We start from the raw sequence: 55,539 nt of genomic DNA, 5'->3' as shown, positions 1-55,539 counted from the left end.
GCCCGCCGGCGCCGGGGGCGCGGCGGGTCCGGGCCGGGCGGGCCCCGGGGGGCCGGGGGGTTCGGCGGGTGCCGGTCGGCCGGCTGCCTGGGCCGTTTCCGGCCCCCGCGCCGACCCCGCGGCGGCGCGGACCAGCTCCGCGGCCTCCGCCTCCGCCAGGCGTTCCACCGGGAGCTGGTGCACCCGCGCCGCCGGCTCCCCCGGGAGCGCCAGCGGCTCCCGCGCCGTCACCAGCACCAGACTCTCCGACCGCTCCGGCACCAGCAGCCGCACCTGCTCCGCGTCCACCGCGTCGTCGAGCACGACCGTCACCGGGAGCCCCTGGAGGTGCTGGTGGTACAGCTCGGCGAGCCGCCGCACCTGCTGCTCCGCAGAGGCGCCCTCACGGAACAACAGCTGCTCGCGCGGCGCCCCCAGCCGGTTCAGCAGGTGCAGCAGCGCCTCCCGCGTCGACAGCGGGGCCCCCGCGCCCCCGCCGCGCAGGTCCACCACGCACGCCCCCCGGAACTGGTCCCGCAGCGCGTGCGCCGCCCGCAGGGCCAGCGTCGTGCGCCCCACGCCCGGCTCGCCGTGCAGGACCACTACCACCGGCCGGGTCTCCGTGCCGGCCCGCGCCGCCCGCACCCACTGCGCGATGCGCGCCAGCTCCGCCCGCCGGCCCACGAACGGCCCCGCCGGCTCCGGCAACTGCCCGAACGACTGCTCCAACACGCTGCGCCGCCGGGCCTCCGCGCTGCGATCCGACCCGCGCAGCGGTACCGGGGGCCGAAGCACCGGCGGCCGGGGCGCCCCGGCCGCCGCCGCGACCGTGCGCTGCTGCTCCAGGAAGGGCCGTATCCCGCGGACCTCCAGCGCCGAGAGCCACTGCAACCGCAGCTGTTCGGCCCCGCCGGGCCGGCCGAACTCCCCGGCCCTGCGGTTCGCGGCCGGCAGGTGCAGCGCCGTCACCTTCGCCACGGTGGCCGCCGCCCCGGCGACGCCCGCGACCGCCCCCGCGGTCAGCGCCGTACCGGCCGCGACGCCGAGCGCCAGGTCCGTGCCGAACGCGGCCGCGGCCGCGACCGCCGTCACCAGCAGCGCCGTCGACGCGTTGGACCGCCGGAAGGCCTCGCGCAGCGACTCGTCGCCGGCCGCCGCCTCGTCGAGGGCCCGGACGTACGCCTCGTACTCCCGCGCCGCGCTCGCTGCGAGCGCGTCCAGCGCCTCCCTGCCGCGCGCCAGCAGCGCCGCCCGGTCGACCGCCGTGCCCCCGGCCCCCGGGAGCCGCCGGGCCTCCTCGTCCACGGCCCGCCCCAACAGCCGCTCAGCCTCACCGCGATGGCTGTCCCGCATCGGCATCCCCCTCAGAGAGCTCCGGTCGAGTCGATTCCCCAGTGTCGTGCGTGCGGAACGCCGACCGGGGAGATCTGAGCGAGATCAGAGGTAAACCGCGCCGTCGGCAACGCATGTGACGGAACGTCGGATGGCAACGACCCCTACGCTGGGCCCATGAGCCGACGGCGGGGGACCTGGGTGCGGGGCGCGGCGCTGCTCGTGGCGGCGGCCGCCGGATGCACCGCCCAGGACCCGCAGCCGCAGTCGCAGCCGGAGCCGGCGGCCACGGCCGGCTTCATGATGCGCTACGAGGAGCCGGCCACCGCCTCCGACCGCGCGGGACGCGACGTCCTGCGGGACGGCGGGACCGCCGAACGGGCCCTCGCCGAGCTCAACGCCCTCCTCGACCTGCCCCACCCGGTCGCCGTCGTCGCCCGCTCCTGCGGCGGTGAGGGCACCGGCTACGACCCGGCAACCCACCGCATCGAGCTCTGTTACGACGACCTGGCCGAGGAGCGCGAACCCTTCGCGCGCGTCGGCGACCCGCGGCCGGACGAACGGCTCGCCGAGGTCGTCCGCGAGACCGTCCACCACGAGGCGGGCCACGCCGTCCTGGACGCGCTGCGCCTCCCGGCGGAAGGGGACCGCGCCGAGGAGGACGCCGCCGACGGCTTCGCCCGGCTGATGCTGCTGCGCGGCGGCCCGGAGGGCGAGGCGGCCCTCCTGACCGCCGCCCGCTCCTACGACCTCGCGGCCGCCGCCGACCCCGTCCCCGACCCGGAGGACGAACACGCCCCGCCGGCCGACCGGGCCGAAGCCCACCGCTGCGCGGTCCTCGGCGAAGCCCCGGACCGCCACCAGGACCTCGCCACCCCGGCCCGCGCCCACTGCCCGGCGACCTGGTCCCGCACCCGCACCGCCTGGACCCGCAACCTGACCCCCCTGCTGCGCCCCTGACCGGGCGCCGAGGCGGAGCCGTCCGGTGCCCTCACGCCTCTCTGACGATCACGCGGCTCCCGCAGAGCTTCAACCAGTCGTCACGGTCGGAGGCCAGGACGACGGGGGCCGGGGCGCGGAGCGCGAGTGCCGCGACGAGCGCGTCGATCGCGTACTTGTGTCCGTCAAGTCCGCCCGCGTCCCGAAGGAGCGCTACCGCAGTCAGGGAGTCCTCCTGGCTGACCGGTTCCACGCGCAGCCGGGAGAGGACCCAGTTCAACCGTGCCAAATCGGTCTTCCCCTGCGCCGCTTCGACGATGGTCAGCACGGAAACGAGGACGGGGACACCGACTCGCCGGGACGCCTCGATGCGAGCCGCCATCCTTCGATCGTCGCGCAGGAGCAGGGAGAGCGCCTCGGAGTCGAGCACCAGGGAGCGGGCGAGGTGCTCCTTCGGCTCTTTCACGCGGCGCCACGCTCGGCGTCCACGGAGTGCCCTTCTCCGAACAGCTCGCGACGAGCGGTTTCGATCTCCTGCTCAGTGAGTGCGCCGTGCTCCTCTTCGTGCGATGCCACGATTTCGGCGAGCCCGTCCATCGCGAGCTGGTGTCTGACGGCCTCGGTGATGTAGCCGGACAGCCCACGGCGACCGGTCCGTGAGCGGAGCTCACTGATGAGCTCGGCCGGCATGGAGACGGAGATGTTCTCGGTGGTTCCAGCTCGGGGCGCCTTCATACGCACAACTGTAAGACATCGACTATTACAGCGCGCGGGAATCCGCTCCTCACGCCGCTGTGGCGCATGGGCAGGGCGATGGCAGGTGCGGCAGGATGGGCTCATGTCGAACCGCCTCGCGAACGAGACCTCGCCGTACCTCCTCCAGCACGCCGGCAACCCCGTCGACTGGTGGCCCTGGTCCCCGGAGGCCTTCGCCGAGGCGCGGGAGCGGGGCGTGCCGGTGGTGCTCAGCGTCGGGTATGCCAGCTGCCACTGGTGTCACGTGATGGCGCACGAGTCCTTCGAGGACGAGCTGACCGCCGCCTACATGAACGAGCACTTCGTCAACGTCAAGGTCGACCGGGAAGAGCGCCCCGACATCGACGCCGTCTACATGGAGGCGGTCCAGGCCGCCACCGGCCACGGCGGCTGGCCGATGACCGTCTTCCTGAACGCCGATGCCGAACCGTTCTACTTCGGGACCTACTTCCCGCCCGAGCCGCGGCACGGCATGCCCTCCTTCACACAGGTCCTGGAAGGGGTGCGGGCCGCCTGGGTGGGGCGGCCCGAGGAGGTCGCCGAGGTCGCGCGGCGGATCGTACGGGACCTGTCCGAGCGGCAGTTGGACTACGGGAAGGCCACCACGCCCGGGGCCGAGGAGCTGGCCCAGGCCCTGCTCGGGCTGACGCGGGAGTACGACGCGGTGCGCGGCGGATTCGGCGGGGCGCCGAAGTTCCCGCCGTCCATGGTGCTGGAGTTCCTGCTGCGCCACCACGCCCGCACCGGCTCCGAGGGCGCGCTCCAGATGGCCGCCGACACGTGCGAGGCCATGGCCCGGGGCGGCCTCTACGACCAGCTCGGCGGCGGGTTCGCCCGGTACTCCGTGGACCGGGAGTGGGTCGTCCCGCACTTCGAGAAGATGCTGTATGACAACGCCCTGCTGTGCCGGGTGTACGCCCACCTGTGGCGGGCCACCGGCTCGGAGCTCGCGCGCCGGGTCGCCCTGGAGACCGCCGACTTCATGGTCCGGGAGCTGCGCACGGAGCACGGCGGTTTCGCTTCCGCGCTCGACGCCGACAGCGAGGACCCGGAGACCGGGAAGCACGTGGAGGGGGCCTACTACGCCTGGACCCCCGCCCAGTTGCGGGAGGTGCTGGGGCAGGAGGACGGGGACCTGGCCGTCGCGTACTTCGGGGTGACGCAGGAGGGGACCTTCGAGCACGGCGCGTCCGTGCTCCAGCTGCCCCCGGAGGGCCCGGCGGCGGACGCGGCCCGGATCGCCTCCATCCGGGAGCGGCTGCTGGCCGCGCGGTCGCGGCGGCCCGCGCCCGGGCGGGACGACAAGGTCGTGGCCGCCTGGAACGGGCTGGCCGTCGCGGCGCTCGCGGAGTGCGGTGCGTACTTCGACCGGCCGGACCTCGTCGAGCGTGCGACGGAGGCCGCCGACCTGCTGGTGCGCGTGCACATGGACGGGCGGGCCCGGCTGGCGCGGACCAGCAAGGACGGACGCGTCGGGGTCAACGCGGGGGTCCTGGAGGACTACGGCGACGTGGCGGAGGGCTTCCTGGCCCTGGCGTCCGTGACGGGCGAGGGGGTCTGGCTGGAGTTCGCCGGCTTCCTCGTCGACCTGGTCCTGGACCGGTTCACGGCGCAGGACGGTTCGCTGTACGACACGGCGCACGACGCGGAACCGCTGATCAGGCGGCCGCAGGACCCCACCGACACGGCGACGCCGTCGGGCTGGACGGCTGCGGCCGGAGCGCTCCTGTCGTACGCCGCGCACACCGGGTCGCAGGCCCACCGGACGGCGGCCGAGCGGGCGCTCGGGGTGGTGCAGGCGCTCGGCCCGCGCGCCCCGCGGTTCATCGGGCACGGGTTGGCGGTGGCCGAGGCGCTGCTGGACGGGCCGCGCGAGGTGGCGGTGGTCGGCCGTCCCGAGGACCCGGCGCGGGCCGGGCTGCACCGGGTCGCGCTGCTGGGTACGGCTCCGGGGGCGGTGGTGGCGACGGGCGTGCCGCGGGCGGCGGACGGCAGCGGCGGGGAGTTCCCGCTGCTGGCCGAGCGCACGCTGGTCGACGGCCGGCCCACGGCGTACGTCTGCCGGCACTTCGTCTGCGACCGGCCGACGACGGACCCGGGCGAGCTGGCGGAGCAGGTGGGGACGACACGCCCCTGAGCCGGCCCCGGGCCGGCGCCGCGCCCGCCCCGGGCTGGCCCCGCGCCCGCCCCCGCGCCCCGCCCCGCCCCGGGCCCGCCGTTCAGTGGGAGTAGGCGGCCATCGAGATGCCGACGTAGTGCGCCACGAAGGCCGCCAGCGTCAGGGAGTGGAAGACCTCGTGGAAGCCGAAGAAGCGGGGGGAGGGGTTGGGCCGCTTCATCCCGTAGATGACCCCTCCCGCGCTGTAGAGCAGCCCGCCGACGATCACCAGGACGAGGACCGCGATGCCGCCGGTGCGCATGAAGTCGGGGAGGAAGAAGACGGCCGCCCAGCCCATGGCGATGTAGCAGGGGGTGTAGAGCCAGCGCGGGGCGCCCACCCAGAAGACCCGGAAGGCGATGCCGGCGCCGGCCGCGATCCACACCGACCAGAGCAGGGTCCGCCCGGTGGACGGCGGGAGCAGCAGGACGGTGAGCGGGGTGTAGGTGCCCGCGATGATCAGGAAGATGTTGGCGTGGTCGAGCCGCCGCAGGACGGCTTCGCCGCGCGGCCCCCACGTCCCGCGGTGGTAGACCGCGCTGACGCCGAAGAGCATGCAGGCGGTCAGGATGTAGACGCCGCAGGCCACGCGCGCCTCGGTCGTATCGGTGAAGGCCATGAGGACGAGGCCCGCGACGAGCACGGCGGGGAACATTCCCAAGTGGAGCCAGCCGCGCAGCAGCGGCTTGTGCTCCAGGGCCGATTCGACGGCTTCCACGGCCTCGACGACCGGGTGGGCCGGATCGGCCGGGACGGCCTCGGAGGCCGGTGGGGCTGCGGCATCAGAAGTCATGGCCACATGCTACCTACGGGTCCGTAGGTTTCCGTTGGTCCTCTTTACGGAAGATTGACGGACGTGGCGATGCTCACGTGAGAGGCCCTCTGGACATATGCGCACATGCACCGGATGATCAGATGAGTGCGGTCGGCACCGGATGAGCGGAGCGCGAAGCGTCCGGGTCGCAGCCCCCACGGGGCAAACACCAAACAAACCCCTCAACAAGGAGCAATCGTGGCGCGCGACAACGCGGCTCCCACCAGTTCGACCATCCCCACCAGGCACTCAGGGCTGATCTCCTGGGTGGACGAGATCGCTGCCCTCACCCAGCCGGACCGCGTCGTCTGGTGCGACGGCTCCGAGGCCGAGTACGAGCGCCTGTGCGAGGAGCTCGTCGCCAAGGGCACGTTCACGAAGCTCGACGACACCAAGCGCCCCAACTCGTACTACGCCGCTTCCGACCCCTCCGACGTCGCGCGCGTCGAGGACCGGACCTTCATCTGCTCCGAGAAGGAGGAGGACGCGGGCCCCACGAACCACTGGAAGGCCCCGGCCGAGATGAAGGAGCTCTTCATCGGCGCAGAGGGCGGGCAGGGGATATTCCGCGGTTCCATGAAGGGCCGGACGCTCTACGTCGTCCCCTTCTGCATGGGTCCCCTCGGCTCCGAGCTCTCCGCGATCGGCGTCGAGATCACCGACTCCGCCTACGTCGCGGTCGCCATGCGCACCATGACCCGCATGGGCCAGGCCGTGCTGGACGAGCTCGGCACCGACGGCTTCTTCGTCAAGGCCGTCCACACCCTCGGCGCCCCGCTCGCCGAGGGCGAGGCCGACGTCGCCTGGCCGTGCAACACCACCAAGTACATCTCGCACTTCCCGGAGACCCGCGAGATCTGGTCCTACGGCTCCGGCTACGGCGGCAACGCCCTGCTCGGCAAGAAGTGCTACGCCCTGCGCATCGCGTCCGTGATGGCCCGCGACGAGGGCTGGCTCGCCGAGCACATGCTGATCCTCAAGCTGACCCCGCCGCAGGGTGAGGCCAAGTACATCGCCGCCGCCTTCCCCTCCGCCTGCGGCAAGACGAACCTCGCCATGCTGGAGCCCACGATCCCCGGCTGGACCGTCGAGACCGTCGGCGACGACATCGCCTGGATGCGCTTCGGCGAGGACGGCCGCCTGTACGCGATCAACCCGGAGGCCGGCTTCTTCGGCGTCGCCCCCGGCACCGGCGAGCACACCAACGCCAACGCCATGAAGACCATGTACGCCAACACCGTCTTCACCAACGTCGCGCTCACCGACGACGGCGACGTGTGGTGGGAGGGCATGACCGAGACGTCGCCCGCCCACCTGACGGACTGGAAGGGCAACGACTGGACCCCGGACTCCCCGACCCCGGCGGCCCACCCCAACGCCCGCTTCGCCGTCCCGGCCTCCCAGTGCCCGACGATCGCCCCCGAGTGGGAGGACCCCAAGGGCGTCCCGATCTCCGCGATCCTCTTCGGCGGCCGCCGCGCCTCCGCCGTCCCGCTGGTCACCGAGTCCTTCGACTGGAACCACGGCGTCTTCATCGGCTCGAACATCGCCTCCGAGAAGACCGCCGCCGCCGAGGGCAAGGTCGGCGAGCTGCGCCGCGACCCGTTCGCCATGCTGCCGTTCTGCGGCTACAACATGGGCGACTACATGGGCCACTGGGTCGACGTGGCCAAGGACAAGGACCAGTCCAAGCTCCCGAAGATCTACTACGTGAACTGGTTCCGCAAGGACGACGCGGGCAAGTTCGTGTGGCCCGGCTTCGGTGAGAACAGCCGTGTCCTGAAGTGGATCGTCGGGCGCCTCGACGGCACCGCCGAGGGCGTCGAGACCCCCATCGGCGTCCTGCCGACCGTGGACTCCCTCGACACCGACGGCCTGGACCTGCCGACCGCCGACCTGGAGTTCCTCCTCACGGTCGACAAGGAGATCTGGCGCGACGAGGCCGCGCTCGTCCCCGAGCACCTGAACACCTACGGCGACCACACTCCCAAGGAGCTGTGGGACCAGTACCACGCGCTCGTCGAGCGCCTGGGCTGACCGCCCGCCCCGGCACCGGGGCCATGGATGTGGGAACCCCCGACCAAGCGGTTCCCGCCGCAGCACCCGGCCCGTCAGGAGCGACCCCGGTCCTCCAGATAGACCGTGTGCGTCTGCTGACGGCGGGCCTCCACCTCGTGGAGGCCCGCCGTTACGCGTTCCGCCTCGTCGTACAGCGCCGACAGCTGGCGCTCCAGGTGCCGCTCGGGCGACTCCCCGCCCGGCGACAGCCGCGTCCACCAGCGCGTCCGGTGGTAGGTGTCCACGCACTCCGGCAGGTCCGTGCGGACCGCCCGCGACAGCACGTGCACCGACTCCGGCTCGACGGCCAGCACGTCGGCCGCCCACCCGGGATGCAGCAGTGCCGCGTACAGCTCCAACAGCCCGGTGAGCCGGCCCCCGGCCGCCGGGGGGAGCTCCACCTCCGCCAGGTACGCCCGCAGCCGCCCGAAGTCCTCCCGTACGACGCCCAGCTGCTCGGCCGGATCGGGCACGGACGGCGGGGCGATGCGCTCCGGCGGGGCGATCAGCGCGCCCGCCCCGTACAGCCCGGCGACCACCAGCGGCCAGTACGGGCCGGCCGCCCCGGTGAGGGCGAGGCCCACCCCCGCCACCCCGCCGGCCGAACCCGCCAGGTTCTTCGCGGACTCCAGGTACCGCAGCGCCCTACTGGTAGCCACGGATCTCCTCGAAGGCGCCGTTCAGCGAATCCTTCCCGTCGGTGGCGTCGAAGAGCCGCCCGCCGGTCAGTTCCGTGATGTGGGTGAGCTCCTTGCGGTCCGAGTCGCCGAACAGCACCGCGAAGACAGGGGTGCGCCTCTGCTCCTCGGACAGCGTGCCGTAGAAGGCGTCGAAGTCCTGCGCACGGTCGCCGCTGCGCCCGTCCGTCATCAGCACGATCGAGGTGAACGCGTCCGAACCGCCCTGCCCCAGGTGCCGGTACGCGGCCTTGAGGCTGGCGTACACCGCGGTGCCCCCCGCCGGCTCCAGCCCCTGCACGTCACCGCGGATCGCGTCCAGGGCCGCGCCCGGATCACCCGGCTCGACGACGTGCGTCAGCACCTCCTTCACCTTGTCCCCGAAGGGCAGCAGCGTCACCTCCTCACGGTCGCGGAACCGCTGTCCGGTCCCCGAACTCCCGGTGCCCGTCAGCTCCGTGAGCGCCGCCTTGAGCCGCCCGATGCGGTCCTCCTCGCCCATCGAGCCCGAGGTGTCCAGCACGTAGACGGTCCGCGAGGGCCGCCGCAGCTCGTTCTCGTAGCTCGCCAGCAGCCCGTCGGCGACCGACCGCGAACCGGGGAAGGGCAGCTCGCGGCGCACCTGCGCGTCGAGGCCGGCCGCCGGCGCCACCCCGGGTGCCACCGGCCGCCGGAAGGTCTGCTCCGTGATCGCCCGCTGCGCCTCGGTACCGCGCAGCCACTCCGTCAGCGCCCGCCCCGACTCGCGCGCCCCGGGCGGGGCGGACGTCAGCAGCGTCAGCGGATAGCGGGCGGTGACCACGCCGTCGCGCGGGCGGACCACCGTCAGGCCGGCCTTCGCGTCCCGGTTCGCGGACAGCAGCACCGACTCGTAGTTGACCAGCGCGTCCACGTCCCCGCGCCTCGCGTACGCCGAGGCGAGCCAGCCCGAGGAGCCCGAGGTGAGCTTCTGCCCGGCGAAGAACTCCTTCAGCCGCGGCGCGGCCGCCCCCACGTCCGCGTCCGTCAGCGCGGCCTGCGCCCCCGACAGGGCCGAGGCCACCGAGACCAGCGCGGAGAAACCGGAGTTGGAGCGCACCGGATCGGTCATCCCGTACGTCAGCCGCCCCGCGGCCACCGCCTCGTGGACCGCCGACCAGGTGACCTCCTCGGGCTTCCAGCCGAGCCGGGCCAGCGCCTGCGGCTTCACGCCGACGGCGACGGGGGAGGACATCACCGGGGTCTCGTTGGCGAGCTTCCCGGCGGCCTCCGGGCGCAGCCGCAGGTAGTCGTTGGAGGAGAGCCAGACCGCGTCGTACGCGCCGTCCGCCTTCCCGGAGGCGACCTGCTCGGCGGCGTCGAGGGTGCCGGACCACGTCAGCTTCACCTTGACCCCCGTGGCCTTCTCCGCCCGGTCGAGCACCGGCTGCATGTCGGCCAGCTCGCTGGAGGCCAGGACGCGCAGCGTCCCCTCTCGGTACGGGGCCCCGCCCTGCTCCCGCGCCGACCTGTCCTGCTCCGCGGACCCTCCGGTGGAACACCCGGTCGCGGCCCCGAGCAGCGCGAGCGCGAGGACCACCGCGGTCCCGGCCCGCCGGGCCGCCCGCGGCCGGGCGGATCCCGTGGCGGCCGGCCTCACCGGGCACCGCCGTCGAGCGCGCCCGCGGAGCGGGTGCGGGCCAGGTGGGCGGAGGCGTTCTGCAACTCGCCCGTCAGGGACTCCACGGTGGCGGCCATGTTCTCGGCGGCCCGCACCTTGAACGTGTCGATCGCGTCGAGCGTCCGGTAGATCTGCGCGAAGGCGGTGCGCAGCGTCTCCGCGCCCACCGCCGGGTCCGCGGCGATCCGCTGGATCTCGCCGCTCTGCGTGGACAGCATCTCGGCATTGCCCCGGATCAGGTCCTCGGTGGTGGTGCGCAACGTGTCCACCTGCTCGGCCACCCTGCGCTGGCTGTCGAGGGCGGACGCCAGCATCACCGCGATCCGCAGGGCCGAGACGGTGGTGCTCGCGGCCCGGTCGACGCCCTTGACCAGCTCGTCGTTGGTGCGCCGGACCACGTCCATCGCCAGATAGCCCTGGGCGCAGACCGCCAGCTGGGTCAGCAGGTCCTGGTGCTTCTGCCGTACGGGGAAGAGGACGTCGGCGCGCATCGCGTCGGCCTGCTGCGGGTCGGTGCGCTCCGCTTCGGCGATCCGCTGTTCGACGGCCGCGTCCAGGGCCTCGGTGAGGACCGCGTACTCCTGGAGCCTGCCCATGGTCTCCCACAGGCCGGCCCGCTCGGTGTGCAGGGCGGCGTTGTCGCGCCGCAGTTCGTCCTGGCCGCTGCGCAGCGCGCCCACGATCTTGTTCAGGGTCGCCTGGGAGGAGGCGTACGCGGCGACGTGGTCGCGCAGCCGGTTGCCGCCGGGCAGCCTGGACAGCAGCCGGCGCACCCCCTTGGCGGGCGCGTCCCGCGGGTCGAGGTCCTCGACGGTGCGCCGCAGTTCGACCAGTGAGCCGGCCACCCGGGCTTGGGCGTCGCCGCCCCCGTCGGCGCCGAGGGAGCGTACGGTGCGGTCCAGCATGCGGTTGGACTGCCGGGCGGCGGAGCGGATGTCGGCGGAGCCGAGCCCGGTGATCTCGCCGATGCGCTGGGCGAACTCGGGGGAGCGGGCGTCGATCCCGGCGAGCGAGCCGACGTACTCCCCGGCCCGGCGGGCCATCTCCTCGCGGACCCCGTCCTGGAGCGGGACGAGCCCGGAGGCCTGCTCCCGGCGGACGGGGGCGACGGGCTCGGGTGCGGTGAGGACGAGCGCGTCGTCCCCGGGCGGTGTCGGTGTCACGGTGTGTCCCCCTGCCCCTTGGCGCGCGCGGCCAGCGCCATCAGGTTCTTGACGGTCGGGGTGCCGACCTGGCGGATGCCGGTCAGCCCCGGATTGAGGTAGGCGGCGTGCGGGGCGGTGGCGGCGGTGAACTCCGGTACGCCGTCCTGCGGGCGGAAGCCGTGGCGCAGGGCCAGGGCGCGCAGGGTCGGATCGGTGACGAGGAGGGTGCCGAGCTCCCGGGCCCCGTCGCCGATCGGCACGAAGGTGTGGGCGGTGTTGACGGTGGTGTCCGGGTAGAGGACCACCATGTCGGCGACGTTCCCCGCTCCCTGCTTCTGCATCAGCAGCGAGGCCACCTGGGACTCGTAGACGAGGATGAGCGGTTCGCCGCTGCCGCTGATGAAGGCCCGGAAGGGGTCGTCGGTGCTGGGTTCCAGGGCGCCCTGCACGGAGATCAGCTTGTGCATCAGGGGCGCGGTGCGGGTGATGGCGGCGTCGTCGGCGACGATGTTGCCGCCGTTCGCCACGGCGGAGGCGACGGCGAGGAAGAGGGCACCGGAGTTGGAGGTGGCCGGGTCGGTGGTCTTGACGAACACCGTGCCGGTGAGCTCGGGGTGGGCGGCGGAGCCGGACAGCTGCTGCCAGGTGCGGTCCTCGGCGGCGGCCTTGAGGAAGGGGCCCATCAGGAGGGTCCCGGAGTTCTTGCCGGTCTTCCTCGCGAGCCCGTTGTCGGTGAGGACGCGGGCGGCGCCGGCGCGGGCGATGACGACGAGCGGGGAGTAGAAGGGCCGGGTCTCCTGCGCGCCCTGCACGCCGGCCGCGGCCTCGATCTCCTTGGCCGGCTCACTGCTGCTGGGGAAGGCGAAGTCGAACTCCCGCAGGGCCAGCCTCTCCATCGCCCAGGAGCCGGAGGTCTCGGTCTTCACGGTGTAGCCCTGTGCGGCAAGGGCTTTGACGACGTCGGGATCGCGGAAGAAGTCGGACTTCTCCGATCCGATGACGCCGCGCACGGTCTTCGTTGCCGTGGTGTGCGGGCCCTGTTCCCTGACGAGGACGACGACTGCGACGCCGCCGATCAGGAGGAGGCCCAGGAGGATTCCCAGGATGCGTCTCACGGGTGCAGCCTGCTCGCGGAAACCCACATTCCGCGGCGGGCCGGGTGAACGCCGGGTGTCCAGGCGGTCCCACTTCGAAATGCTGTGTGGGCCCGTGGGTGCTGGTGGGCGCGGCGGCGGCCCGGGAGGATCGGTGCATGGGCGTGAGCGCGTTGAAGTGGCAGGGCTGGCTGGTCGGGCTGGTGACGCTGGCCGGACTGCTGGTGTTCGCCCCGCTGGGGCTGTACGTGTGGGCCAGCGGCGGCCCGTCGGACGGGGCCGGGGCGCCGCGCCCGGCGCTGGAGGGCGTACGGGTCACCGGCTGCCGAATCGATCCGGCAAGCCGGCGGGTGGTGGCCGGGGTGGAGGCGGCGGGGCGGCCCGAGGGGCCGGGTGCGTACGTGGTGACGGTGGAGTTCCGCGACACCGCGCGGGCGGAGCCGGGCGGCCGCTCCGCGGAGTCCCTGGTCCGCATCCCGGGGGTGGCGGTCACGGCGACGGAGCACGCCGAGGCCCTGGGCCCGGTCTGGCCGGTCGCCACGGTCCCGTGGTGCGGGGCCGCGGCGGCGACGTTCACACCGACGGAACCCCGGCCCTGACGCCCCGGCGCGCGACCGGTACCCCGGCCGGGGCCGTGGTGACCCGCGGGGTCACGCGGACTGTCGGGCTTTCCGTGGCGGGTCCGACGCTTGCCTCGGGCGGGAGCGTGGTGATCCGCGGGGTCACGCGGGGACGGTCGGGCTTCCCGTGGCGGGTCCGGCGCTTGCCTCGGGCGGGAGCGTGGTGATCCGCGGGGTCACGCGGGGACGGTCGGGCTTCCCGTGGCGGGTCCGGTGCGTGTCCCGGGCGGGGGTGTGGGACCGGCGGGGTCGCGCGGGGCCGTCGGGCCTGCCGTGGCGGTCCGGTGTGTCCCGGGCGGGGGTGGGGGTGCGTCGGGCTCCCCGCGAGGGGCAGTGGCACCCGGTCCGGGGCCTCAGCGGCCGCGGACCGGGGCCGTCAGTGGGCGCCGGCCAGGTCCAGGGACTCCATGGCGGCGGCGTGGGCGTCCATGCGCTCGGCGGCGAGGATCGCGACGGTGGTGTCGGCGCGCGACGCGGCGACGAGCAGGACGCGGGCTGCGAGGTCGTGCGCGCGCTGGTGCAGGCCGGCGCTCTCCGCGGCGTCGTGCCGCGGGCTCCGCGGGGGCTGGGCGCCGCGCAGGCGGGCCACCTGGGCGGCGATCGCGTCCGCGCCCTCGTGGAGCCCGAGCTCCTCGGTCACGGCGAGCAGGGCCGCGAGGTGCCCGGCGAGCTGGATGTCCAGCGCTTCGCCGCGGCTGATGTGCGGCTGGTCGGCCTCGACGTCGCCCATGCGGTGGGCGACCGGCCTGGTGCGGATCGGCTCGTACATGAGGAGGCCTCCTGCGTGGGTCAGGAGACCATCCTACATTGGATCGCGTCTAAAGTTGAGTTCGATCCTGGATTCCCGCCGTGGGCGGCCGGGGCCCCGGTCAGTGCTGGCTGTAGCCGTCCAGGAAGTTCCCGATCCGGGTCACGGCGTCCGCCAGGTCCTTGGCGTTGGGCAGCGTCACGATCCTGAAGTGGTCGGGCTCCGGCCAGTTGAAGCCCGTACCGTGCACGACCATGATCTTCTCGGCCCGCAGCAGGTCCAGGACCATCTGCCGGTCGTCCTTGATCTTGTAGACCGACGGGTCCAGCCGCGGGAAGGCGTACAGCGCGCCCTTCGGCTTCACGCAGGTGACCCCGGGAATCCGGGTCAGCAGGTCGTACGCGACGTTGCGCTGCTCCAGGATCCGCCCCCCGGGCAGCACCAGGTCCTCGATCGACTGCCGGCCGCCGAGGGCGGTGGCCACGGCGTGCTGCGAGGGCATGTTCGCGCACAGCCGCATGTTCGCCAGGATCGTCAGGCCCTCGATGTACGAGGCCGCGTGCTTCTTGGGGCCGCAGACCGCCATCCAGCCGGCCCGGTAGCCGGCGACGCGGTAGTTCTTCGACAGCCCGTTGAAGGTGAGCGTCAGCAGGTCGGGCGCGACCACGGCGGTGTTCGTGTGCGTGGTGCCGTCGTAGAGGATCCGGTCGTAGATCTCGTCCGAGCAGACGACCAGGTTGTGGCGGCGCGCGATGTCCGTCAGCCCGCGCAGCATCTCGTCGTCGTAGACGGCGCCGGTCGGGTTGTTCGGGTTGATGATCACGATCGCGCGGGTGCGGTCGGTGACCTTGCGCTCGATGTCGGCGAGGTCCGGCATCCAGTCGGACTGCTCGTCGCAGCGGTAGTGCACGGCGGTGCCGCCGGCCAGCGAGACCGAGGCCGTCCACAGCGGGTAGTCCGGCGCCGGGACCAGGACCTCGTCGCCGTCGTCGAGCAGTGCCTGCATGGACATCTGGATCAGCTCGGAGACGCCGTTGCCGAGGTAGATGTCCTCGACGTCCAGTGCGATGCCCTTGGTCTGGTAGTGCTGCATGACCGCGCGGCGCGCGGAGAGCAGCCCCTTCGCGTCCCCGTACCCGTGGGCGGTGCCCAGGTTGCGGAGCATGTCCTCGAGGATCTCCGGCGGGCACTCGAAGCCGAAGGCCGCGGGGTTGCCGGTGTTCAGCTTGAGGATGCGATGACCTGCCGCTTCGAGCCGCATCGCCTCTTCGAGGACGGGTCCGCGGATCTCGTAGCAGACATTGGCGAGTTTCGTTGACTGGATCACCTGCATGACGGGAGCTTACGGGGCCCCGGTGCGGGCTGTCCTGGGCATTCGGGCGGCAGACCACAGGGCGAAATGTCCTGTTTCGGGTAATCGGTGGGTCGCGGTCCGCCCCACCCTTGGAATCCGGGGCCGGGTCGCGCTCCGGCCTGCGGAATGGGTGAGGGCGGCGGGTGCCCGAAAAAGGGGTGTTGCGCTCGTCACCCCGGGTCCCCGGCGGTCCTCCCGCGCGGCGCGCGCCGTCCGGCGCCCCCGCCGGATCGGCCCCCCGGGCGCCGCCGGGTCCGCCGTCTGAGTACGCGCACTCATGCGGCCGCGCGGACCCGCGGGCAGGCTGGGTCCATGCAGCGGAGCGAGTGGAAGCCGGCGGACCACCGACTGGTCGCGGAGCGGGTCGGCGCGGCGGTCCTGGCCCTGGCCGCGTCCCTCCTCGCGGCGGGGGCGATCGCCGTTGTCTCGGTGGTCCTGGCGTACGCCCTGGCCTGACGGTCCCGGCGGTCGCCCCGGGCCGGCCGGGCTGTCGAGCCGGCCCGGCGCCGTCCAGGGGGTGCGGGTGCGGCTCGACGCACGGGGGGCCGACGCGGTCGGCCGGCGCGGCACGCGCACCGGCAGCGGACGGCCCCCCGATCCGCTCCGACGCCCGCGACGTGCCGGTGACCGTCCACGACCACGGGTGAGGCGACCGGGGGCCGCAGCCGTCTCCCGCGTCCCCGACATGCCGGTGTGGCCGTGGCAGCATCGGCCCATGCGCTACCGACACGCGACCGGGGCCGACGCGCCCGCCATGGCCGCGCTCCTCGCCGCCAACCAGCACGACGCCCTGACGGAGGAACAGCGGCGCGCCCAGGGGTTCGTGCAGGGCGGCTTCGGGGAGGACGCGCTGCGCGCCATGGCCCGCGCCGGAGAGCTGTTCGTCGCGGACGACGCCGGCCGGGTGGCCGGCCTCCTCGCCCTCTCGGCCGCCGCGGACCTGCCGGACCCGCCCCCGCCGGTTCGCGCGCTCCTCGACGCGCAGGACGCGCTGCGCTGGGAGGGCCGCCCGCTCAGCGCGGTGCGCTGGCTGCTGTACGGCCCGGTGGTGGTCGACGCGGCCTTCCGCCGCCGCGGCGTCGCCCGCGCCCTGTTCACGACGGCCGTCGCCGAGGCGGCCGGACGCGCCGAGGCCGTCGTGGCCTTCGTCGAGGCGGACAACGCCCCGTCCCGGCGGGTGCACGTCGACGGCTTCGGCATGACCCCGCTCGGCGACTACGAGGCCGGCGGCCGCACCTACACCGCCCTGGCCGCCCCCGCGTCCGTCTGACGCGTCGGACGGGAGCCGACCAGTCCTGCGAACGGATGGCGACACCGCCGAGGGACCCGCCCCGGGCACCGGCCGGTACGGAGACCCGGCCCCCGTCCGCGCGCTGTTGCCCGCCCCGCCGGGAGGCCGGACGGCCCGGCCCGGCGCGGCCGCGGCGTTCCCGCCGCGCGGACGGGCAGGGCGTGCGCACCGGCCGGCCACGCGCCCGGGACCGCGGTCCCGCGGCGCCGGCGGGGCCCGGGCGGCCGCCCGTCAGAACGGTTCGAGGATGACCAGCGGGATCTCCCTGGCCGTGCCCGCCTGGTCCTCCTCGTACGCCGGCCACAGACCCGTCATCAGGTACCAGTACGTGTCCCGCTCGGCCGCGTCGGCCGTGCGGGCCACGGCCTTGCGGACCGTCGCGCCCGCCTGGAAGCGGACCTCGGGGTGGACGGTCAGGTTGCGGTACCAGGAGGGGTGGTGCGGGGCGCCGTAGCCCGAGGCCACCAGGACGACGCGGCCCGCGTCCACGCCGTAGACCAGCGGGGTGCGGACGACGCGGCCGGTGGTCCGGTGGACCGTGCTCAGCAGGAGGGTGCGCACCCCGTGCCAGAGGTGGCCGTCGGCGCCCGCCGTGGCGGCGTAGGCGCGGACGTGGTCGAGCTGCGGGCCGGGGCGCGGGTCGACGGGGTGCTCCCAGTCGACGTCGAGTGCGTGCATGTGCCTGTCCTTCGGGTCGTGGCCCCCCGGCGGCTAACGAGCATCCACCGATTCCGGATGCGGCCGACCCGTAGCGCCCGCCCACTGGTCTGAACCAAGCTCGTGGAATGGACCTGGAGCTGAGGCACCTCAAGATCGTCAGAGCCGTGGCGGACGCCGGCAGCCTGACCCGGGCCGCCACCGCGCTCGGGCTCGCCCAGCCCGCGCTCAGCACGCAGCTGAAGCGGATCGAGCGGGCGCTGGGCGGAGCCCTGTTCGTGCGCGGTCGGGAGGGCGTACGGGCCACCCCGCTCGGGGAGCTGGTCCTGGACCGGGCCCGCGTCGTCCTGCCGGCGGTGTGCGAACTCCAGGAGGAGGCCGTGCGGTTCGCCCGCCAAGGCGCGCGGGGCCACCGGCTCGGGGGGACCCACGGGCCGCTGCTCGGCGGCCTGGTGGACCGGCTCGCGCACGAGGAGCCCGGCCTGCCCGTGACCACGTACACCTCCTGGTCCGAGCGGGAGGTCGCGGGGAGCGTCGCCGACGGGCGGCTCGACTACGCCCTGGTCGGGGTCTGCGGGGAGAGCGCGCCGCCCGAGCCGGACCGCCTCGCGTGGAGGGAGGTGGCGCGGGACGCGGTGTACGTGATGCTCGCCGAGGACCACCCGCTGACGGCCCGGGCGGAGATCGGCCTGGGCGAACTGGCCGCCGAGGCCTGGACCGACGTGCCGGGGGACGGGTGCTTCGGGGACTGCTTCGCGGCGGCGTGCGTCCGGGCCGGCTTCACGCCCGCCTGCGTCTACGAGACCGACACCGCCTCCTGCGTGCACCTGGTGCAGGTGGGGAGGGCGGTCGGGCTGTGCCGGGCCACCTTCCCCGTCACCCCGGGGGTGGTCACCCGGCCGCTCGCCGGGACCCCGCTGGTGTGGCGGCACCTGCTGGGCTGGCACCCGGCGGCGCGGGCCGCGGCCCGGGCGCCCGAGGTCCTGGCCCACGCCCGGGCCGCGCACGCCCAGGCCCTGGCCCGGTCGGCCGGGGCCGCCGCCGGTCAGGCCAGCAGCTCGGCCTTCTCGATGACGACCGGCACCACGGGGACGTCGCCGTGCCCGCCCGCGCGGCCGGTCTTGACGGCGGCGATGGAGTCCACGACGTCGTGGCCGGCGGTGACGGCGCCGAAGACGGCGTAGCCGAAGCCGCCGGGGGTGGTGGACCGGTGGTCCAGCGAGGCGTTGTCCGCGGTGTTGACGTAGAACTGCGCGGTCGCCGAGTGGGGGGCGCTCGTACGGGCCATGGCGACGGTGTACGCGAGGTTCTTCAGGCCGTTCGCCGCTTCGTTCTCGATCGGCGCCCGGGTGGGCTTCTGGTTCATCTCGGGGGTGAAGCCGCCGCCCTGGTTCATGAAGCCGGGGATCACGCGGTGGAAGACCGTACCGTCGTAGTGGCCGCTCGCCACGTACGCGAGGAAGTTCGCGACGCTCGCCGGCGCCCGCTCCTCGTCGAGGTCGAGCACGATCGCGCCGAGGCTGGTGGTCAGCTGTACCTGGGGCATGGAGGTGCGGTCCCTTCTGGTGCTGAAACGTGCCTTCAGCGTCGCAGACGGCCCCGCGCGCGAAGGCCCCGGCCGGGGAGCGACCCCGGGCCGGGGCGGTCGGCAGCATCCGTGCCGAGCGCTACGGCAGGTAGCGCTCGATGACCTGCGGACCCTCCTTCTCCATCATCCGGCGTGCCTTTTCGAGCCGCTCCGGAGTCGGCTCCATCCCGCGCACCATCACGAGGTCCTCAGGGTCGTACGGCCGCTCCCCGCCCGAGAAGAGCTCGGCCGGGCGCTCGGGCTGCTGATCCGCTTCACTGTCCATCGCGTACCTCCTCCGATGCCCCCCTGGGGCCCATCCTGCGGCGCCCGCCCCATGAACGCACCTCGGACGGGACCGGCCCGGCCGACACCCCCGGGCATAGCACCGGGGGAGGGGCCAACCGACAGCTCCCGCACGGTGGTTGGGATTCCTACGGTTTCGGTTACCCCCACCGAACCGAGGAGATCCCCCATGCTCAAGCGACACGCCCGCGCGGCGTGTACCGCCCTGGCCGCCGCCGGGCTGCTGCTCGCCGCGGCGGGCGGCGCCACCGCCGGCCCCGCCCCCGCCGCCCCCGCCGCCCCAGCCCCCGCGGCGGCCTCGGCGGCCGCCACCCTGCGCACCGCCGAAGCCCCCTCCGAGCTGCTCGCCGCCATGGGCCGCGACCTGGGCCTGACCCCCGCGCAGGCCGGGAGCCGCCTCGCCCGCGAGGCCGAGGCGGGAGCCGCCGCCGCCCGGCTCCAGGTACGGCTCGGCGCCGCCTTCGCCGGCGCCTGGGTGGACGGGCCCGCCGCCGCCCTCACCGTGGCGACCACCCGGGCCGCCGACACCGCCGCGATACGGGCCGCCGGGGCCCGGGCCGCCGTCGTCCCCCGGACCCTGGCCGAGCTGGACGCCGCCAGGGCCGTCCTGGACCGGGCCGCGGACGCCGCCACCCCCGTCCGGTACGTCGACCCGCGCACCAACACCCTGGTCGTCGAGGAGACCCGTACGGGCGCGGCGGCGCGGCTGCTGGCCGCCTCCGGCACCGACGCGGCCCTGGTCCGGGTCGTCCGCACCGCCGAGGCCCCGCGCCCGCTGCACGACCTGCGCGGCGGGGACGCGTACTACATGAACGGCAGCGGCCGCTGCTCGGTCGGCTTCCCGATCACCAGGGGGACCACCCAGGGCTTCGCCACCGCCGGGCACTGCGGCCGAGCCGGGACCCCCACCAGCGGCTTCAACCAGGTCGCCCAGGGGACCTTCCAGGCCTCGGTCTTCCCCGGCAGCGACATGGCCTGGGTGGCCGCGAACGCGCAGTGGGCCTCGACTCCGTACGTCAAGGGCAGCGGCGGGGCGAACGTGCAGGTCACCGGCTCGGTACTGCAGCCCGTCGGGGCCTCGGTGTGCCGCTCGGGCTCGACCACCGGCTGGCACTGCGGCACGATCCAGCAGCACAACACCAGCGTCACCTACCCCGAGGGCACCATCTCGGGCGTCACCCGCACGACGGTCTGCGCGGAGCCCGGCGACTCCGGCGGCTCCTACATCTCCGGCAGCCAGGCCCAGGGCGTCACTTCTGGCGGATCGGGGAACTGCTCCGGCGGCGGCACCACCTTCTTCCAGCCGCTGAACCCGATCCTGTCCGCGTACGGCCTCACCCTGCGGACCACGGGCAGCGGCCCCGGCCCCGGCGACCCCGATCCCGGCGGCACCTGGAAGGCGGGCACGGTCTACGCGACGGGCGCCTCCGTCACCCACGGCGGCGCGACCTACCGCTGCCTCCAGGGCCACCAGGCCCAGCCGGGCTGGGAGCCGCCGAACGTCCCGGCCCTGTGGCAGCGCGTCTGACCGCGCACTCCACCGGGACAGGGGGCGCCGCGGCTGCCGAGGGGGGAGCCGCGGCGCCCCCGCACACCCGCACGCCTGCGCGGCGCCCCCGCCCGCAGGTCAGGCGGCGACCGTCGCCGCCACCCCGGCGGCGACCATCAGCCCGCAGATGCCCAGATTCACGGCGCGGTGCTCCCAGAACACCGCGACGAACTCGCGGAGCGTGGCGCTGGGCCAGTAGTACCGGGCCGTCGGCGAGCCCACGACCTGGCCGTTCACCCCGGCCTTGCGGGCCATCATCGCGGCCCGGAAGGCGTGGAAGTCGTTGGTGACCACGACGCAGCGGTAGCCGGGGTCGTCCGCGCGCATGAGGTCCCGGCTGAACCGCATGTTCTCCTCGGTCGTCGTGGACCGGTCCTCCAGGGTGACGTGCTCCCCGGGGACGCCCTGCGCCACCAGCCAGTCCGCCATCGCCCGGGCCTCGGAGACCTTCTCGTCCGAGCCCTTGCCGCCCGAGACCAGCAGCACCGGCGGCCGGCCGCCGCGGGCCAGCTGGGCCTCGTAGATCTGCTGCCCCTTGCGCAGCCGCGAGGCCAGCAGCGGCGGCACCCGGTCCCCGCAGACCAGTCCCGAGCCGAGCATGACCACGTGGTCGACGTCGCCGCGGACCTTGATCCGGCCGTAGAGGTAGGCGTAGCCGAGGAAGCACATGAAGATGAAGGAGAGGTACGTGGCGACCGCGGTCACCACGGCCGCGACACCGGTCACCGCGGTCGAGTCGAAGGTCCCCGCGGCGGCCACCAGCGCGATCACCGCGAAGATCCCCAACCCCGCCAGCATCGACAGCAGGTTGGGCAGGTAGGCGCCCTCCTTGCGGACCATGGTCACGCCGTTGGCGACGAGGAAGACGCCCAGCGCCAGGATGCCGAGGGCGGGCAGGCCGAACACCACCAGCAGGACGACCGCCCCCGCCCAGCCCGGCAGCCTGTCCACCTGGAGCAGCAGGCCGAACGACAGGGTGACGAAGGTCAGGCCGAGCAGGACGGCATTGCGGAACCGGCGGCGGTCGTTCCGGACACTGACGCAGAAGGCGAGGAAGAACAGAGCGGTGAGGGCGGAGGCGACCATGCCCCTCATCGTAGGGTGCCGCCGACGCCCGCCACGGGGCTGCGGCGTACCGAGCGACCTGCGAGGACGTCCGTGCGGCGGCCGTCGCGGATCACGGGCCTGCCGTCGATGAACACGTGCGGGATGCCCACGGGGAGCACGCGCGGGTCCTCGTACGTGGACCCGGCCGCGACCGTGTCCGGGTCGAAGAGGACCAGGTCGGCGCGGAATCCCTCCCGGACCAGGCCCCGGTCGGGCAGCCGCAGCCGGGCCGCCGGGCGCCCGGCGAGGTGCGCGACGCACTCCTCCAGCGAGAGCACGCCCAGCTCGCGGACGTAGTGGCCGAGGTAGTGCGGGAAGGTGCCGTAGGCGCGCGGATGCGGCTTCGTCCCCCGGAGGATGCCGTCGGAGCCGCCCGTGTGGACCCGGTGGCGCATGATCGTCCGGACGTTCTCCTCGTGGCCGACGTGCTGGAGGACCGTCGGTGCGAGCCGGTCGTCCAGCAGCAGCCGCCGGGCGGTGGCCCAGCCGTCGACGCGGGTGCCGACGTGCACGGCGGCCAGCGCAGGGTCGCTGACGCCCGAGATCTCGACCGTCGACCAGTCGACCGGCACCCCGTGGCAGCCGTCGGCCCCCTCGACCTCCAGGGCGTGCCGGATCCGCTCCGCGGTCGCGTCGTCGCGCAGCCGGGCCAGGACCGCCTCGGGGCCGCCCTCGTTGGCCCAGCCGGGCAGCAGGGCCACCAGGGTGGTGCAGCCGGGGGTGTACGGGTAGCTGTCGAGGGTGATGTCGCAGCCCCGGGCCAGGGCCGCGTCGAGGAGCGCGAGGAGTTCGGGGGCCCGGCCCTCGTTCTCCCCGAAGTTCATGGTGGCGTGCGCCAGGTGCAGCGCGCAGCCGGCCTCCCGGGCCAGCTCGACCATCTCGGCGTAGGCGTCGAGGGCGCGGTGGCCGTAACTGCGGTGGTGGGGACAGTAGTAACCGCCGTAGCGGGCCACCACCCGGCACAGTTCGGCCAGTTCGGCGCCGGACGCGTACATGCCGGGGGTATAGGTGAGTCCGGAGGACATGCCGACCGCGCCCTGTTCGAGGCCCTCGGCGACCAGCTGCCGCATCCGGTCCAGCTCGGCGGGGGAGGCGGGTCGGTCGTCCCAGCCGAGGGCGTACGCGCGGACCGTGCCCTGCGGGACGAGGTACGCGGCGTTGACGGCGGTGCCGCGCCCGCCGTGGGCGCGGTCCAGGCGGTCGAGGTAGCCGCCGACCGTGTGCCAGTCGAAGTCGACGTCGTCCCCGGGGCCGTTCCAGCCGGCGATGGCGGCGCGGACCTCGCCGAGGGTGCGCGCGTCGGCGGGCGCGTACGACAGGCCGTCCTGGCCCAGGACCTCCAGGGTCACGCCCTGGGCGGCCTTCGCGCTGTGGTCCGGGTCGCTGAGCAGGGCGAGGTCGCTGTGGGCGTGCATGTCCACGAAGCCGGGGGCGAGGGCGAGGCCGTGCGCGTCGAGGGTGCGCCGGCCGCCGCCCGGCAGCCGGCCCACGGCGGCGATCCGGCCCCCGTGCACGCCGACGTCAGCCGTGTACGAGGGGCCGCCCGTGCCGTCGACGACGCGGGCGCCGCGGATGACGAGGTCCACGCGGGGGCCTAGAAGAAGGTGCGGACGTAGTCGGTGACGGTGCCGTCCGCCTCCACCACCGGGATCAGCGGCCACTTCTCGAAGATCGTGCACGGGTGGGACATGCCGAGCGCCACCCGGTCGCCGACGGCCAGGTCCTCGGCGGAGTCGGTCTCCAGCCAGGCGTGCTGGTCGGACAGCTTGACCACGCGGACGCCGGTCGCGGGCCGCTCGGTCCCGTCGAGTGCGTCGCGGACGACCTCGGCCTCGGGCAGCCCGAGGTCGTAGGCGATGTCGCGCTTGCCCGCGTTGACGAAGGCCTGGGTGGGGGAGGGGCGGGAGACCACCTGGGTCCACAGCCGGAACGCGGGGCGCAGGCCGCCCTCCTCGGGGACCCGGTTGAAGGGGGTCAGGCGGGTGTACCAGCCGTGGTCGTGCGAGACGTAGGCGCCGGAGCGCAGCAGCTTCAGGACGGGGCGGGAGAGCGGGGGGAGCCCGGCGAAGACGTCGGCGACGGCATCGAACCAGGCGGAGCCGCCGGCGCTCACGACGATCTCCTCGAGGCCGGCGGGGAACCGGCCGGCCTCGTCGAACTCCACGGCGAGGGAGGTCAGCCGGCGCAGGTACGCGTGCACGTTGTCCGCGTCGGCGCCCGGCACCTCGGCCTCGTACCCGGCGATGCCGACCAGGCGCAGGGTCGGCGCGGCGGCGACGGCGTCGGCCACCGCGCGGCAGTCCGCGTCGGTCCTGGCGCCGGTACGGGCCCCCTCGCCGGCGCCGAGCTCGACGACGACGTCGAGGACGGCGGGCTGTCCCCGCAGCGCGCGGTCCATGAGCTCGACCCCGCGCACGGAGTCGACGTAGCAGACGAAGCGGAAGCCGGGGTCGGCGGCGAGTTCGGCGGCCACCCAGCGCAGGGCGGCGGGGTCGACGAGCTCGTTGGCGAGGAAGATCCGCTGGATGCCGAAGGCGCGGTAGACGCGGGCCTGGTGGGGGACGGCGGCGGTGATCCCCCAGGCTCCGTGGTCCAGTTGGCGGCGGAAGAGCTGCGGGGACATGCAGGTCTTGCCGTGCGGGGCGAAGGCCAGGGCGTGGCGGGCGGCGTAGGCGCCGAGGACGGTGAGATTGTGCTCCAGGGCCTCGGCGTCGAGGGTCAGCACGGGCGTGGTGAAGCCGCCGGTGTGGATCCCGCGCCGCTGCGCGGCGAGGGCGCCGACGGTGAGGCCCGCGTCCTGGGCGTCCGGGGGGAGCCCCTTGAACCGGTGGTCGACGAGCTCGTCGGCGAGGTCCTCGACGGGGTCGCTGGCGCTGGCCATGCGGGTGCCTCCCGGGCATGCGTTGCGATGTGTGCAACGGTCGTTGCGGATCGCGCTGCATGCTGTCTAACATCCCGCATGACGACGGGTCAACGCCCCGGGGCGCCGCCCCGGACCCGCGCCTCGCAACGCCCGCGGGGCCGCAGCCGCCCCGCGGTCGGCCCGGGCCGGATCGGGCCGGATCGGGCCCCGCCGACGGAGCCGGGTGCGTCGCGACCGCATGGGAAGGGACCGCATGAGCCAGTCGGTGGAGCGGGCGCTCGGCATCCTGCCGCTGCTCGCGCGGGGTCCCGCGGGGCTCGCGGCGGTGGCCGACGCGCTCGGCGTGCACAAGAGCACCGCCCTGCGGCTCCTGCGGACCCTGCACGCCCACGGCCTCGCCTACCGCCAGCCCGACGGCCGCTACCGCCTCGGCGCGAGCCTCTTCGCCCTGGCGGCCGAGGCCATCGAGAACCTCGACGTGCGCGAGATCGCCCACCCCCACCTCGTGGAGCTGAACCGGGCCACCGGGCACACCGTCCACCTCGCCCTGCACCAGGACGACGAGGTCGTCTACATCGACAAGGTCGACAGCCGCTACCCCGTCCGGATGTACTCCCGCATCGGCAGGCCCGTGCCGCTCACGGTCGCCGCCGTCGCCAAGCTGCTGCTGGCCGACCTCCCCGAGGCGGAGCGGCGGGCCCTCGCTGCGCGGATCGAGTACCCGCGCTACACCTCCCGCTCCACCCCCGACGCGCGGGCCTTCCTCCGCGAGCTGGACCTCGTACGGGAGCAGGGCTGGGCCGCCGACCTCGGGGGGCACGAGGAGTCCCTCAACTGCCTGGGTGCGCCCGTGTACGGGCCGGACGGGCGGGTGGCCGCCGCGCTGTCCGTCTCCGCGCCCGGCGTGGTGGTCACCGCCGAGGCGCTCCTCGAACTGCGGCCCCTGGTCCTGCGTACCGCCGACACCATCAGCCGGGAGTACTCCGGCTCCGGCTCCGAACCGAATGAGGACCGCGCATGAGCGAGACGACCGCCAAGACCGCCCTGACCCCCGGCACCCACACCACGCCCCCGGCGCGCTTCTCGCACGGGGTGCGCAAGGGGAACATCCTCCAGGTGGCCGGCCAGGTCGGCTTCCTCCCGCACGTCGACGGGCGGCCGCCCACCCCCGCGGGGCCCGGCCTGCGGGAGCAGACGCTCCAGACGCTGGAGAACGTCCGCTCCGTCCTGGAGGCCGGCGGCGCGGGCTGGGACGACGTGGTGATGATCCGCGTCTACCTGACCGACACGGACCACTTCGCCGAGCTGAACGGCGTCTACGACGCGTACTTCGAGGCGCAGGGCCTGAAGGAGGCGCCCGCCGCCCGCACCACGGTCTACGTGGGCCTGCCGGCCGGCCTGCTCGTCGAGATCGACGCCCTCGCCGTCCTGGGCTGACGGGACCCGGACGGGCGGGGCGGGGGCGCCCGGCCCGTCCGGGCGGGACGCCTCACCGCCAGGGGGCGCCCCCCTGGCGGTGAGGCGCCCCGCGTTCACGCGGCGAGGTGCCGTGCCGGGCGCCGTGACCCGGTGAACCTTTCCGGTCGCAGCACTAGGAGCAGTACTGCGCTTCCTTGCCGATCGAGCGGTACATGCAGTCCGCGTTCTCCAGCAGCTGGAGCACGGCCTCCTTGTTGCGGGAGGTCTCGCGGTCGATCACCTCGTCGGGCGGGTAGAAGCCGCCGCCGCCCGCGCTGGACGGGTACATCTCGAAGGTGTAGGCGAAGATCCTCTGGCTGCCCCACAGCCAGTCGTCGATCGTCCCGTCCGTGATGTAGAGGTCGCTCGACTGCTCCGGGGTGTAGCCGTTGCTCGCGGCCATGCTCGTGCCGATCTTCTTGAAGGCGGCGAGGTCGTCGGCGCTCAGGCCGGGCGCGGTGTCGTTGTACGTCCAGCCGAAGGGCCACAGGACCAGCTGGCTGTAGGTGTGGAAGTCGATGGACGCCTTGATCTGCTGCTTGCCGCCGACCACCCGGCTGCGGACGAAGTCGGAGACCGCCTTCACCTCGGGCGTGGACTCGGCGGCCGGCCCGCGGTAGGTCTCGGAGCTCTTGCTGCTGCTGGAGCCGCCGCAGCAGCCCCACTTGTAGTTCCAGTTCCGGTTCTGGTCGGTGCCGACGTAGGAGGAGCCGGAGTTGGGCTGGCGGTTCTTGCGCCAGGAGCGGTAGGAGCCGGTGGCGATGTCGTACTCGCCGCCGTCCGGGTTGAGGTCCGGGACGATCCAGATCTCGCGGCCGTTGACCGCGTTGGTGACCCGGGACTCGGTGCCGTACTTGGCGCCGAACTCCTTGAGCAGGTACAGGGCCATCTCGACGGTCAGGTGCTCGCGGGCGTGCTGGTGCGCGGTGAACATCACCTCGGGCTCGTCCTCGTCCGTGCCGACGTTGTCGCTGATCTTGATGGCGACGAGGTCGCGGCCCTGGTACGACTTCCCGATGACCCGCTTGCTCATGATCGCGGGGTACTGGGCGATGCGCTGGTCGATCTCCGCGCTGGCCTCGGCGTAGTTGTGGTACCTGGAGTCCGCCGAGGGGAAGTCCATCGTGCCCGCCGCGATCCCGGGCAGGGAGCGGTCGGGCGGCCCGGGGAGGGCCGTGAGCTGGTAGCCGAGCGTGCGAAGGCTCTTGGCCTGCATGGTGTCGGCGCTGACGACGACGGTGTGGTCGTCCACCTCGTCGATCGACACGCCGGTGCGCAGCAGCGCGGTGCGGTCGGCGGCCGTCGAGGGCCCGTGGATCCGGTACTGGACGATCGCCTCGTCCTGGGTGGCGGTGGACGGGGCGGGTGGTGGCGAGGCCGAGGCGCTCATGCCGTAGGCGGGTGCGCCGAGCGCGAGCGCCAGCAGGGCCGCCGTGACGGCGGCCCTCCGGCGGGTGTGGAGCCGCATGCGTTCTCCTGGGTGGGGAGTGTGGGGGTAGCCGTGCGGACGCGCACAGCGTGCTCTCGTGGCATGTCACGGTCAAGCACCCGTGGTGCTCGGCGAACCGATCCGGCCACCCCCACACCTACCGCCTACGGGAGCGCGTGGACCTTCGGACCCACCGCGTTGGACCAGGCACTACCCGCCTTGGCGTCCCAGTTGGTCGACCAGGTCATCGCACCGCGCAGCCCCGGGTAGGTCTTCGACGGCTTGAACGATCCGCAGTTCGTGCCGCGGGCCAGGCAGTCCAGGGCGTTGTTCACGACGGTCGGGGAGACGTAGCCGCTGCCCGCGCCGCTCGGTGAGGCCGGGACCCCGATGCCCACCTGGGAGGGGTCGAGGCCGCCCTCCAGCTGGATGCAGGCGAGCGCGGTGAGGAAGTCCACCGAGCCCTGGGAGTAGACCTTGCCGTCGCAGCCGTTCATCGCGCCGCTGTTGTAGTACTGCATGTTGACGACGGTGAGGATGTCCTTCACGTTGAGCGCCGTCTTGAAGTAGCCGCCGGCCGTCGACTGCATGTCGATGGTCTGCGGGGCCATGGTGAGGACCAGCGACGGGCCGGCCTTCTGCGACAGCGAGCGCAGGGCCTGCGTCATGTACGTCGGGTTGAGGCCGTTCTCCAGGTCGATGTCGATCCCGGTGAAGCCGTACTCCTGCATCAGCGCCCAGGCCGAGTTCGCGAGGTTGTTCGCGGAGGCCGAGTCGTTGACCGTGATCGTGCCCTTCTCCCCGCCGATGGAGAGGATGACCGACTTGCCGGCCGTCTTCTTCGCGGCGATGTCGGCCTTGAACTGGGCGACGGTGTAGCCGCCGAGCCCGGCCGAGTCGAGGTTGAAGGCGATGGCGCCGGGCGTGCTCGTGGCGTCGGCGAAGGAGACCGCGATGATGTCGTACTGCGCGGAGACGTCGGAGATCCTCTGGACGGTCGCGCCGTTGTTGAAGTTCTGCCAGTAGCCGGTCAGCGCGTGCTTGGGCACCGCCGGGTTCGGGTCCGGGTTGCCGCCGCCCCCGGTGGTGGTGCCGGTGATCGGCGCCGACTTGGGGCCCTCGCCCGCCGCGTTGTACGCGCTCACCTGGAAGGAGTACGAGGTCGAGGCGGCGAGCCCGGTGATCTGGGCGCCGGCGGCGGTGACGGTGCGGACGCGGACGCCGTCCTGGTACACGTGGTAGCCGGCGGCTCCGCCCACCGCGTTCCACGCGAGGGTGAGCCCGCTCGCGCTCTGTCCGGAAACGGCGGTTCCGGCCGGGGCGCCGGGGATGCCCGGCCCGGGGTCGGTGCCACCGCCCCCGTCGGGGCCGAAGACGCTGAACTCGTCGACGGCGTAACCGGGCTGGCCGTACCAGCCGTGGGTGTAGACCGTCACCTGGGTGGTGTTGGGCCCGGTGGAGAAGGTGGTGGACAGCTTCTGCCAGCCGGCGCCCGACCCGGGCGTCCAGGTGGACACGTCCTGGGTGCCGGTGCCGGTCGCGCCCAGGTAGACGTAGCTGCCCTGGACCTGCGTGCTCAGCGTGTAGGTCGAGTTCGGCTTGACCGTGACGGTCTGGCTGCAGCGGGCGTTGTCGGAGCCCGCCGGCGTGGCCTTGAGCGCGGCGGCCCCGGCGAAGACGGGGGAGGAGACGGAGGCGCCGCTTCCGCCGGAACAGGACCAGTTGGCCAGGCCGGACTCGAAGCCTCCGTTGCGGACGACGTTGATGTCCGCGGCGTGCGCGGTACCGCCGGCGAGGGCGGTCAGGCCGCCCGCGGCGAGCGTGGCGGCGCCCAGCAGGGCGAGGGAGCGTATGCGGTTCACGTGGGCTCCGGTGGGGGGAGGAAGGGGGTGGGGAGGTGCGGGCCGGGTGGGGGAGGTGCGACGGAAGGCCCGCGGTGCCAAGTTGGTCCAGACCAATCTTCCTGTCAAGGGTCTTTGCTATCTGGCTTGAAACGGCCGTCGCGGCGATCCCTGTTGTCCGGGTTTCCGGCCACCTGTGACACGTGCCCGCCGTACGGGAATCGGCAAGGCCCTGCCCCGCCAGTGACGACGCGGATATGGTGCTGGAGCAAGGGGGAGCGCACCGATCGTTTGCGGTCGCGCAGTGTTCGCGCGCACGCGGCGAATGGATTTCGGGTACGCGACGGGCGTGGGAACGCCCGCGGTGTACGGGGTGAACAGGGGGATTCGCGTGCCGACCGCCATCGCTGTCACCAGCGCCGATCTGGTACTCCCGGCCCCTGACCGGCACACGCCGGGGGCCGCCGTGCTGCACCCGCCCGACCGGCAGGACCTCGACGGAGCACTCGCCGAAACGGCCGCCCTGCTGGAGCGCCACGGCCACCTGGTCGCCGTCGTGCCGCCCTGGCTGCCCCGCGCCACGGTCCAGCGGCTGCACACCGTGCGGTCCATCCTGGAAACCGACCGGATCGCGCTCCTCGGCATCGATCTGCCCCCGCTGGGCACGGCCCTGCTGGTGCGTCAGCTCCGCCAGCTGAGCGTCTGCGACTTCAGTCCCGGAGTCATCGCCTCCGCGGCCCGGCTGCTGTCGCACTACGTCTACGCGGGCGCCCTGCTGGGCTCCGTGGCCAAGCTCGACCGCGTCCCGGTCGGGCTCAAGGCCCACGCCAGGTCCTGGACCCCGGGCGCGCAGTTCTCCGTACTCGCCCACCCGGCGCCGCACCTGGCCCGGCTAGGAGCGGCGGCCGCGGGCCGCGGCGGCCGGGGACAGGGCGGCGGCCGGGGACAGGGCGGCAGCCACGGCGCCGGCCGCGCCAAGGGCTCCGGCGGCGGAGCGGGAACCGCCGAGGTGCCGCCCGGCCCCGAATTCGCCACCCACCTCACCTTCGCCCGCGGCCAGCTCGCCTCCGACTGGGTCGCGGCCGAACTGGCCCCCGCCTGGCAGGTCCGGGGGGTCATGGAGAACCCGCTGCCGGCCGACTCGCCGGGCTGGTGGGGCACCCCCAAGCTGGTCGAGTTCGCCGCCGGCATCCCGGACGTCTCCGTGCTCTACCAGCTGGTCGCCTCCGTCCGCCGGGAGGAGTGCCGCTGGTGCGGCCTCGAACTCATCGGCGACCGCTGCGGCTTCTGCGCCGCGCCGCTGACCGCACCGCCCCCGCCGGCCGAGCCGGCGAGCACCGCCCGCTCCAGACGCTGACCGATCCGACCGCACGAACGAATGAAGAACGGCGAGGTAGTACGGCCCATGAACTCACGCCAGCGCCGCGGCGTCATCCTGCTGCTCCTGTCGGTCCTCTGCGCCCTGGGGGCCTTCGCGGGAGTCCTCGTGGTGATCGGCGACGTCAACTCCAAGGTCGGGTCCGAGGTGGTCGCCTACCGCGCCAAGGCGGACGTGGCGCCGTACAGCCCGCTGACGCCGGGCCAGTTCGAGGAAGTCACCATCCCCAGGCGCTGGCTGTCCGACACCGCCGTCGCCGACCTCGGCGCGCTCGACGGCAAGATCGCGCTCACCACCCTGAAGAAGGGCTCGCTGCTCCAGGCCGACATGTTCGTCGACCGGCCGCAGCTCCAGCCCGGCGAGCAGGAGATCGCCATCATGATCGACGCGGCGACGGGCGTGGCCGGCAAGATCACCTCCGGTGCCAAGGTGAACATCCTCGCCACCTTCAAGGGCGCCAAGGACAGCGACCCCGCCCGCTCGGTGATCATCGTCGCCAATGCCCGGGTCCTGGGCGTCGGCCGGCTCACCGCCCTGGAGAAGAACGCCGACCGCACCGGACCGGCCGAGGCCGTCCCGATCACCTTCGCCCTGAACACCAAGGACACCCAGCGCGTCGCGTACGCCGAGTCCTTCGCGGAGCACGTACGCCTGGCCCTGGTCGCCCCCGGCACCGACTCGGCGCCCGGCCCGGGCGACCGCACGTACACCCTCGACGGGGACAAGTGAGGCCCGGTCCGGGCGGAAGGAGAGCGCGATGACCACCCGAATCCTCCCCGCGGTCGGCGACGCGGACGCCGCCCGCGCCATCGCCACCCTGCTGAGCCAGCTGCCCGCCGCCGAACCGGCCGTCCCCGTGGCCGACTCCACCACGCTCCTCGACACGCTGGCCCGGATGGCCACCGAGTCCATCGACGAGCTGCCCGAGGTCGTCCTGGTCCACGAGCGGATCGGCCCCGTCCCGGCCCTGGAGCTCATCCGCGAGGTCGCCCTGCGCTTCCCGGCGGTCGGCGTCGTCCTGGTCTCCTCGGACGCCGGCCCCGGCCTCTTCTCCGCGGCGATGGACTCCGGTGCGCGCGGCCTGATCGGCCTGCCCCTCGCCTACGAGGAGCTGGCCGCCCGGGTCCAGGCCGCCGCCCAGTGGTCCGTGGGCGTACGCCGCCACCTCGGCCGGGGCCCCGACGTCCCCACCGGCCCCGGCGGCCGGGTCGTCACCGTCACCGGCGCCAAGGGCGGGGTGGGCACCACCTTCACCGCCGTCCAGTTCGCCCTGGCCGCGGCCGCCTCGGGACGGCGTACCGCGCTGGTCGACCTGGACCTCCAGGCCGGGGACGTCGGCTCGTACCTCGACGTGCAGTTCCGGCGCTCCATCGCCGACCTGGCGGGCATCCAGGACATCTCCCCGCGCGTGCTCCAGGACGCGGTCTACGACGACCGCACCGGCCTCGCCCTGCTGCTGGCACCCGCCGACGGCGAGCGGGGCGAGGAGGTGGACGACCGGGCCGCCCGCCACGTCATCAGCGCCCTGCGCAGCCGGTACGAGCTCGTCGTCATCGACTGCGGCACCCAGGTGACCGGCGCGAACGCCGCCGCCGTGGAGATGGCGGACGTGGCGGTGCTGGTCACCACGCCCGACGTGGTCGCCGTCCGGGCGGCCAAGCGGATGGTCCGCATGTGGGAGCGGCTCCAGGTCCGCAAGGCGGAGGACACCGCGATGGTCGTGAACCGCTGGAGCAGGCACACCGAGATCCAGCCCGCCCTCATCGAGAAGATCACCAAGACCCGCGCCACCCGCACCCCGGTCCCGGCGGCCTTCAAGGAACTCCAGGCGGTGGTCGACGCCGGCCGCGTCCAGGACCTCGACAACCGCTCGACGGTCAAGCAGGCCCTGTGGACCCTGGCGGGCGAACTGGGCCTCCTCGCGGGCGCGGACGACCCGGCGCAGCCCCCCGCCGGCGCCCTGGCGGTCCGCGCGGCCGGCCCGGTGGCCCGGCTGCGCCGCGGCCGGGAGGGCTGAGCGGTGGCCGCCCGGAGGGGGATGCGCGGAGCGCGCCGGGACCGGGGCCAGGTCGCCGTCGAGTTCGTCGGCACGGTCCCGCTGATCCTGCTGCTCGTGGCGGCGGTGTGGGAGTGCGTACTGATCGGGTACGCGTTCTCGCTGGCGGGCAACGCGGCGGACGAGGCGGCCCGCGCCGGTGCGGTGACCGGGGACGGGGCGTGCGTCGCGGCGGCGGGGGAGCACATCTCGGGGGCCTGGAACATGCAGGTGGACTGCGGCGAAGCCGGCGACGTCTACACGGCGACGGTCAGGCTCAGCATCCCCGTCCTCTACCCCGGGCTGAACTTCGGCTCGATCGAGGGCAAGGCCGGCGCGGCGATGGAACGGGACGGGAAGTGACACGGTGAAGCGGAAGCGGAAGCGGCACTCCGATCGCGGCCAGGTCGCGATCGAGTACATCGGCTTCGTGCCCATCCTGCTGTTCGTCGCGCTCTGCGGCATCCAGCTCGGCTGGATCGCCTACGTCCACGAGCAGGCCGACACGGCGGCCCGTACGGCGGCCCGGGTCGAGGCCCGCCACGGCAGCGGCGGCGAGGCGGCGGGCAGGGCGGCCGTCACATCGAGCCTCGACGCGCGCGTGGTGGTGGACACGGGCGCCGACGCCGTCACGGCGGTGGCGACCATAAAGATCAACTCGCTGGTCCCCGGCCTCGACGTCCCGGACGCCACGGCCACCGCCGTCATGCCCAACGACGACCCCACCCTCCCGAAGGGCCCCCGACCATGAGCCTGCGCTCCCGGGTCAACACCCCCGACGACCGCCACAGCCCCCGCGAGGACGGCCGGCTCGTCTCCTCGTACCGCGCCAAGCTGCTGGAGGAGATCGACCTCGCCGAGATGTCGGCCCTCGCGCCGGCCGAGCGCCGGGCGCGCCTGGAGCGGGTGCTCGGCCACATCATCAGCCGCGAGGGCCCGGTCCTGTCCACCGCCGAACGCGCGCAGCTGATCCGCCGCGTCGTCGACGAGGCCCTCGGCCTCGGCGTGCTCGAACCGCTCCTGGAAGACGCCTCGATCTCCGAGATCATGGTCAACGGCCCCGACCAGATCTTCGTCGAGCGGGCCGGCCGCGTCGAGCAGCTCCCGCTGCGCTTCGCCTCGCACGAACAGCTGATGCAGACCATCGAGCGCATCGTCTCCACCGTCAACCGCCGGGTGGACGAGGCCAATCCGATGGTCGACGCACGCCTGCCCAGCGGCGAGCGCGTCAACGTCATCATCCCGCCGCTGTCCCTGACCGGCGCCACCCTCACCATCCGCCGCTTCCCGCGCGCCTTCACCCTGCACGAGATGATCGGCCTCGGATCGCTCGACGAGCAGATGCTCCTGCTGCTGTCCGGGCTGGTCCAGGCGAAGATGAACCTGATCGTCTCCGGCGCCACCGGCACCGGCAAGACCACCCTCCTCAACGCCCTCTCCGGACTGATCCCGGACGGCGAGCGCATCATCACCATCGAGGACTCGGCCGAGCTCCAGCTCCAGCAGGCCCACGTCATCCGCCTGGAATCCCGGCCGGCGAACGTCGAGGGCAAGGGCCAGATCACCATCCGCGACCTGGTCCGCAACTCCCTGCGCATGCGCCCCGACCGCATCATCGTCGGCGAGGTCCGCGGCGGCGAGACCCTCGACATGCTCCAGGCCATGTCCACCGGCCACGACGGCTCGCTGGCCACCGTCCACGCGAACAGCGCCGAGGACGCCCTCATGCGCCTGCAGACCCTCGCGTCGATGTCCGAGGTGGAGGTGCCCTTCGAAGCCCTCCAGGACCAGATCAACAGCGCCGTCAACGTCGTCGTCCAGCTCACCCGCTTCGGCGACGGATCCCGCCGCATCACGGAGATCTCCATCCTGGAGTCCCACGGCCGGGAGCCCTTCCGCATCACCACGGTCTGCCGCTTCGCCGCCCGGCCGATGGGCCCCGACGCCCGCGTCCACGGCCGCTTCGAGTACTACCCGCTGCCGCGCCGGATCGCGGACCGCCTCTACATGAACAACCAGCCGATCCCGCAGGCCTTCGGGGTCGCGCCCGCCGACGACCCCCTCACCGACCCCCTCACCGGCCCCCTCCCCGCCCGCACCACCCGGACCGCCCTGTGAACACACCGGTACTCCTCACCCTCGGCGCCACCCTGCTGGCCTGCCTGTTCGTGGTCCTCGGCGTCCACGCGTACGCCGCCGGCCGCGCCCAGCGCGCCGCCCTCGTCGAACGCCTCACCTCGGCCGGCGCGCCCCCGCCGGCGGGTCGCCGCCGCCGCTTCCCCGGCGTGGACCGGCGCCTGCGCCGGACGAAGCTCGGCAAGCGCATCGAGGTCAGGCTGGCGACGACCGGCCTGGACATGACCCCGGGCGAGTTCTTCGTCTACATGGCGGTGGGCGTCGTCGGCGTCTGGCTGGTCGCGGCCTCGCTCCTGGCCCCCTTCTTCGGCCCCGTGGCGGGCCTGATCGGGCTCTGGTCGGCGAACGCCTTCCTCGGCTGGCAGCGCTCCCGGCGCACCGAGCGGTTCATCAACCAGCTCCCCGAGCTGGCCCGCATCCTGGCCAACGCCACCCAGGCCGGGCTGGCCCTGCGCACGGCCATCGGGATCGCCGCCGAGGAGCTGGAGGCGCCGGCGGGCGAGGAGCTGGGGCGCGTCGCCGACCGCCTCGCCATCGGCCACTCCATCGACGAGTCCCTGGGCGAGCTGGCCGAGCGGCTCCCGTCGCGGGAGCTCGTCGTCCTCGTCTCCACCCTGGTGCTGTCCGCCCGCGCGGGCGGCACCATCGTCGACAGCCTGCGCAACCTCACGGTGACGCTGGAGCAGCGCAAGGAGACCCGCCGCGAGATCCGGACGCAGCTCTCGCAGGTGACCGTGACGGCGTACCTCGTCCCCGCGATCGGCCTCGGCTCCCTGCTGCTGGTCGACATGATGATGCCGGGCGCACTGGACCGGATGACGGGCGCCTTCATCGGGCAGACCGCGGTCCTGGTCGCCCTCGGGCTCTTCACCCTCGGCTTCGTCCTCATCCGCCGCCTGTCCAAGATCGACGTGTGAGGGGGACCGCGTGACCACCGTTCTCCTGGCCCTGCTCACGGCCCTGTCCGTCTTCGGCGTCTTCCACGGCATCCGGATGTACCGGGCCGACGTCAAGCTCCCGACCGACCTCGCGCTCGCCCTGGAGGTCGGCGCCACGCGCACCACGGCGGTCGGCTCGCTCGTGGACCGGATGGGCATCCGCTGGGCCCCGCTGGTCCTGCGCCTGATGGGGCCGAACCAGGTCGCGCGCAAACGCCGCCAGATCGACATGGCGGGCAACCCGGCCGGCCTGACCATCGACCGGTACGCGGCCCGCCGCGCGGTGTACGGCCTGCTGGGCGGCCTCGGTGCCTTCTCGATGCTGATCAACGGACAGCTCGTACCCGCCCTGTTGATGGTCGCCTTCGGCCTCTTCTGGATCGAGGCCGGCCTCTGGTCGGCGATCCGGGTCCGGCGCGACCACATCGAGCGGACCCTGCCGGACTTCCTGGACGTCCTCGCCGTCGTCGTCAGCGCGGGACTCGGCTTCCGGCAGGCCCTCGACCGGGTGGCGCACAAGTACGAGGGCCCCTGGGCCGACGAGATCCGCATCACCCTCCAGCAGATGGACATGGGCGTCAGCCGCCGCCAGGCCTTCGACGAGCTGCGCAGGCGCAACGACTCCGAACAGGTCGCGCAGTTCGTCACCGCGCTCCAGCAGGGCGAGGAGCTGGGCTCCCCGATCGTGGACACCCTCATCGCGATCGCCGAGGACATGCGCCGCACCGATGCCCAGAACGCCCGCCGGCGCGCCGCACGGGCCGTCCCCAAGGCCACGTTCGCCGTCACCATGTTCATGCTGCCCGGCACGCTGATCCTGCTCGTCTGCGGCTTCGTCTACGGGGCCGACGTCGACTTCGGCGCGATGCTCGGAGGCGGCTGACCCATGACGGCACCGGACCTCGCGCGGTACGGCGCCGTCGCCGGGTGGCGACGCGCGGTGGACGGGTGGCGGCACGACGCGGTGGCCGGGTGGCGGCGGCGCCCGCCGCGCCCCACCGGGCCGCCGCTCGCGCTCCAGGCCAACGCCCTGCAGGCGCTGTGCCGCCACGTCTTCGCGTTCCGGCTGGTGATGATCGCGCTGGGCGCCCCGCTGGCTCTCGGCCGCACCGCCCCCGGCGGGCCGACGTACCTGGTGGGCGCGGCGGTGCTGGTCACCTCCACGCTCTCGTACGCCCTCTTCCGCGACTGGGAGCGCTTCGGCCCGCTGCTGCTGCGCCACCGCTGGCTGCTCGTCCCGGACATGGCGCTCAGCGGCCTGCTGCTGATCACGGCGACGCCCGAGTCGCCGCTCGGCCCGGTCGCCGTCTGCACGCCGCTGCTGGCCGGACTGGTCTACGGCTGGCGCGGCTCGGCGCCCTACGCGGCCGTCCAGGCCGCCGCGGTGGCCGCCCTCGCGCAGGGCCCGACCCTGCCGGCCCTGTGCCTCCTGGCGGGCGCCGCCGGGGCCTGCCTGCGGGACCTCCTCTTCCGGTTCGGCTCGGCCGGCCAGGTCCTGACGGAGGCCCGCGCCCGGCTGGCGGCGGCCGAGGCGGTCCGCGCCGAACGGGAGCACCTAGCACGGGAGATGCACGACTCGGTGTCGAAGACCCTGCACGGTCTGGCCCTGGCGGCGGACGCGCTCTCCCGGATGCCGGACCCGGCGGCGGTCCGCGCCCAGGCCGGCCTGCTCGCGGGCGCGGCCCGCCGGGCGGCCGCCGAGTCCCGCGAGCTGCTGACCGAGCTGCGCCGCGACCCGGACGCGCCGGGCGTATCGCTGGCGGCCGAACTGCGCCGGGTCGCGGGAGACACGGAGCTCCGGCTCCCGGGACCCCTGCCGGTGGTGCCGGCCGCCGTCGCCCGGCACGTGGTGGCAGTGGCGTCGGAGGCGTTGGAGAACGCCCGCCGCCACGCGGACGCCGCGCACGTACGGGTCGAGGCCGCCGCCGACGGCTCCCGCCTCACCCTGACGGTCGAGGACGACGGCCGGGGCCTCCCCGGCGACGTCGACCTGCGGGCGCCGGGCGGCCCGGGCGCGCTGAGCGGCCGGGGACGCTTCGGCCTCGTCGGCATGGCGGAGCGCGCGGCGGCACTGGGCGCCCGCCTGGAGGTCGGCGCCCGCCCCTCGGGCCCCGGCACCCGCGTCCGCCTGGAACTGCCGCTGCCGGGGGCGGCAGGGGCGGCAGGGGTGGCCGGGGTGGCCGGGGCGGCTGCGGAGGCCGCGGCTCCGGCGGTCACGGCCGTCGTGCCGGAGGCGGGCCGGTGACCCCGATCCGCGTCCTGATCGCCGACGACAACCCGGTCGTCCGGGCGGGCCTCGCCACGCTCCTGGGCACGGCCCAGGGCATGGAGGTCATCCCCGCCCAGGCATCGGACGGCCGCGAGGCCCTGCTCCTGACCCGCCGGCACGCCCCGGACGTGATCCTGCTGGACGTCCGCATGCCGGGGGTCGACGGCATTTCGGCCCTGCCGCACCTGGTCCGGCTGGCGCCGGTGCTGATGCTGACGTACAGCCAGGAGCGGGAGGTCGTCCGGGAGGCCCTGCTCCTGGGCGCGGGCGGCTACCTGGTCCACGGCGAGTTCACGGCGGACGACCTGGTCCGGGCGGTCCGCGACGTCCGCGAGGGCCGCGCCCACTTCACCCCGACGGCGGCGAGCGCACTGGTCGCGGAGCTCCGGTCCTCTTCGCAACAGCAACGATCTGTGGCACAGTCTTCTGAGCGCATCCACAACTCTGTTGTGTTCGGCCTGAGTTCTCGGGAGGTGGAGATCATGGACCTGATCGCGTCCGGGATGAACAACCAGCGGATCGCCGCCGCGTGCTTCATCAGCGAGAAGACCGTCAAGAACCACATCAACCGCATCTTCGCGAAGCTCCAGAGCACGACCCGCAGCGAGGCGATAGCCCACTGGCTGGGAACCGCCCGTCCAGGAGTGACCGGCCATGGGTAGACGGAGTGCGCAGTGGGTCCGTAATTGGGCCCCGGGACCCTTGGTAACGACAGGTGACTCGCCGTACCGTCCGCAAACCAACAGCGGTACCGGCCCGGGAGGGAACCCCCATGTCACACACCTCGCTGCTGAAGGCGTCCGTCGAGGCGAAGATCCGGCTGAACGCATGGTCGGACACGACGGTCGCCCGAATCCGCAAGCGCTACGCGAACCTCGACCGCGGCCAGACGGCGTTCGAGTACCTCGGCATCATCCTCGTGATCGTCGTGATCATCGGGGCGATGGTCGGTACCGGCATCGGCACGGCGATCGTGAACCGCATTACGACGGCGATCGCGAACCTCACCGCCGGGGCGTGACCCCGCGGCAATGGAACGACCGGGGCCAGGTCTTTCCGCTCTACGCGGTGGTGGTGATCGGAACGGTCTTCGCCATCCTGGCGTTCTTCGTGTTCGGCCAGGCCGCCGTCGTCCGCAGTGACGCCCAGGGGGCGGCCGACGCCGCAGCACTGGCAGCAGCCCGGGAGGCCCGAGACAACCTCGTGCCGGGCCTGGACTTCGCCACGCTCAAGCCCGAGGACTGGCGGAACATCCTGGACGGAAAGTCCTTCGACCCGGCGGGAGCGTGTGCGGCGGCCGAGGACTTCGCGCGTCTGAACAAGGCGACGGGCACCTGTGCGCGCTCGCTCCTGCGGTTCAAGGTCGAAGTCACCACGGAGCGCACGGTGGGCGAGTCGGTCGTGCCGGGGACCGAGGGCATGCACGCTGCGGCCACGGCGGTGGGGGAGGTCGTGCCGCGATGTGAGCTGGGCTCTGCGCCTGATCCCTCCGGCACGCCGACCTCGACCCCCGCTCCCGCGCCGACAGCGTCCTCTTCCCCGCCACCCGTCGGTCCGGTGGTCATCAAGTGCAGGGGAGGGAAGACCATCAGATTCGACCCGTTGAAGCCCGAACCCTGGAGCACGCTGGCGCGAAGCCTTTTTGACGTGCGACTGGCCAGCTGACAGAGAACGAGAGACAAGGAAGCAGCTTAGATGAGCATTCGGAACACGGTGAAGGTGCGCGGGGGAGCGGCCGTTGCGATTGCGGCGGCATTGGTCCTCACCTTGGCCGGATGCGGGGACGACGGGAAGGCGAAGACGCCTCCGAGCACTCCGACGGCCGACAAGAACACGGACGCCGCGGCGCAGCCGCAGCCCTCGGCCGGCAAGCAGTCCTCGGCGCCTCCCCAGGTACTGGCGACTGTGAACGGTGAGGCCGGAGTCGTCTTGGCCGTCCACTCCGTGGTGCGCGACACCGGCGGTTTCGTCACGGTGAGCGGCCAGATCCAGAACACCGCCGACAAGCCCTTCGCCAACACGGCAGCTTGGCGAGGCAACGAACTCAAGACGAGCGGTGTCTCCGTCGCGGGCGTCAACCTGGTCGACAAGGCCGGGAAGAAGAGGTACTACGTCCTCCGGGACACGGAGGGGCGGTGTCTTTGCAGCACGGGCGTGGCCATCATCGAAGCCGGCCAGGCCGTTCCCTTCTTCGCCCAGTTCCCGGCGCCTCCCGCGAGCACCAGCGAGGTCGAGTTCAACTTCCCGACCTTCGCATCGACGACTCTGAAGATCTCCGGGTGACCCCATGACCACACGCCATCGCGCCATCGCAGCGACCGCCCTGGCGGGTTTGGTCGTCGCCGGATCCCACCTCATCGGCGCATCGGCCGCCCACGCCGACGACGTCAAGCCCTCCGTCCCCCCCGGCACCGAGCCGTCCGCCTCCGCACCCGTCGCCATCGACTCCAACGCCCCCGGCCTGAAGATCCCGCAGGGCGGGACCCTCGCCCCCGTCAAGGTCCTCGACATCGCCGAAGTGGTCGAAGACCTCGGCGGTGAGCAGCGGCGTCAGGAGACGAACCAGACCGTCATGATGGCCCTGCAGTCCGAGGTGCTGTTTCCCGAGAACAGCGCCGTCTTCAACGCGCAGGCCGCCGCCCGGATTCAGGCCGTCGCCAACGAGATCAACCAGCAGAAGGCGACCCGCGTCCGCGTCTTCGGGTTCACCGACGACCAGGGCAGCTACGAGCACGGCAAGGAGCTGTCCAAGCAGCGGGCCGACGCCGTGCAGGCGGAGTTGGCCAAGACCGTGAACGCCCCCGGCGTCGTCTTCGACGTCCGGGGGTACAGCGAGGACTACCCGATCGCCGACAACAGCACCGAGGAAGGCCGCAAGAAGAACCGCCGCGTGGAGATCACCTTCCCGCGGAGCGAGAAGTAGCCCCCCGGAGTGCGGCAGCCGCCACCTCCGCGGTGGGCCGGACCGGGCCGGGGCCCGGGATCGGGGCCGCGGCCGCGGCCCCCTCGGTCGGGATCGCGAGCCGGTCCAGCGGGGGCGCGGCCACCGCAACGGGCAAAGGAGTCCGCCCCCGGCGGCCCGATGCTGCGCCGCGAGGCGCCGCGCCGGCGGCCTTCCCGTCCGCGCCGGGGACCCCCGTCCGCGCCGGGGACCCCCGTCCGCGCCGGGGACCCCGCCCGGGCGGGGGCGGACCGGCCCCCCGCTACGCGTCGTGGTGCGCCTGCGTGATGAGGTCCGTGGCGACCTCCAGGGCCGCCTGCCGCGTCTCCTCCGGGTCGCCCTCCACGTGCTGGAGGAACATCATCCCGGCGTGCAGCGTGAACAGTGCGCTCACGCACCGCACTTGGTCCGCCAGCGCCCCGTCCTCCGTGCGCAGCAGCTCCACCAGCCGGAACAGCCGCTGCTTCACCGTGTCGCCGATGCTGAGCTCGCGCGTCGTCGCCTGGTTCTCCTGCATGAAGCGGTACAGCGGCGCCCCCGCCGCCATGGCCTCGCTGTAGCGGCGCAGCACCTCCCGTTTGGTCTCCAGCGTGCGCGGCTGCTCCTCCGCCCAGCGGATCAGCTCGTCGATGGGCCGGGTGAGGTCCTCGAAGAGGCTGATGATGATGTCCTCCTTGGTCTTGAAGTGGTAGTACAGCGCCGCCTTCGTGACCTCGAGCCGCTCCGCGATCTCGCGCAGGGACGTCTTCTCGTACCCCTGCTCGGCGAAGAGCTCCAGCGCGATGTCCTGGATGCGCTGGCGCGTGTTCCCACGGCGCGGCTGCGGACCGCTGCTGGAGCTGGTGGCCATGTCTCTCCTCGAAAGATTACTTACTTGACGCCCGGCTAGTGGCCGGTCTACCTTCGCCAGTGTAGTGAACTAGCCGGGCGACAAGTAAGTTCCCGGTGCGGCAAGAAGTGCCAGGGGAGTGGACATGAGCAGCGAGACGGTCACCACGGCGGACACCTCGAAGGAGGTGAAGCCGCGCAGCGTCCGGGTCGTCCTCATGGCGCTCATGATCGCGATGTTGCTGGCCATGCTCGACAACATGATCATCGGCACTGCGATGCCCACGATCGTGGGCGAGCTCGGCGGCCTGGAGCACCTCTCCTGGGTGGTCACCGCCTACACGCTCGCCACCGCGGCCTCCACGCCCATCTGGGGCAAGATCGGCGACATGTACGGCCGGAAGGGCTCCTTCCTCGCCTCGATCGTCATCTTCCTCATCGGTTCCGTGCTCAGCGGCATGGCGCAGGACATGGGCCAGCTGATCGGCTTCCGCGCGGTCCAGGGCCTCGGCGCCGGTGGTCTGATGGTCGGCGTCATGGCGATCATCGGCGATCTGATCCCGCCCCGTGAGCGCGGCAAGTACCAGGGCATGATGGCCGGCGTGATGGCCCTCGCCATGATCGGCGGACCACTGGTCGGCGGCACCATCACCGACCACATGGGCTGGCGCTGGTCCTTCTACATCAACATCCCCCTCGGCGCCGTCGCCCTCGCGATGGTCACCGCCGTCCTGCACCTGCCCAAGAAGACGGAACGGGCCCGCCCCAAGATCGACTACCTGGGCGCGGCGCTGCTCACCATCGCCATCACCTCGACCGTGCTCGTCACGACCTGGGGCGGCACCGAGTACCCCTGGGGCTCCGCCGAGGTCATCGGCCTGATCGCGGTCGGCGTGGTGTCCACCGCCGCGTTCCTCTACGTGGAGACCAAGGCCGCCGAGCCGGTCATGCCGCTGCACATCTTCCGCAGCCGCAACTTCACCCTCATGTCCGTGATCGGCTTCCTGGTCGGTTTCGCGATGTTCGGCGGCGTGCTCTACCTCCCGCTGTTCCAGCAGTCGGTGCAGGGTGCCTCCGCCACCAACTCGGGCCTGCTGCTCCTGCCCATGCTGCTCTCGATGATGGCGGTCTCGCTGATAGCGGGCCGCGTCACCACCAGCAGCGGCAAGTACAAGATCTTCCCGATCATCGGCGGCGCGCTCATGGTCGTCGGGCTCTTCCTGCTCGCGACGATGGACACCGGCACCACGCGCCTGATGTCCGGCGTCTACATGGCGGTCCTCGGCGCCGGCCTCGGTTTCCTGATGCAGATCACCATGCTCGTCGCACAGAACAGCGTCGAGATGAAGGACATGGGCGTCGCCTCCTCCTCGGCGACCCTCTTCCGCACCCTCGGCGGCTCCTTCGGCGTGGCCCTGATGGGCTCCCTGTTCACCACCCGGGTGACGGACACCATGCGGGACCGCCTGGGCCCGGAGGCGGCCACCGCCGCCGGCTCCGCCCAGCTGGACGCCGCCAGCCTGGCCAAGCTGCCCGAGGCCGTGCGCGACGCCTACCAGCACGCGGTGGCCGCCGGTACGCACTCGGCCTTCCTGCTCGGCGCGGCCATCGCCGTACTGGGCTTCGCGGCCGCCTGGTTCGTCAAGGAGGTCCCGCTGCGCGGGGCCGGCCCCGCGGCCCCGGCCGACGGCGCGGACGAGGAGCGGGGCGCCCCGGCCCCGCAGGCAGCCCCGGTCCACTGACCTGACGGCGCCCGCGACGGCGCGTCGCGACGGCGACGGCACGTACACGACACGTACACGGCGCGGCCCCGGCCCCGGCGGACCAGACCGGTCCGCCGGGGCCTCGACGCAGGGGCCGCCGAGGGGGAGGAAGTCCCCGCCGTCGTGGAACAGGACCGTCGGGCCGGCAACCGCGCCCACACCGCGAGGCGCTCGACCTGGCGCTCACCCGGCTCGGGGACCACGGCCGGCCGGCCTCCCCGCCCGGACCGCCTCGGACGCCGCCGGGGCCTGCCCGGCCTCCTGACACGCCGTCCGGCGGCGAACGGGTGACGGTCGGCGCCCCGGCCCGCCCGCCGGTGTTCCCTGGGTCGCGCAACCCCCGTACGACGCCCTGGCCGGAGCCCGTACGGGGCCTCCGTACGAAGGCCGCATCGGAGGCCGCAACCGAAGGGCGGGTACGGAGGACCCGTACGCGCCCCCGTGCCGCCGCCCCCCCCAGGAGGTCACCGTGATCGAACCGAGCCAGCTCTCCGACCCCGCCGTCCGCGCCTTCGTCACCGCCGTCAACGCGGGCGACCAGCAGGCCTTCCGGGCCGCCGTCGCCCCCGGCGCCACCATGTCCGACGACGGCTCGGACCGCGACCTCGCGCAGTGGAGCGAGAAGGAGGTCTTCTCCTCCGCGGGGCACATGGCGGTCGTCTCCGAGTCCGACGGCGGGCGCGCCCTGGTCGTCGACTACCGCAACGACACCTGGGGCGAGATGCGCACCGCCTGGCGCTTCGACGTCGACGCCGACGGCCGCGTCAGCCGCTTCGAGACCGGCCAGGCCTGACCCCCCGCCGGCGCCGCGGGCACCGCGGCCCCCGCGCGAACGGACGGTTCCGGGGGCGCCCGTACGCCCTCGGACCGCCCTCCGCCCGGGGCTCCCGTACGGGTGAAAGCGCGCCCGGTGTCGTTCCGGCCCGCCGCGGGCGCCCGTTGGACCGGGCATGAAGCGCACCCGTATCGCCGCTCTCGCCCTCGCCGCGGCCGCCGCGGCCGTCGCCCCCGCCCTCGGGCAGGCCGCCACCGCCGCGGAGGGGACGGTGTTCCTCCAGGACCCGGCGGGCGGCGAGAAGGCCATGAAGTCGATGTGGACCAAGGACGAGATGCACAAGGTGGAGGGGCAGTTCCGCTTCCACCCGGGGGTCCGGTACGAGACGGTCACGAAGCCCGGCCCCTCGGGCGCTCCCGAGTGGGAGCGCAAGGTCGCCGACCCCGAGACCCTGGCGTGGCAGCCCTCGTACGAGTTCGCCTGGTCGGTGTCGGACTCGACGGTGGTCAAGAAGGCGCTGACGACCAAGGAGGGCGGGCACCCCGTCGTGGTGCACGCCGTACTGCGCGACGCGAAGGGGGCCCGGGCCGCAGAAGTGCGCCGGGAGCTGGCCGACAGCGCGGCGACGGGCCGGCAGAAGGTCGCGGGCGGGAAGCGGATCGCGTGCGACACCGGGGAGTACACGGTGGAGTGGTCGCTCACGCGCTCGGGCTACGGGACGCTCACCGGGACCCTGCGCTGGGACTCCGACTGCGAGCAGTACCGCACGGCGTTCGCCGCGGAGCACGGGAAGCAGGGCTGAGGCCGGCCGCCCCGTGCACCTCGTGGGTGCGCGGAGGGCGACTGGGCCGACGACGGGCCTCGGATCGAGTGCCGTAAGCGGCCGTCCTGCCGCACGGGGGTGGGGGGCGACACGGGGAAGTCCCCTGACGGCGGGGGCCCTCAGCGCTTCTTGGCGGCCTCGCCCGCCGTGGCGGCGATGTCTTCGAGCACGGCCTTCGGATCGCCGGACGGCTCCACCGCGCGCCCGATGTTGCGCTTGATGGTGTCGCTGACCGTCACCCAGGACGGGTCGTTCACCGGGTAGAGCTGGGCGCCGCGCAGGGCGGTCAGGAACTGCTGGTCGTTCTTGCCGGGGCCGTCGCCGGCCGGGGTCCGCGAGGCGGAGACGGTGGACGGCAGCAGGTGGTAGCGGTCGGCGAAGTCCGACAGGTTCGCGTCCTGGTAGACGAAGTCCAGGAACGCCCCGATCTCCGCGCGCCTGCCGTTCTGCTTGAAGGCCATCATCCAGTCGGCGACGCCGACGGCCGGAGGCGTCTCCCCGGAACCGAGGGTGTCCGAGACCGGCATGGGGACGGTGCCGACGCCGATGCCCTTGGCCGCGGCCTCGTGGGCCAGCGAGGGGTAGCCGTTGAGCATGCCGACCTCGCCGCGCAGGAAGGCGCTGAAGGCGTCGGCGCGGTTGAGCCGGCCGGGCGGGGTCGGGCCGACGAGCCCTGGCGTGACCAGGTTGTCCTTGACCCAGCGCCAGGTGTCGATGTTCTGGTCGGAGGCCAGGCTGTAGTTGCCGCTGCTGTCGGCGTAGCCGCCGCCGTTGCTCAGCTCCCAGATCATCGCCTCCGCGTGCGCCTCCTCGGGGCCCAGGGGCATCGCGTACGGGTACTTCACGCCCTTGTCCTTGAGGGCCTTGGCGGCGGACTTGAGGTCGGACCAGGTCTTGGGGGCGGTGGCGCCGGCCTTCGTGAAGAGCGCCTCGTTGTAGAACAGCAGGCGGCTGCTCGCCACGAAGGGGAGGCCGTAGAGGGTGTTCCCGACGGAGCCCGCCTCGGCGAGCGGCTGGAGGAAGTTCGCCTCGGCGGTGACCGAGAGGAGCTCGTCCGCGGAATAGAGCTTGCCCTGGGCCGCGTAGTCCGAGTAGGCGCCCATGAGAGCCAGGTCAGGCGCCTTGCCGGCGCTGACCATACGGGAGACCTCGCGGTCGATGTCGGTCCACGGCAGGAGTTGCACCTCGACGGTGATACCGGGATGGGCCTTGGTGAAATCAGCGGTGACCTTGTCCCAGTAGGCCTTGGAACTGGTGGCCGGAGTGGCGCCGTATTCGGCCGCGACCAGGCGAAGCGTACCGCTGTCACCTGCGTCGTCGGGGGCTCCGCATCCGGCCAGTGGTGTCAGCAGACCGAGCGCGACCGTGGTGGCGGCCGCGCCGAATATTCTTCGTCGCACGGGTGTATTCCCCTGATTTTCTTTTGGATCGCGTTATTACTTATGAGTTACTCCGGACCGGCGTGTCCCTCCATGGCCCGTTGGCCGGAATTCTCTCCCGAAGGCGGGCGGTTGATTCCCTTGGGGCCGTACTTGTGGTCAATGCTCCAAGTGGGGCTTTTCGGCCTGGTGTTTTCCGATATGTGATCCACAGGCCGAACGCGCGTAGACATGCCGAAAAAGCCGAAAGAGCCGAAAGGCCCGCTTCCGGTGACGGAGCGGGCCCTGGCGGTCCTGCGGGGGCGGGGCGGGGCGGGCCTGAGGCCGGCCGGTCAGTCGGCGAACTCGCCCGCGTACGGGTCGGGCTCGCCCGTTTCCGGGTTGCGGCCCTCCTGCCAGCGGCGCTGCGCCTTGCGCCAGTGCACGAAGCTGAGGTGGCCGCCGTCCCAGAAGGTGATGCTGACGGGGCTCACGTCGAACTCGTCGTTGCAGAGCCGGTAGAGGAACTCGGCCATCCCGTACGGGTACACGGCGAAGGGGTCGGCCGTGTGCCGCCCGCACACCAGGACCGGCCAGCGGTCCGGGTCGGGGTCCGAGGTCAGCCAGCACAGGATGTCGGACCCGCCGGTGACGCCCCAGGCGACGATCGCCTCCGGGTCCGCGTCGAAGGCGGCCCGGCCGCCCTGCGCCTTCCAGGCCTGCCGGACGTTGGCGGTCTCCTCGGCCATCTGGGCCGGGTCCCACTGGAGCCCGGGCTTCGGCAGCGGCAGCAGGATGCTGGCCTCGCCGTTGATGGAGCCGGCGCCGTAACGGCCCATGAAGGCGATGAAGTCGGCCGGGAACCCGGTTCCCCAGGTCACCTCGACCGCCGACCAGTCGATGTCCTCGTCGGCGCCGTGCGTCGCCGGCATGATCTGCTCCAGCGCCTTGATCCGCGCGTTCTCCGTCATGCCGCTCCCCTGCCACCCCAGCTCAACCGCCCCAACCTACCGCCGGTGAGGTGCCTCGCCTAGCCGGGTGTGAGACGCCCGGGTACGTCCACGTTCACGGTGGTACCGACGTGCAGCCCCCAGCCGGCCATGGCCCCGGCCGACGCCTCCAGGACGTGGCGGGAGCGGAGGCGGGGGAGTCCGAGGCGGCCCGGGGCCATCGTGGTGACCGCGAGCACCCGCAGGTGCCGGTCGAGGTGGGCCACGTCGATCGGGAACCGCATCCGGAAGGTGTGCACGCTCGCCGCCGGGGTGAGCAGCAGCGCCCCCTCGATGCCGTCCCGCCCGAGCAGTCCGCGGGTGCGGGCCCGGTAGGAGGCGGCGATCTCCAGGGGTATCGCCGCTGTCCCGACCCAGAGCGTGGCCGGACCGTCGTGCCAAGTCGCCATGGCGGCACCTTAAGTGGTCGTGGTCCCGTCCGGGTGTGCCGGTCCCGTCCCGGGGGGTGCGGGTCCGCTGCCGGGGCCCGCCCCGGACCCCCGCGCCTCGAACACCGGCGGGGCTGGAGGCGCGCCGACGGGGCTGAGGGGCGTGCGCTCTGGCGGGTCGGGGCGGGCGGGCCTACCGTTCGGCGGATGGGCGTGGTCGTGATCGTGCTTGCCGCCGCGTACGGCCTGGTCGCGGGGCTGCTGCTGCCGCGCGCCGCGTACCGGCTGTCCGTGGAGCCGGGCCGGCCCTGGCGGGACCGCTGCCCGCGGGGGCATCCGCTGGCCGGCTGGCTCGGCCCGGCGCGCTGCCGCGCCACGGTCGCCACGCACGGCCCGCATAGCCCGGGCGGCCCGGGCGGCGCGGGCGGAGGGGCTGGCCCGCACGGCCCGGGCGGAGGCGGCGACGCGGGCGGCCGGGGTGGGCACGGCGGAGAGGCGGGCGCGGCTCCCGGCTGGCTTCCCGCCGCGCCCGCGCGGCCGTGCGCCGGGCACGCCTACGGACGGCGGGCGGCTCCCGTGGCGCTGCTGACCGGGGCCGTCTGCACCGCGCTCGGGTCCGCGGTCGGAGCGCGCCCGGAGGTGGTGGCGTACGCGGGGCTCGCCCCGGTGCTCGTGCTGCTCGGCCTCGTGGACCGTGCCGTGCACCGGCTGCCCGACGTGGTGACCCTGCCGCTCGCCGCGGCGGCCGCGGCCCTGCTCGGCGCGGCGGCCCTGGTGCCCGGCGGACCCGGCGGACCGGACGGGACCGGCCCGTCCGGCTCCTGGCGTCTCGCACTGCTCGGCGGCTGCGCGCTCGGAGCCGCGTACCTCGTGCTGTTCCTGGTGAACCCCGCCGGGATGGGCTTCGGCGACGTCAAGCTGGCGCTCTCCCTGGGGGTCGCTCTTGGGTGGTACGGGTGGGGGGTATGGGCCACCGGGGCATTCCTCGGCTTCCTCTACGGGGCCCTGTACGGCCTCGTCCTTGTCCTGCGGGGCTCCGCGACCCGCAGCCAGGGCTTCGCCTTCGGCCCCTTCATGATGGCCGGGGCTCTCACCGGAGTGCTGCTGGGTGGTTTCGGAGCGTAGTCGTGGCGCGGCAATGCACGCATCACGCTTTACGAAGGGTTATGGTGGAACCCCCCCCTCGGGCCGGTCCGTATCCCCCCCACGGACCGGCCCGTTTTTTGTTCTCCGGGCCCTTCGCCCCCTTCTGGGGGAAAGGCGCAGGTCAGCCCCGCTGGGCCCAGATGTTGGTGCCGGGGGTGGAGACCGCGAGGGAATCGATCTCCGTCAACTCGGCCTCGGAGAGCGGCACGCCGTCCAGCGCGGCCACGTTCTCCTCCAGCTGCCTGACGCTCGACGCACCGATCAGGGCCGAGGTCATCCGCTCGTCGCGGAGCACCCACGTCAGCGCCAGCTGGGCCAGCGACTGGCCGCGCCGCGCCGCGATCTCGTTCAGCCCCGCCAGGCGGCGCAGCACCTCGTCCGACAGCAGGTCCGGGTCGAGGGACTTGCCCTGGGAGGCCCGCGAGCCCTCCGGGATGCCCTTGAGGTACTTGCCGGTGAGCAGCCCCTGCGCGAGCGGCGCGAAGGAGATGCAGCCCATGCCTGCCTCCTCCAGGGTGTCCAGCAGCCCGTCCTCCTCGGTCCAGCGGTTGATCATGGAGTACGAGGGCTGGTGGATCAGCGGCCGCACCCCCATCCCGCGCAGGATCCGGGCGGCCTCGGCCGTCTGCTCCGCGGTGTAGGAGGAGACGCCCACGTAGAGGGCCTTGCCCTGCCGGACCGCGGACGCCAGGGCGCCCATGGTCTCCTCCAGCGGGGTCTCCGGGTCGAAGCGGTGCGAGTAGAAGACGTCGACGTAGTCCACGCCCATCCGCCGGAGCGAGGCGTCGAGCGAGCCCAGCAGGTACTTGCGGCTGCCCCACTCGCCGTACGGGCCGGGGTGCATGAAGTAGCCGGCCTTGGTGGAAAGGACCAGCTCCTCGCGGTGGGAGGCGAAGTCCTGCGCGAAGATCTTGCCGAAGTTGAGCTCGGCCGAGCCGGGGGGCGGGCCGTAGTTGTTCGCCAGGTCGAAGTGGGTGACGCCCAGGTCGAAGGCCCGGCGCAGGATCGCCCGCTGGGTCTCCAGGGCCTTGTCGTCGCCGAAGTTGTGCCAGAGGCCGAGGGAGATCGCGGGGAGCTTGAGCCCGCTGTGGCCGGTGCGTCGGTACTGCATGGAGTCGTAGCGCGAGGGCTCTGCCCGATAGGGATTGGTATCAGTCACGTTGTCCTCCCTATCACGGAGTTGTGACAGACCGAGTTGGGTACCCCATCCCCCCGCGCAGTAATGTGGCGCACTCGGGGGACCGCAATTCGCACGGGGGCATTGCACGGAGGGGCTGGAAGATCGTGAAGCTGCGCGACCTGGTGTACAGGCTCTACGCACGCCGGGTGGAAGGCCGCCTCGACCATGACGCGGCGCCCAAGCACATCGGCGTCATCCTGGACGGGAACAGGCGCTGGGCGAAGGCGTCCGGAGGAACGACGGAGCAGGGCCACCAGGCCGGAGCCGACAAGATCTCCGAGATGCTGGGCTGGTGCACCGAGACGGACGTCGAGGTCGTCACCCTGTGGATGCTCTCCACGGACAACCTGGACCGGCCCGAGGTCGAGCTCCGACCGCTGCTCAACATCATCGAGAACACCGTGCGGGGCCTCGCCGCGGACGGCCGGTGGCGCGTCCACCACGTCGGGAACCTGGACATCCTGCCCGCCCGGACCCAGACGGTGCTCAAGGAGGCCGAGGAGGCCACCCGCGACGTCGACGGGATACTCGTCAACGTCGCCGTCGGCTACGGCGGCCGCCAGGAGATCGCCGACGCGGTCCGCTCGCTGCTCCTGGAGCACGCGCGGAAGGGCACCTCCTTCGAGGAGCTGGCCGAGATCCTGGACATCGACCACATCGCCGAGCACCTCTACACGCGCGGCCAGCCCGACCCGGACCTCGTGATCCGCACCAGCGGCGAGCAGCGGCTGTCCGGATTCATGCTCTGGCAGAGCGCCCATTCGGAGTACTACTTCTGCGAGGTCTTCTGGCCCGCCTTCCGCAAGGTCGACTTCCTCCGGGCCCTGCGCGACTACGCGGCCCGTCACCGGCGGTACGGGACCTGATCCCCGCGGGGGCGCGCGCCGCTCCCGGCCGTATCCCCACCCCGCCGCCCCCTCCCCCGGAACCCTTCACCAGGGATTCACCGAGCGTCCGTCATATGCCATGGCATGGCCTGGCCTGATCGGGGAATATCCCTTTCAGGTCGATGCCCGATCCACGGGTGTCGAGTCTCAGCGGACGGCATGGGGTCGTCCGCCCGGGAGGCCCTTTGCACCAGGACGCGCGTGCGGTTCGCACGGTCGGAGTGGAGGGCCGGAAATCGGCCCTGGCATGGGTGCCGATGACCGGTCCGGTCTTCATGGCCCGACCTCTTCCGAGGGGGTACGTCCTTCCGTGGTGACCAGCACGAAGCGCCGCCTGCCAGACAGGCGGACCTATGTCCTCGACACCAGCGTCCTGCTGGCAGACCCCAACGCGATCATCCGCTTCGACGAGCACGAGGTCGTGCTCCCGATCGTGGTGATCACCGAGCTGGAGGCGAAGCGGCACCATCCCGAACTCGGCTACTTCGCGCGCCAGGCCCTGCGCCTGCTCGACGACTTCCGGGTCCGGTACGGACGCCTCGACGCCCCCATCCCGCTGGGCGATCTGGGCGGCACCCTGCGTGTCGAGCTCAACCACTCCGATCCGGGTGTCCTGCCCGCCGGCTTCCGGTTGGGGGACAACGACTCGCGAATCCTCGCCGTCGCCCGCAACCTCCAGGCCGAGGGGTACGACGTCACGGTCGTCTCGAAGGACCTCCCGCTGCGCATCAAGGCCTCCTCCGTGGGGCTGATCGCAGAGGAGTACCGCGCGGAGCTCGCGATCACCGCTTCGGGCTGGACGGGGATGAGCGAGCTCGCCCTGTCCGGGGAGCAGGTGGACCTCCTCTTCTCGGAGGAGCGGCTCTACGTCCCGGAGGCCGCCGAACTGCCGGTGCACACCGGGCTGGTCCTCCAGTCCGAGCGCGGCAAGGCGCTGGGCCGGGTCACGGCGGACGGGAACGTGAAGCTCGTACGGGGCGACCGCGAGGCCTTCGGGCTGCACGGCCGCAGCGCCGAGCAGCGGATCGCGCTCGACCTCCTGCTCGATCCGGAGATCGGGATCCTCTCGATGGGCGGCCGCGCCGGCACGGGCAAGTCGGCGCTGGCACTGTGCGCGGGCCTGGAGGCCGTGCTGGAGCGGAGGCAGCATCAGAAGGTGATGGTCTTCCGGCCGCTGTACGCGGTGGGCGGCCAGGAGCTCGGCTACCTGCCGGGCGACGCCTCCGAGAAGATGAGCCCCTGGGCGCAGGCGGTCTTCGACACCCTCTCGGCGGTGGCCGGGCGCGAGGTCATCGAGGAGGTGCTGAACCGCGGGATGCTGGAGGTCCTGCCGCTCACGCACATCCGCGGGCGCTCGCTGCACGACGCCTTCGTGATCGTGGACGAGGCGCAGTCGCTGGAGCGCAACGTCCTGCTGACCGTCCTGTCCCGGATCGGGGCCAATTCGCGGGTCGTCCTGACCCACGACGTGGCCCAGCGGGACAACCTCCGGGTCGGCCGGTACGACGGAGTGGTCGCCGTGGTCGAGAAGCTGAAGGGCCATCCGCTCTTCGCCCACATCACGCTGACCCGCTCCGAGCGCTCGCCGATCGCGGCGCTGGTCACCGAGATGCTCGAGAACCTCTGACCTCCCGCGCCCCGGTGGAAGGGGCAAAAACCGCATAGCGGGAAGGCGAGTTGACGCCGCCCGGCAAAGGCCGTGAAGCCTAGCCGGGCGGCGTCGCGCTGCACAGCCCTTTGCCGGAAACAGCGCCGTCCCGCCGGGTGTGACCTTTCCCACGCAACGGAGAATTGCCCTGCGGCGTCGCTGTCCGGCAGAGTCTGTTCTCCGTCAGGCCCCGCATACGGCACACCTGTATCTCCCGTGAGGTACGCGCAGCACCACAACTCCACAGTCGTCGCCGTATGCCGCCCGGATCATCACGAGGCAGTTCCCGTGAGGGAGTTGCCCACGGGCCCGCGTCTCCAGTGACCGTAGAAGCACGGAGGCCAGTGTCGAGGGCACTCGTGCGCCCGCCCGGTCACTGCGGACGCTGCTGGAAGGACACCATGTGAGCCGGATCTCGGTCCGGGGGTTCGCAGTGGCTTCGGCCACCGCGGTCACCACCGTCGGCGCAGTCGTGGGAGTCGCCACCGGCGACCCCTCCTCGAACGATCTCGAGACGACCGCGTCCGGCGCGACTCTCCTCACAGAAATCCCGGTCGGCGACCAGGCCCAGGTCCAGAGCGCGTCCCTGACGCAGCAGGCCGACGCCATCGTCCACGCCGTCGACGCCGACTCCAAGCGCTCGGCCGAGGAATCGGCCCGCATCGAGGCCGCCGAGACCGCCAAGGCCAAGAAGGCGGAAGCGGAGAAGGCCGAGAAGGCGAAGGCCGAGAAGGCGAAGGCGGACGCCGAGGCCAAGGAGAAGCGGGAACGCGAGGAGAAGGAGCAGGTCGCCAGCCGGTCCGCGGCCCGCGACGCCGGCGACTTCGCGCCCCAGAGCTCCTACACGGTCGCGCAGGTCAAGGCCATCGCCCAGCAGATGGTCCCGGCGGGCCAGTTCCAGTGCTTTTCGAACATCATCAACCAGGAATCCACCTGGAACTACAAGGCCGTCAACTCCTCCTCGGGAGCCTACGGCCTGGTCCAGGCGCTTCCGGGCTCGAAGATGGCCTCGGCCGGAGCCGACTGGCGCACCAACCCCGCCACGCAGATCAAGTGGGGCCTCAACTACATGAACGAGCGGTACGACAGCCCGTGTGGAGCCTGGAGCTTCCACCAGGCCAACGGCTGGTACTAGCAGCGCCGAGCCGTACCCGCCCGACTCCGGGGAGCCCCGCACCGTCCTACGGTGCGGGGCTCCCCGCGTGTACGGTCGGTCGAGGTCAGACCAGTGGGCGGGGGAAGGGAACGACATGTCGAAGTGGGCAGGCTGGCTGGGCCGGCTCGGGAACAGGCTGAACCGGATGGAGGCGCGGCTCGACGAGCGGCGCGCCGAGGTCGAGGCCGAGACGCGCGGCGACCTGCCCGGGTCCGCGGCGTCCGCCCCGGACCGGTCGGCCGTCGCGGGGACCGCCGTCCCGCCGCCGGCGGCGAAGACGCCCGCGTCCCGCCCCGACCCCGTGGCGGTGGTCCCGTGGGGCGTGCGCGTGGCCGCCGAGGTGAGCTGGCGGCTGCTGCTCCTCGCCGGGATGCTGTGGGTGCTGATGAGGGTGATCAGCGAAGTCCGCCTGGTCGTCCTGGCGTTCGCGGCCGCCCTCCTCGTCACGGCGCTGCTCCAGCCCTTCGTGGTCCGGCTGCGCCGCCTCGGCCTGCCCCGGGGCCTGGCCACCGCCGTCACGGCGATCCTCGGCTTCGTCGTCATCGGGCTCGTCGGCTGGTTCGTGGTCTGGCAGGTGATGGACAACCTGGACGACCTCTCCGACCGGGTCCGCGACGGCATCAACGAGCTGAAGCTCTGGGCACTGGACAGTCCGTTCCACGTGACCGAGAAGCAGATCAACGACATCGCGAAGAACCTGAGCGAGACGATCGGCACCAACACCGAGGAGATCACCTCCGCCGGCCTGCAGGGCGTGACGGTGCTCGTCGAGGTCCTGACCGGCATCCTGCTCGCGATGTTCTCGACGCTCTTCCTGCTCTACGACGGCAAGCGCATCTGGACCTGGGTGCTCGGCCTGGTCCCCGCCCCGGCCCGGCCGGGTGTGGCCGGCGCCGGCCCGCGCGCCTGGCGGACGCTGACCGCGTACGTGCGCGGCACGGTCCTGGTCGCGCTCATCGACGCCACCTTCATCGGCCTCGGCCTCTACTTCCTCGATGTGACGATGGCCGTGCCGCTCGCGGTCTTCATCTTCCTGTTCGCCTTCATCCCCCTCGTCGGGGCCGTCATCTCGGGCGCCCTCGCGGTGGTCGTGGCCCTGGTGACCCAGGGGCCTTTCATCGCGCTGATGGTGCTCGCCGTGGTCCTGGCGGTGCAGCAGATCGAGGGGCACGTGCTCCAGCCGTTCATCCTCGGCCGGGCGGTACGGGTGCACCCGCTGGCGGTGGTCCTCTCCGTGGCGGCGGGCGGCATGATCGCGGGGATCGGCGGCGCGGTGGTCGCCGTACCGCTGGTCGCCGTCACCAACACCGCGGTGGGCTACCTGAGGGCGTACTCGCGCGAGCAGCAGCTCCACGGCGCGGTGCCGGTCGGCCCCGGGCCGCACGGAGCCACGTCGGCGGAGCCGGCGCCGGACGGCCCCGCGGTCTAGGTGTATTGATCACGAGCGTTGTTGACACTCGGCAGGTCTTGAACATGACGAAGACCTCCGGTGTGGTGGGAGCTGTCTAGGAACTCACCA

At 73.1% G+C, this 55,539-nt stretch carries 54 protein-coding genes and 1 pseudogene (1 of these 55 only partly in view); 32 read left to right on the top strand and 23 right to left on the bottom strand.

From position 1 onward, the window contains the following. Positions 1-1,332, bottom strand: partial view of a tetratricopeptide repeat protein gene (locus tag ACFWU6_RS15275; RefSeq protein ID WP_383981300.1) — the beginning only. Its footprint begins 2,394 nt before the window's first position; 1,332 of the gene's 3,726 nt are visible here — the first part of the coding sequence; the start codon lies at positions 1,330-1,332; its stop codon lies off the left edge, out of view. Between the two features lie 156 nt (positions 1,333-1,488). On the opposite strand from ACFWU6_RS15275, the gene ACFWU6_RS15270 reads away from it, so the two are divergent. Further along, entirely contained in the window at positions 1,489-2,271 is a 783-nt protein-coding gene (locus ACFWU6_RS15270) for a DUF4344 domain-containing metallopeptidase (protein ID WP_383981298.1), read from the top strand. A gap of 31 nt (positions 2,272-2,302) precedes the next feature. On the opposite strand, the gene ACFWU6_RS15265 is transcribed toward ACFWU6_RS15270, so the two are convergent. Together ACFWU6_RS15265 and ACFWU6_RS15260 are read right to left on the bottom strand one after the other, a co-directional pair. After that, positions 2,303-2,716, bottom strand: coding sequence for a PIN domain-containing protein (locus tag ACFWU6_RS15265; RefSeq protein WP_383981296.1), 414 nt, complete (start codon positions 2,714-2,716; stop codon positions 2,303-2,305). Continuing rightward, the gene (locus ACFWU6_RS15260) at positions 2,713-2,985 is read right to left on the bottom strand and encodes a hypothetical protein (protein WP_383981294.1); all 273 of its coding nucleotides are present in this window, start codon (positions 2,983-2,985) and stop codon (positions 2,713-2,715) included. Before ACFWU6_RS15260 ends, ACFWU6_RS15265 begins: the two co-directional genes overlap by 4 nt. A gap of 103 nt (positions 2,986-3,088) precedes the next feature. Here ACFWU6_RS15260 and ACFWU6_RS15255 point away from each other — a divergent pair, with 103 nt between their 5' ends. After that, on the top strand, positions 3,089-5,143 hold the full coding sequence (locus ACFWU6_RS15255; protein ID WP_383981292.1) for a thioredoxin domain-containing protein: 2,055 nt from the start codon (positions 3,089-3,091) through the stop codon (positions 5,141-5,143). 82 nt (positions 5,144-5,225) lie between these two features. On the opposite strand, the gene ACFWU6_RS15250 is transcribed toward ACFWU6_RS15255, so the two are convergent. Then, entirely contained in the window at positions 5,226-5,957 is a 732-nt protein-coding gene (locus ACFWU6_RS15250) for a hemolysin III family protein (RefSeq protein WP_383805907.1), read from the bottom strand. Positions 5,958-6,176: 219 nt separating this feature from the next. Here ACFWU6_RS15250 and ACFWU6_RS15245 point away from each other — a divergent pair, with 219 nt between their 5' ends. Beyond that, a complete protein-coding gene (locus ACFWU6_RS15245; protein WP_383805909.1) occupies positions 6,177-8,015 on the top strand; it encodes a phosphoenolpyruvate carboxykinase (GTP) in 1,839 nt (612 codons plus the stop codon). A gap of 74 nt (positions 8,016-8,089) precedes the next feature. Here ACFWU6_RS15245 and ACFWU6_RS15240 read toward each other — a convergent pair whose 3' ends face one another. From ACFWU6_RS15240 to ACFWU6_RS15225, 4 genes are read right to left on the bottom strand one after another with little or no spacing between them, the layout of a single operon-like run. Further along, positions 8,090-8,695 (bottom strand): hypothetical protein, encoded by a 606-nt coding sequence (locus ACFWU6_RS15240; protein ID WP_383981290.1) that lies wholly within the window; start codon positions 8,693-8,695, stop codon positions 8,090-8,092. After that, positions 8,682-10,331 (bottom strand): substrate-binding domain-containing protein, encoded by a 1,650-nt coding sequence (locus ACFWU6_RS15235; protein WP_383981289.1) that lies wholly within the window; start codon positions 10,329-10,331, stop codon positions 8,682-8,684. The genes ACFWU6_RS15240 and ACFWU6_RS15235 overlap by 14 nt, the downstream gene beginning before the upstream one ends. Then, positions 10,328-11,515 (bottom strand): toxic anion resistance protein, encoded by a 1,188-nt coding sequence (locus ACFWU6_RS15230; protein WP_383981287.1) that lies wholly within the window; start codon positions 11,513-11,515, stop codon positions 10,328-10,330. Before ACFWU6_RS15230 ends, ACFWU6_RS15235 begins: the two co-directional genes overlap by 4 nt. Beyond that, positions 11,512-12,612 carry a hypothetical protein gene (locus ACFWU6_RS15225; protein ID WP_383981285.1) on the bottom strand — a complete coding sequence of 367 codons (1,101 nt, stop codon included), beginning with the start codon at positions 12,610-12,612 and terminating at the stop codon, positions 11,512-11,514. The genes ACFWU6_RS15230 and ACFWU6_RS15225 overlap by 4 nt, the downstream gene beginning before the upstream one ends. A gap of 143 nt (positions 12,613-12,755) precedes the next feature. Here ACFWU6_RS15225 and ACFWU6_RS15220 point away from each other — a divergent pair, with 143 nt between their 5' ends. Beyond that, on the top strand, positions 12,756-13,190 hold the full coding sequence (locus ACFWU6_RS15220; protein ID WP_383981283.1) for a hypothetical protein: 435 nt from the start codon (positions 12,756-12,758) through the stop codon (positions 13,188-13,190). 397 nt (positions 13,191-13,587) lie between these two features. On the opposite strand, the gene ACFWU6_RS15215 is transcribed toward ACFWU6_RS15220, so the two are convergent. Together ACFWU6_RS15215 and ACFWU6_RS15210 are read right to left on the bottom strand one after the other, a co-directional pair. After that, a complete protein-coding gene (locus ACFWU6_RS15215; RefSeq protein WP_383805920.1) occupies positions 13,588-13,980 on the bottom strand; it encodes a hypothetical protein in 393 nt (130 codons plus the stop codon). A 100-nt stretch (positions 13,981-14,080) separates the two neighbouring features. Then, complete coding sequence (locus tag ACFWU6_RS15210) at positions 14,081-15,292, bottom strand: pyridoxal phosphate-dependent aminotransferase (protein ID WP_383981281.1); 1,212 nt, start codon at positions 15,290-15,292, stop codon at positions 14,081-14,083. A gap of 333 nt (positions 15,293-15,625) precedes the next feature. On the opposite strand from ACFWU6_RS15210, the gene ACFWU6_RS15205 reads away from it, so the two are divergent. Together ACFWU6_RS15205 and ACFWU6_RS15200 are read left to right on the top strand one after the other, a co-directional pair. After that, complete coding sequence (locus tag ACFWU6_RS15205; protein WP_383805923.1) at positions 15,626-15,769, top strand: hypothetical protein; 144 nt, start codon at positions 15,626-15,628, stop codon at positions 15,767-15,769. A gap of 259 nt (positions 15,770-16,028) precedes the next feature. After that, positions 16,029-16,583 (top strand): GNAT family N-acetyltransferase, encoded by a 555-nt coding sequence (locus tag ACFWU6_RS15200; RefSeq protein ID WP_383805925.1) that lies wholly within the window; start codon positions 16,029-16,031, stop codon positions 16,581-16,583. A gap of 252 nt (positions 16,584-16,835) precedes the next feature. On the opposite strand, the gene ACFWU6_RS15195 is transcribed toward ACFWU6_RS15200, so the two are convergent. Continuing rightward, positions 16,836-17,282 (bottom strand): nitroreductase/quinone reductase family protein, encoded by a 447-nt coding sequence (locus ACFWU6_RS15195; protein WP_383805926.1) that lies wholly within the window; start codon positions 17,280-17,282, stop codon positions 16,836-16,838. Positions 17,283-17,389: 107 nt separating this feature from the next. Between ACFWU6_RS15195 and ACFWU6_RS15190 the strand changes: the two genes are divergently transcribed. After that, positions 17,390-18,445 (top strand): LysR family transcriptional regulator, encoded by a 1,056-nt coding sequence (locus tag ACFWU6_RS15190; protein ID WP_383805928.1) that lies wholly within the window; start codon positions 17,390-17,392, stop codon positions 18,443-18,445. Here the strand turns inward: ACFWU6_RS15190 and ACFWU6_RS15185 are convergent. Together ACFWU6_RS15185 and ACFWU6_RS15180 are read right to left on the bottom strand one after the other, a co-directional pair. Next, a pseudogene (locus tag ACFWU6_RS15185) lies at positions 18,379-18,807 on the bottom strand (peptidylprolyl isomerase); the annotation flags it as partial. The gene ACFWU6_RS15190 and the pseudogene ACFWU6_RS15185 overlap by 67 nt on opposite strands. Positions 18,808-18,928: 121 nt before the next feature. Next, the gene (locus tag ACFWU6_RS15180) at positions 18,929-19,114 is read right to left on the bottom strand and encodes a hypothetical protein (protein WP_383805930.1); all 186 of its coding nucleotides are present in this window, start codon (positions 19,112-19,114) and stop codon (positions 18,929-18,931) included. A 189-nt stretch (positions 19,115-19,303) separates the two neighbouring features. Between ACFWU6_RS15180 and ACFWU6_RS15175 the strand changes: the two genes are divergently transcribed. Then, entirely contained in the window at positions 19,304-20,662 is a 1,359-nt protein-coding gene (locus ACFWU6_RS15175; protein WP_383981279.1) for a carbohydrate-binding protein, read from the top strand. A 99-nt stretch (positions 20,663-20,761) separates the two neighbouring features. Here ACFWU6_RS15175 and ACFWU6_RS15170 read toward each other — a convergent pair whose 3' ends face one another. From ACFWU6_RS15170 to ACFWU6_RS15160, 3 genes are read right to left on the bottom strand one after another with little or no spacing between them, the layout of a single operon-like run. Beyond that, entirely contained in the window at positions 20,762-21,769 is a 1,008-nt protein-coding gene (locus ACFWU6_RS15170; RefSeq protein ID WP_383981278.1) for a YdcF family protein, read from the bottom strand. Between the two features lie 5 nt (positions 21,770-21,774). Beyond that, complete coding sequence (locus tag ACFWU6_RS15165; protein WP_383805936.1) at positions 21,775-23,376, bottom strand: amidohydrolase family protein; 1,602 nt, start codon at positions 23,374-23,376, stop codon at positions 21,775-21,777. A gap of 8 nt (positions 23,377-23,384) precedes the next feature. Continuing rightward, the gene (locus ACFWU6_RS15160) at positions 23,385-24,671 is read right to left on the bottom strand and encodes an amino acid deaminase (protein ID WP_383981276.1); all 1,287 of its coding nucleotides are present in this window, start codon (positions 24,669-24,671) and stop codon (positions 23,385-23,387) included. Positions 24,672-24,906: 235 nt separating this feature from the next. Between ACFWU6_RS15160 and ACFWU6_RS15155 the strand changes: the two genes are divergently transcribed. After that, positions 24,907-25,674 (top strand): IclR family transcriptional regulator, encoded by a 768-nt coding sequence (locus tag ACFWU6_RS15155; RefSeq protein ID WP_383981274.1) that lies wholly within the window; start codon positions 24,907-24,909, stop codon positions 25,672-25,674. Then, complete coding sequence (locus ACFWU6_RS15150; RefSeq protein ID WP_383805942.1) at positions 25,671-26,090, top strand: RidA family protein; 420 nt, start codon at positions 25,671-25,673, stop codon at positions 26,088-26,090. The genes ACFWU6_RS15155 and ACFWU6_RS15150 overlap by 4 nt, the downstream gene beginning before the upstream one ends. A 154-nt stretch (positions 26,091-26,244) precedes the next feature. On the opposite strand, the gene ACFWU6_RS15145 is transcribed toward ACFWU6_RS15150, so the two are convergent. After that, complete coding sequence (locus tag ACFWU6_RS15145; protein ID WP_383981272.1) at positions 26,245-27,579, bottom strand: M14 family metallopeptidase; 1,335 nt, start codon at positions 27,577-27,579, stop codon at positions 26,245-26,247. Between the two features lie 125 nt (positions 27,580-27,704). After that, a complete protein-coding gene (locus tag ACFWU6_RS15140; RefSeq protein WP_383981270.1) occupies positions 27,705-29,402 on the bottom strand; it encodes a chitinase in 1,698 nt (565 codons plus the stop codon). 370 nt (positions 29,403-29,772) lie between these two features. Here ACFWU6_RS15140 and ACFWU6_RS15135 point away from each other — a divergent pair, with 370 nt between their 5' ends. From ACFWU6_RS15135 to ACFWU6_RS15070, 14 genes are all read left to right on the top strand, one after another. After that, the gene (locus ACFWU6_RS15135) at positions 29,773-30,738 is read left to right on the top strand and encodes a hypothetical protein (RefSeq protein ID WP_383805948.1); all 966 of its coding nucleotides are present in this window, start codon (positions 29,773-29,775) and stop codon (positions 30,736-30,738) included. Between the two features lie 48 nt (positions 30,739-30,786). Then, positions 30,787-31,488: a Flp pilus assembly protein CpaB gene (gene cpaB / locus ACFWU6_RS15130; protein WP_383981268.1), complete on the top strand. Its 702-nt coding sequence runs from the start codon at positions 30,787-30,789 to the stop codon at positions 31,486-31,488. A 28-nt stretch (positions 31,489-31,516) separates the two neighbouring features. Then, on the top strand, positions 31,517-32,776 hold the full coding sequence (locus ACFWU6_RS15125; RefSeq protein WP_383805952.1) for a CpaE family protein: 1,260 nt from the start codon (positions 31,517-31,519) through the stop codon (positions 32,774-32,776). Positions 32,777-32,797: 21 nt separating this feature from the next. Next, a complete protein-coding gene (locus ACFWU6_RS15120; protein ID WP_383805954.1) occupies positions 32,798-33,157 on the top strand; it encodes a TadE/TadG family type IV pilus assembly protein in 360 nt (119 codons plus the stop codon). A 4-nt stretch (positions 33,158-33,161) separates the two neighbouring features. Next, a complete protein-coding gene (locus ACFWU6_RS15115; RefSeq protein WP_383805956.1) occupies positions 33,162-33,545 on the top strand; it encodes a TadE/TadG family type IV pilus assembly protein in 384 nt (127 codons plus the stop codon). After that, positions 33,542-34,912 carry a CpaF family protein gene (locus ACFWU6_RS15110; RefSeq protein ID WP_383805958.1) on the top strand — a complete coding sequence of 457 codons (1,371 nt, stop codon included), beginning with the start codon at positions 33,542-33,544 and terminating at the stop codon, positions 34,910-34,912. Before ACFWU6_RS15115 ends, ACFWU6_RS15110 begins: the two co-directional genes overlap by 4 nt. Further along, the gene (locus ACFWU6_RS15105) at positions 34,909-35,847 is read left to right on the top strand and encodes a type II secretion system F family protein (RefSeq protein ID WP_383805960.1); all 939 of its coding nucleotides are present in this window, start codon (positions 34,909-34,911) and stop codon (positions 35,845-35,847) included. Before ACFWU6_RS15110 ends, ACFWU6_RS15105 begins: the two co-directional genes overlap by 4 nt. A gap of 10 nt (positions 35,848-35,857) precedes the next feature. Then, positions 35,858-36,751 (top strand): DUF5936 domain-containing protein, encoded by an 894-nt coding sequence (locus ACFWU6_RS15100; RefSeq protein ID WP_383805962.1) that lies wholly within the window; start codon positions 35,858-35,860, stop codon positions 36,749-36,751. A 3-nt stretch (positions 36,752-36,754) separates the two neighbouring features. Then, a complete protein-coding gene (locus ACFWU6_RS15095) occupies positions 36,755-38,113 on the top strand; it encodes a sensor histidine kinase (protein ID WP_383981266.1) in 1,359 nt (452 codons plus the stop codon). Continuing rightward, on the top strand, positions 38,110-38,799 hold the full coding sequence (locus ACFWU6_RS15090; protein ID WP_383805966.1) for a response regulator: 690 nt from the start codon (positions 38,110-38,112) through the stop codon (positions 38,797-38,799). The genes ACFWU6_RS15095 and ACFWU6_RS15090 overlap by 4 nt, the downstream gene beginning before the upstream one ends. Positions 38,800-38,909: 110 nt before the next feature. Further along, positions 38,910-39,158, top strand: coding sequence for a hypothetical protein (locus ACFWU6_RS15085; protein WP_383981264.1), 249 nt, complete (start codon positions 38,910-38,912; stop codon positions 39,156-39,158). Beyond that, a complete protein-coding gene (locus ACFWU6_RS15080) occupies positions 39,155-39,802 on the top strand; it encodes a pilus assembly protein TadG-related protein (RefSeq protein ID WP_383981262.1) in 648 nt (215 codons plus the stop codon). The genes ACFWU6_RS15085 and ACFWU6_RS15080 overlap by 4 nt, the downstream gene beginning before the upstream one ends. Positions 39,803-39,832: 30 nt before the next feature. After that, positions 39,833-40,420 carry a hypothetical protein gene (locus ACFWU6_RS15075; RefSeq protein ID WP_383981260.1) on the top strand — a complete coding sequence of 196 codons (588 nt, stop codon included), beginning with the start codon at positions 39,833-39,835 and terminating at the stop codon, positions 40,418-40,420. Positions 40,421-40,424: 4 nt separating this feature from the next. After that, positions 40,425-41,060, top strand: a complete 636-nt coding sequence (locus ACFWU6_RS15070) for an OmpA family protein (RefSeq protein WP_383981258.1) — start codon at positions 40,425-40,427, stop codon at positions 41,058-41,060. Between the two features lie 280 nt (positions 41,061-41,340). Here ACFWU6_RS15070 and ACFWU6_RS15065 read toward each other — a convergent pair whose 3' ends face one another. After that, positions 41,341-41,928 carry a TetR/AcrR family transcriptional regulator gene (locus tag ACFWU6_RS15065; RefSeq protein WP_383981256.1) on the bottom strand — a complete coding sequence of 196 codons (588 nt, stop codon included), beginning with the start codon at positions 41,926-41,928 and terminating at the stop codon, positions 41,341-41,343. A gap of 124 nt (positions 41,929-42,052) precedes the next feature. On the opposite strand from ACFWU6_RS15065, the gene ACFWU6_RS15060 reads away from it, so the two are divergent. The 3 genes from ACFWU6_RS15060 (at position 42,053) to ACFWU6_RS15050 (ending at position 45,246) form a co-directional block, all read left to right on the top strand. Next, positions 42,053-43,648: an MDR family MFS transporter gene (locus ACFWU6_RS15060; RefSeq protein WP_383805976.1), complete on the top strand. Its 1,596-nt coding sequence runs from the start codon at positions 42,053-42,055 to the stop codon at positions 43,646-43,648. A gap of 490 nt (positions 43,649-44,138) precedes the next feature. Continuing rightward, positions 44,139-44,462 carry a nuclear transport factor 2 family protein gene (locus ACFWU6_RS15055; protein ID WP_383981254.1) on the top strand — a complete coding sequence of 108 codons (324 nt, stop codon included), beginning with the start codon at positions 44,139-44,141 and terminating at the stop codon, positions 44,460-44,462. A 157-nt stretch (positions 44,463-44,619) separates the two neighbouring features. Further along, complete coding sequence (locus tag ACFWU6_RS15050; protein WP_383981252.1) at positions 44,620-45,246, top strand: hypothetical protein; 627 nt, start codon at positions 44,620-44,622, stop codon at positions 45,244-45,246. A 140-nt stretch (positions 45,247-45,386) separates the two neighbouring features. On the opposite strand, the gene ACFWU6_RS15045 is transcribed toward ACFWU6_RS15050, so the two are convergent. The 3 genes from ACFWU6_RS15045 to ACFWU6_RS15035 all read right to left on the bottom strand — a co-directional run bounded on the left by ACFWU6_RS15045 (position 45,387) and on the right by ACFWU6_RS15035 (position 48,024). After that, positions 45,387-46,667 (bottom strand): extracellular solute-binding protein, encoded by a 1,281-nt coding sequence (locus ACFWU6_RS15045; RefSeq protein ID WP_383981250.1) that lies wholly within the window; start codon positions 46,665-46,667, stop codon positions 45,387-45,389. A 311-nt stretch (positions 46,668-46,978) separates the two neighbouring features. After that, complete coding sequence (locus ACFWU6_RS15040; RefSeq protein ID WP_383805983.1) at positions 46,979-47,596, bottom strand: SMI1/KNR4 family protein; 618 nt, start codon at positions 47,594-47,596, stop codon at positions 46,979-46,981. Positions 47,597-47,655: 59 nt separating this feature from the next. Continuing rightward, the gene (locus tag ACFWU6_RS15035) at positions 47,656-48,024 is read right to left on the bottom strand and encodes a DUF192 domain-containing protein (protein ID WP_383805984.1); all 369 of its coding nucleotides are present in this window, start codon (positions 48,022-48,024) and stop codon (positions 47,656-47,658) included. Between the two features lie 186 nt (positions 48,025-48,210). On the opposite strand from ACFWU6_RS15035, the gene ACFWU6_RS15030 reads away from it, so the two are divergent. After that, positions 48,211-49,128: a prepilin peptidase gene (locus tag ACFWU6_RS15030; RefSeq protein ID WP_383981248.1), complete on the top strand. Its 918-nt coding sequence runs from the start codon at positions 48,211-48,213 to the stop codon at positions 49,126-49,128. A 142-nt stretch (positions 49,129-49,270) separates the two neighbouring features. Here the strand turns inward: ACFWU6_RS15030 and mgrA are convergent, their stop codons facing one another. Then, a complete protein-coding gene (mgrA, locus tag ACFWU6_RS15025; protein ID WP_383812312.1) occupies positions 49,271-50,308 on the bottom strand; it encodes an L-glyceraldehyde 3-phosphate reductase in 1,038 nt (345 codons plus the stop codon). 125 nt (positions 50,309-50,433) lie between these two features. On the opposite strand from mgrA, the gene ACFWU6_RS15020 reads away from it, so the two are divergent. The 4 genes from ACFWU6_RS15020 (at position 50,434) to ACFWU6_RS15005 (ending at position 55,449) form a co-directional block, all read left to right on the top strand. Beyond that, on the top strand, positions 50,434-51,195 hold the full coding sequence (locus ACFWU6_RS15020; RefSeq protein WP_383812310.1) for an isoprenyl transferase: 762 nt from the start codon (positions 50,434-50,436) through the stop codon (positions 51,193-51,195). Between the two features lie 331 nt (positions 51,196-51,526). Continuing rightward, positions 51,527-52,843 (top strand): PhoH family protein, encoded by a 1,317-nt coding sequence (locus ACFWU6_RS15015; protein WP_383812308.1) that lies wholly within the window; start codon positions 51,527-51,529, stop codon positions 52,841-52,843. 397 nt (positions 52,844-53,240) lie between these two features. Further along, positions 53,241-53,999, top strand: coding sequence for a transglycosylase SLT domain-containing protein (locus tag ACFWU6_RS15010; protein ID WP_383812316.1), 759 nt, complete (start codon positions 53,241-53,243; stop codon positions 53,997-53,999). A 115-nt stretch (positions 54,000-54,114) separates the two neighbouring features. Continuing rightward, positions 54,115-55,449, top strand: a complete 1,335-nt coding sequence (locus ACFWU6_RS15005; protein ID WP_383981246.1) for an AI-2E family transporter — start codon at positions 54,115-54,117, stop codon at positions 55,447-55,449. The last annotated feature ends 90 nt before the right edge of the window (positions 55,450-55,539 follow it).

It is taken from the genome of Streptomyces sp. NPDC058674 (genome assembly GCF_042716505.1).
Taxonomy (GTDB): domain Bacteria; phylum Actinomycetota; class Actinomycetes; order Streptomycetales; family Streptomycetaceae; genus Streptomyces.
The sequence above is the reverse complement of the archived record's forward strand: the minus strand, read 5'-3'. Positions and strand labels throughout refer to the sequence as shown.

Excerpts from the sequence above, each read along its gene's own strand:
- cpaB (WP_383981268.1), top strand. The coding sequence starts at position 30,787 with ATGAACTCACGCCAGCGCCGCGGCGTCATCCTGCTGCTCCTGTCGGTC.
- ACFWU6_RS15060 (WP_383805976.1), top strand. The coding sequence starts at position 42,053 with ATGAGCAGCGAGACGGTCACCACGGCGGACACCTCGAAGGAGGTGAAG.
- ACFWU6_RS15155 (WP_383981274.1), top strand. The coding sequence starts at position 24,907 with ATGAGCCAGTCGGTGGAGCGGGCGCTCGGCATCCTGCCGCTGCTCGCG.
- ACFWU6_RS15125 (WP_383805952.1), top strand. The coding sequence starts at position 31,517 with ATGACCACCCGAATCCTCCCCGCGGTCGGCGACGCGGACGCCGCCCGC.
- ACFWU6_RS15255 (WP_383981292.1), top strand. The coding sequence starts at position 3,089 with ATGTCGAACCGCCTCGCGAACGAGACCTCGCCGTACCTCCTCCAGCAC.
- ACFWU6_RS15120 (WP_383805954.1), top strand. The coding sequence starts at position 32,798 with ATGCGCGGAGCGCGCCGGGACCGGGGCCAGGTCGCCGTCGAGTTCGTC.
- ACFWU6_RS15260 (WP_383981294.1), bottom strand. The coding sequence starts at position 2,985 with ATGAAGGCGCCCCGAGCTGGAACCACCGAGAACATCTCCGTCTCCATG.
- ACFWU6_RS15195 (WP_383805926.1), bottom strand. The coding sequence starts at position 17,282 with ATGCACGCACTCGACGTCGACTGGGAGCACCCCGTCGACCCGCGCCCC.
- ACFWU6_RS15030 (WP_383981248.1), top strand. The coding sequence starts at position 48,211 with ATGGGCGTGGTCGTGATCGTGCTTGCCGCCGCGTACGGCCTGGTCGCG.
- ACFWU6_RS15050 (WP_383981252.1), top strand. The coding sequence starts at position 44,620 with ATGAAGCGCACCCGTATCGCCGCTCTCGCCCTCGCCGCGGCCGCCGCG.
- ACFWU6_RS15150 (WP_383805942.1), top strand. The coding sequence starts at position 25,671 with ATGAGCGAGACGACCGCCAAGACCGCCCTGACCCCCGGCACCCACACC.
- ACFWU6_RS15160 (WP_383981276.1), bottom strand. The coding sequence starts at position 24,671 with ATGGCCAGCGCCAGCGACCCCGTCGAGGACCTCGCCGACGAGCTCGTC.
- ACFWU6_RS15085 (WP_383981264.1), top strand. The coding sequence starts at position 38,910 with ATGTCACACACCTCGCTGCTGAAGGCGTCCGTCGAGGCGAAGATCCGG.
- ACFWU6_RS15040 (WP_383805983.1), bottom strand. The coding sequence starts at position 47,596 with ATGACGGAGAACGCGCGGATCAAGGCGCTGGAGCAGATCATGCCGGCG.
- ACFWU6_RS15190 (WP_383805928.1), top strand. The coding sequence starts at position 17,390 with ATGGACCTGGAGCTGAGGCACCTCAAGATCGTCAGAGCCGTGGCGGAC.
- ACFWU6_RS15180 (WP_383805930.1), bottom strand. The coding sequence starts at position 19,114 with ATGGACAGTGAAGCGGATCAGCAGCCCGAGCGCCCGGCCGAGCTCTTC.
- ACFWU6_RS15095 (WP_383981266.1), top strand. The coding sequence starts at position 36,755 with ATGACGGCACCGGACCTCGCGCGGTACGGCGCCGTCGCCGGGTGGCGA.
- ACFWU6_RS15205 (WP_383805923.1), top strand. The coding sequence starts at position 15,626 with ATGCAGCGGAGCGAGTGGAAGCCGGCGGACCACCGACTGGTCGCGGAG.
- ACFWU6_RS15175 (WP_383981279.1), top strand. The coding sequence starts at position 19,304 with ATGCTCAAGCGACACGCCCGCGCGGCGTGTACCGCCCTGGCCGCCGCC.
- ACFWU6_RS15170 (WP_383981278.1), bottom strand. The coding sequence starts at position 21,769 with ATGGTCGCCTCCGCCCTCACCGCTCTGTTCTTCCTCGCCTTCTGCGTC.
- ACFWU6_RS15035 (WP_383805984.1), bottom strand. The coding sequence starts at position 48,024 with ATGGCGACTTGGCACGACGGTCCGGCCACGCTCTGGGTCGGGACAGCG.
- ACFWU6_RS15110 (WP_383805958.1), top strand. The coding sequence starts at position 33,542 with ATGAGCCTGCGCTCCCGGGTCAACACCCCCGACGACCGCCACAGCCCC.
- ACFWU6_RS15200 (WP_383805925.1), top strand. The coding sequence starts at position 16,029 with ATGCGCTACCGACACGCGACCGGGGCCGACGCGCCCGCCATGGCCGCG.
- ACFWU6_RS15075 (WP_383981260.1), top strand. The coding sequence starts at position 39,833 with ATGAGCATTCGGAACACGGTGAAGGTGCGCGGGGGAGCGGCCGTTGCG.
- ACFWU6_RS15145 (WP_383981272.1), bottom strand. The coding sequence starts at position 27,579 with ATGCGGCTCCACACCCGCCGGAGGGCCGCCGTCACGGCGGCCCTGCTG.
- ACFWU6_RS15270 (WP_383981298.1), top strand. The coding sequence starts at position 1,489 with ATGAGCCGACGGCGGGGGACCTGGGTGCGGGGCGCGGCGCTGCTCGTG.
- ACFWU6_RS15005 (WP_383981246.1), top strand. The coding sequence starts at position 54,115 with ATGTCGAAGTGGGCAGGCTGGCTGGGCCGGCTCGGGAACAGGCTGAAC.
- ACFWU6_RS15065 (WP_383981256.1), bottom strand. The coding sequence starts at position 41,928 with ATGGCCACCAGCTCCAGCAGCGGTCCGCAGCCGCGCCGTGGGAACACG.
- ACFWU6_RS15250 (WP_383805907.1), bottom strand. The coding sequence starts at position 5,957 with ATGACTTCTGATGCCGCAGCCCCACCGGCCTCCGAGGCCGTCCCGGCC.
- ACFWU6_RS15070 (WP_383981258.1), top strand. The coding sequence starts at position 40,425 with ATGACCACACGCCATCGCGCCATCGCAGCGACCGCCCTGGCGGGTTTG.
- ACFWU6_RS15210 (WP_383981281.1), bottom strand. The coding sequence starts at position 15,292 with ATGCAGGTGATCCAGTCAACGAAACTCGCCAATGTCTGCTACGAGATC.
- ACFWU6_RS15215 (WP_383805920.1), bottom strand. The coding sequence starts at position 13,980 with ATGTACGAGCCGATCCGCACCAGGCCGGTCGCCCACCGCATGGGCGAC.